This window comes from Frigoribacterium sp. CFBP 13707, assembly GCF_014842245.1.
GTDB lineage: Bacteria > Actinomycetota > Actinomycetes > Actinomycetales > Microbacteriaceae > Frigoribacterium > Frigoribacterium endophyticum.
Window position 1 is genome coordinate 1 of sequence record NZ_JACYVL010000009.1, and the last position, 56680, is coordinate 56680.

Annotated in this window: 50 protein-coding genes (1 of these 50 cut by a window edge); 24 read left to right on the forward strand and 26 right to left on the reverse strand. The window is 74.6% G+C overall.

Features of this window, described 5'->3' with window-relative positions; all coding sequences use genetic code 11:
• A partial coding sequence (locus IFT45_RS13260; protein WP_192128702.1) for a hypothetical protein occupies window positions 1-1842 on the reverse strand: 1842 nt, incomplete at its 3' end.
• A gap of 93 nt (window positions 1843-1935) precedes the next feature.
• Window positions 1936-3324, reverse strand: coding sequence for an MFS transporter (locus IFT45_RS13265; RefSeq protein ID WP_192128703.1), 1389 nt, complete (start codon window positions 3322-3324; stop codon window positions 1936-1938).
• Between the two features lie 215 nt (window positions 3325-3539).
• On the opposite strand from IFT45_RS13265, the gene dnaK reads away from it, so the two are divergent.
• The 5 genes from dnaK to IFT45_RS13290 all read left to right on the forward strand — a co-directional run bounded on the left by dnaK (window position 3540) and on the right by IFT45_RS13290 (window position 9238).
• The gene (gene dnaK, locus IFT45_RS13270; protein WP_192128704.1) at window positions 3540-5417 is read left to right on the forward strand and encodes a molecular chaperone DnaK; all 1878 of its coding nucleotides are present in this window, start codon (window positions 3540-3542) and stop codon (window positions 5415-5417) included.
• Between the two features lie 8 nt (window positions 5418-5425).
• Window positions 5426-6106, forward strand: a complete 681-nt coding sequence (locus tag IFT45_RS13275) for a nucleotide exchange factor GrpE (protein ID WP_235491224.1) — start codon at window positions 5426-5428, stop codon at window positions 6104-6106.
• Window positions 6107-6247: 141 nt separating this feature from the next.
• The gene (locus tag IFT45_RS13280) at window positions 6248-7255 is read left to right on the forward strand and encodes a DnaJ C-terminal domain-containing protein (protein ID WP_185230997.1); all 1008 of its coding nucleotides are present in this window, start codon (window positions 6248-6250) and stop codon (window positions 7253-7255) included.
• A 97-nt stretch (window positions 7256-7352) separates the two neighbouring features.
• On the forward strand, window positions 7353-7790 hold the full coding sequence (locus tag IFT45_RS13285) for a heat shock protein transcriptional repressor HspR (RefSeq protein ID WP_056056026.1): 438 nt from the start codon (window positions 7353-7355) through the stop codon (window positions 7788-7790).
• Between the two features lie 293 nt (window positions 7791-8083).
• Window positions 8084-9238, forward strand: a complete 1155-nt coding sequence (locus IFT45_RS13290; RefSeq protein WP_192128706.1) for a methyltransferase — start codon at window positions 8084-8086, stop codon at window positions 9236-9238.
• Window positions 9239-9425: 187 nt separating this feature from the next.
• Here the strand turns inward: IFT45_RS13290 and IFT45_RS13295 are convergent, their stop codons facing one another.
• The 4 genes from IFT45_RS13295 to IFT45_RS13310 form a co-directional block, all read right to left on the reverse strand.
• The gene (locus IFT45_RS13295; RefSeq protein WP_192128708.1) at window positions 9426-9914 is read right to left on the reverse strand and encodes a pilus assembly protein CpaE; all 489 of its coding nucleotides are present in this window, start codon (window positions 9912-9914) and stop codon (window positions 9426-9428) included.
• A 98-nt stretch (window positions 9915-10012) separates the two neighbouring features.
• Window positions 10013-11488: a hypothetical protein gene (locus IFT45_RS13300; protein WP_192128710.1), complete on the reverse strand. Its 1476-nt coding sequence runs from the start codon at window positions 11486-11488 to the stop codon at window positions 10013-10015.
• Window positions 11489-11753: 265 nt separating this feature from the next.
• Complete coding sequence (locus tag IFT45_RS13305) at window positions 11754-14522, reverse strand: hypothetical protein (protein WP_192128712.1); 2769 nt, start codon at window positions 14520-14522, stop codon at window positions 11754-11756.
• Between the two features lie 153 nt (window positions 14523-14675).
• Window positions 14676-16220 carry a hypothetical protein gene (locus tag IFT45_RS13310; RefSeq protein WP_192128714.1) on the reverse strand — a complete coding sequence of 515 codons (1545 nt, stop codon included), beginning with the start codon at window positions 16218-16220 and terminating at the stop codon, window positions 14676-14678.
• Between the two features lie 217 nt (window positions 16221-16437).
• Between IFT45_RS13310 and IFT45_RS13315 the strand changes: the two genes are divergently transcribed.
• Window positions 16438-18627: an ATP-dependent Clp protease ATP-binding subunit gene (locus IFT45_RS13315; RefSeq protein ID WP_192128716.1), complete on the forward strand. Its 2190-nt coding sequence runs from the start codon at window positions 16438-16440 to the stop codon at window positions 18625-18627.
• 123 nt (window positions 18628-18750) lie between these two features.
• Here the strand turns inward: IFT45_RS13315 and IFT45_RS13320 are convergent, their stop codons facing one another.
• The 7 genes from IFT45_RS13320 to IFT45_RS13350 all read right to left on the reverse strand — a co-directional run bounded on the left by IFT45_RS13320 (window position 18751) and on the right by IFT45_RS13350 (window position 25876).
• Window positions 18751-19377: a phosphoribosylanthranilate isomerase gene (locus IFT45_RS13320; RefSeq protein WP_192128718.1), complete on the reverse strand. Its 627-nt coding sequence runs from the start codon at window positions 19375-19377 to the stop codon at window positions 18751-18753.
• A gap of 81 nt (window positions 19378-19458) precedes the next feature.
• The gene (locus IFT45_RS13325) at window positions 19459-21363 is read right to left on the reverse strand and encodes a hypothetical protein (RefSeq protein ID WP_192128720.1); all 1905 of its coding nucleotides are present in this window, start codon (window positions 21361-21363) and stop codon (window positions 19459-19461) included.
• 108 nt (window positions 21364-21471) lie between these two features.
• Complete coding sequence (locus IFT45_RS17645; RefSeq protein ID WP_192128722.1) at window positions 21472-21915, reverse strand: DUF3060 domain-containing protein; 444 nt, start codon at window positions 21913-21915, stop codon at window positions 21472-21474.
• Window positions 21916-22021: 106 nt separating this feature from the next.
• Complete coding sequence (locus IFT45_RS13335; protein ID WP_192128724.1) at window positions 22022-23323, reverse strand: FtsX-like permease family protein; 1302 nt, start codon at window positions 23321-23323, stop codon at window positions 22022-22024.
• Window positions 23320-24012 (reverse strand): ABC transporter ATP-binding protein, encoded by a 693-nt coding sequence (locus IFT45_RS13340; protein ID WP_200931990.1) that lies wholly within the window; start codon window positions 24010-24012, stop codon window positions 23320-23322. The genes IFT45_RS13335 and IFT45_RS13340 overlap by 4 nt, the downstream gene beginning before the upstream one ends.
• Before the next feature lie 11 nt (window positions 24013-24023).
• Complete coding sequence (locus IFT45_RS13345; protein ID WP_192128726.1) at window positions 24024-25238, reverse strand: peptidoglycan-binding protein; 1215 nt, start codon at window positions 25236-25238, stop codon at window positions 24024-24026.
• Window positions 25235-25876 (reverse strand): hypothetical protein, encoded by a 642-nt coding sequence (locus IFT45_RS13350; RefSeq protein ID WP_192128728.1) that lies wholly within the window; start codon window positions 25874-25876, stop codon window positions 25235-25237. Before IFT45_RS13350 ends, IFT45_RS13345 begins: the two co-directional genes overlap by 4 nt.
• 182 nt (window positions 25877-26058) lie before the next feature.
• Between IFT45_RS13350 and IFT45_RS13355 the strand changes: the two genes are divergently transcribed.
• Both IFT45_RS13355 and IFT45_RS13360 read left to right on the forward strand, forming a co-directional pair.
• A complete protein-coding gene (locus IFT45_RS13355) occupies window positions 26059-26712 on the forward strand; it encodes a response regulator transcription factor (RefSeq protein ID WP_056056153.1) in 654 nt (217 codons plus the stop codon).
• Window positions 26709-27953, forward strand: coding sequence for a HAMP domain-containing sensor histidine kinase (locus IFT45_RS13360; RefSeq protein WP_192128730.1), 1245 nt, complete (start codon window positions 26709-26711; stop codon window positions 27951-27953). The genes IFT45_RS13355 and IFT45_RS13360 overlap by 4 nt, the downstream gene beginning before the upstream one ends.
• Before the next feature lie 106 nt (window positions 27954-28059).
• Here the strand turns inward: IFT45_RS13360 and IFT45_RS13365 are convergent, their stop codons facing one another.
• The 3 genes from IFT45_RS13365 to IFT45_RS13375 form a co-directional block, all read right to left on the reverse strand.
• Window positions 28060-28662 carry a nitroreductase family protein gene (locus IFT45_RS13365; RefSeq protein ID WP_192128731.1) on the reverse strand — a complete coding sequence of 201 codons (603 nt, stop codon included), beginning with the start codon at window positions 28660-28662 and terminating at the stop codon, window positions 28060-28062.
• A 111-nt stretch (window positions 28663-28773) separates the two neighbouring features.
• Entirely contained in the window at window positions 28774-29820 is a 1047-nt protein-coding gene (locus tag IFT45_RS13370) for a beta-eliminating lyase-related protein (RefSeq protein WP_192046808.1), read from the reverse strand.
• Between the two features lie 34 nt (window positions 29821-29854).
• Complete coding sequence (locus tag IFT45_RS13375; RefSeq protein WP_192128733.1) at window positions 29855-30991, reverse strand: carbonic anhydrase; 1137 nt, start codon at window positions 30989-30991, stop codon at window positions 29855-29857.
• A 14-nt stretch (window positions 30992-31005) separates the two neighbouring features.
• On the opposite strand from IFT45_RS13375, the gene IFT45_RS13380 reads away from it, so the two are divergent.
• Window positions 31006-31590, forward strand: coding sequence for a hypothetical protein (locus IFT45_RS13380; RefSeq protein WP_056056052.1), 585 nt, complete (start codon window positions 31006-31008; stop codon window positions 31588-31590).
• 96 nt (window positions 31591-31686) lie between these two features.
• Window positions 31687-32607 (forward strand): AEC family transporter, encoded by a 921-nt coding sequence (locus tag IFT45_RS13385; RefSeq protein WP_056056054.1) that lies wholly within the window; start codon window positions 31687-31689, stop codon window positions 32605-32607.
• Here IFT45_RS13385 and IFT45_RS13390 read toward each other — a convergent pair.
• The 6 genes from IFT45_RS13390 to IFT45_RS13415 form a co-directional block, all read right to left on the reverse strand.
• Window positions 32604-33932: a lipopolysaccharide biosynthesis protein gene (locus IFT45_RS13390; RefSeq protein ID WP_192128735.1), complete on the reverse strand. Its 1329-nt coding sequence runs from the start codon at window positions 33930-33932 to the stop codon at window positions 32604-32606. The two genes, IFT45_RS13385 and IFT45_RS13390, sit on opposite strands and share 4 nt — an antisense overlap.
• Window positions 33929-35275: a hypothetical protein gene (locus IFT45_RS13395; protein WP_192128736.1), complete on the reverse strand. Its 1347-nt coding sequence runs from the start codon at window positions 35273-35275 to the stop codon at window positions 33929-33931. The genes IFT45_RS13390 and IFT45_RS13395 overlap by 4 nt, the downstream gene beginning before the upstream one ends.
• 15 nt (window positions 35276-35290) lie before the next feature.
• Window positions 35291-36580: a glycosyltransferase gene (locus IFT45_RS13400; RefSeq protein ID WP_192128739.1), complete on the reverse strand. Its 1290-nt coding sequence runs from the start codon at window positions 36578-36580 to the stop codon at window positions 35291-35293.
• On the reverse strand, window positions 36577-37257 hold the full coding sequence (locus IFT45_RS13405) for a sugar transferase (RefSeq protein WP_192128741.1): 681 nt from the start codon (window positions 37255-37257) through the stop codon (window positions 36577-36579). The genes IFT45_RS13400 and IFT45_RS13405 overlap by 4 nt, the downstream gene beginning before the upstream one ends.
• Window positions 37244-38398 carry a DegT/DnrJ/EryC1/StrS aminotransferase family protein gene (locus IFT45_RS13410; RefSeq protein WP_056056063.1) on the reverse strand — a complete coding sequence of 385 codons (1155 nt, stop codon included), beginning with the start codon at window positions 38396-38398 and terminating at the stop codon, window positions 37244-37246. The genes IFT45_RS13405 and IFT45_RS13410 overlap by 14 nt, the downstream gene beginning before the upstream one ends.
• A 133-nt stretch (window positions 38399-38531) precedes the next feature.
• The gene (locus tag IFT45_RS13415) at window positions 38532-39368 is read right to left on the reverse strand and encodes an exodeoxyribonuclease III (RefSeq protein ID WP_185231039.1); all 837 of its coding nucleotides are present in this window, start codon (window positions 39366-39368) and stop codon (window positions 38532-38534) included.
• 152 nt (window positions 39369-39520) lie between these two features.
• On the opposite strand from IFT45_RS13415, the gene IFT45_RS13420 reads away from it, so the two are divergent.
• Genes IFT45_RS13420 through IFT45_RS17905 form a run of 5 tightly spaced genes read left to right on the forward strand, consistent with a single transcriptional unit; the run spans window position 39521 to window position 44395 of the window.
• A complete protein-coding gene (locus tag IFT45_RS13420; protein WP_192128743.1) occupies window positions 39521-39781 on the forward strand; it encodes a hypothetical protein in 261 nt (86 codons plus the stop codon).
• Window positions 39766-40398 (forward strand): GntR family transcriptional regulator, encoded by a 633-nt coding sequence (locus IFT45_RS13425; protein WP_192128745.1) that lies wholly within the window; start codon window positions 39766-39768, stop codon window positions 40396-40398. The genes IFT45_RS13420 and IFT45_RS13425 overlap by 16 nt, the downstream gene beginning before the upstream one ends.
• A gap of 54 nt (window positions 40399-40452) precedes the next feature.
• The gene (locus IFT45_RS13430; RefSeq protein ID WP_192128746.1) at window positions 40453-41754 is read left to right on the forward strand and encodes an O-antigen ligase family protein; all 1302 of its coding nucleotides are present in this window, start codon (window positions 40453-40455) and stop codon (window positions 41752-41754) included.
• Window positions 41751-42302, forward strand: a complete 552-nt coding sequence (gene pyrE / locus IFT45_RS13435; RefSeq protein WP_056056073.1) for an orotate phosphoribosyltransferase — start codon at window positions 41751-41753, stop codon at window positions 42300-42302. The genes IFT45_RS13430 and pyrE overlap by 4 nt, the downstream gene beginning before the upstream one ends.
• Entirely contained in the window at window positions 42299-44395 is a 2097-nt protein-coding gene (locus tag IFT45_RS17905) for a septum formation family protein (RefSeq protein ID WP_192128749.1), read from the forward strand. Before pyrE ends, IFT45_RS17905 begins: the two co-directional genes overlap by 4 nt.
• A 27-nt stretch (window positions 44396-44422) precedes the next feature.
• Here IFT45_RS17905 and IFT45_RS13445 read toward each other — a convergent pair whose 3' ends face one another.
• On the reverse strand, window positions 44423-45235 hold the full coding sequence (locus IFT45_RS13445; RefSeq protein WP_192128751.1) for an HAD-IIA family hydrolase: 813 nt from the start codon (window positions 45233-45235) through the stop codon (window positions 44423-44425).
• A 110-nt stretch (window positions 45236-45345) separates the two neighbouring features.
• On the opposite strand from IFT45_RS13445, the gene IFT45_RS13450 reads away from it, so the two are divergent.
• The 6 genes from IFT45_RS13450 to IFT45_RS13475 all read left to right on the forward strand — a co-directional run bounded on the left by IFT45_RS13450 (window position 45346) and on the right by IFT45_RS13475 (window position 49371).
• Window positions 45346-45591, forward strand: coding sequence for an acyl carrier protein (locus IFT45_RS13450; RefSeq protein ID WP_192128753.1), 246 nt, complete (start codon window positions 45346-45348; stop codon window positions 45589-45591).
• Window positions 45588-46613: a 3-oxoacyl-ACP synthase III family protein gene (locus IFT45_RS13455; protein WP_371811015.1), complete on the forward strand. Its 1026-nt coding sequence runs from the start codon at window positions 45588-45590 to the stop codon at window positions 46611-46613. Before IFT45_RS13450 ends, IFT45_RS13455 begins: the two co-directional genes overlap by 4 nt.
• Window positions 46614-46704: 91 nt before the next feature.
• Window positions 46705-46938: a phosphopantetheine-binding protein gene (locus IFT45_RS13460; protein WP_056056085.1), complete on the forward strand. Its 234-nt coding sequence runs from the start codon at window positions 46705-46707 to the stop codon at window positions 46936-46938.
• The gene (locus tag IFT45_RS13465) at window positions 46935-47684 is read left to right on the forward strand and encodes an SDR family oxidoreductase (protein ID WP_192128754.1); all 750 of its coding nucleotides are present in this window, start codon (window positions 46935-46937) and stop codon (window positions 47682-47684) included. The genes IFT45_RS13460 and IFT45_RS13465 overlap by 4 nt, the downstream gene beginning before the upstream one ends.
• Window positions 47681-48352 (forward strand): acetyltransferase, encoded by a 672-nt coding sequence (locus tag IFT45_RS13470; RefSeq protein ID WP_056056089.1) that lies wholly within the window; start codon window positions 47681-47683, stop codon window positions 48350-48352. Before IFT45_RS13465 ends, IFT45_RS13470 begins: the two co-directional genes overlap by 4 nt.
• Complete coding sequence (locus IFT45_RS13475) at window positions 48349-49371, forward strand: beta-ketoacyl-ACP synthase 3 (protein WP_192128756.1); 1023 nt, start codon at window positions 48349-48351, stop codon at window positions 49369-49371. Before IFT45_RS13470 ends, IFT45_RS13475 begins: the two co-directional genes overlap by 4 nt.
• 77 nt (window positions 49372-49448) lie before the next feature.
• Here the strand turns inward: IFT45_RS13475 and IFT45_RS13480 are convergent, their stop codons facing one another.
• Window positions 49449-50909, reverse strand: a complete 1461-nt coding sequence (locus tag IFT45_RS13480; RefSeq protein WP_192128759.1) for a polysaccharide biosynthesis tyrosine autokinase — start codon at window positions 50907-50909, stop codon at window positions 49449-49451.
• Between the two features lie 60 nt (window positions 50910-50969).
• Here IFT45_RS13480 and IFT45_RS13485 point away from each other — a divergent pair, with 60 nt between their 5' ends.
• Entirely contained in the window at window positions 50970-52301 is a 1332-nt protein-coding gene (locus tag IFT45_RS13485) for a glycosyltransferase family 4 protein (protein WP_192128761.1), read from the forward strand.
• A gap of 38 nt (window positions 52302-52339) precedes the next feature.
• Here IFT45_RS13485 and IFT45_RS13490 read toward each other — a convergent pair whose 3' ends face one another.
• Window positions 52340-54088 (reverse strand): polysaccharide biosynthesis protein, encoded by a 1749-nt coding sequence (locus IFT45_RS13490; protein WP_371811016.1) that lies wholly within the window; start codon window positions 54086-54088, stop codon window positions 52340-52342.
• Window positions 54089-54294: 206 nt separating this feature from the next.
• On the opposite strand from IFT45_RS13490, the gene IFT45_RS13495 reads away from it, so the two are divergent.
• Together IFT45_RS13495 and IFT45_RS13500 are read left to right on the forward strand one after the other, a co-directional pair.
• On the forward strand, window positions 54295-54957 hold the full coding sequence (locus IFT45_RS13495; protein ID WP_056056098.1) for an RNA methyltransferase: 663 nt from the start codon (window positions 54295-54297) through the stop codon (window positions 54955-54957).
• A gap of 68 nt (window positions 54958-55025) precedes the next feature.
• Window positions 55026-55442, forward strand: coding sequence for a DUF3151 domain-containing protein (locus IFT45_RS13500; protein ID WP_056056100.1), 417 nt, complete (start codon window positions 55026-55028; stop codon window positions 55440-55442).
• Window positions 55443-55452: 10 nt separating this feature from the next.
• Here IFT45_RS13500 and IFT45_RS13505 read toward each other — a convergent pair whose 3' ends face one another.
• Window positions 55453-56680: the 3' portion of a YhgE/Pip family protein gene (locus tag IFT45_RS13505; RefSeq protein WP_056056102.1), read on the reverse strand. 860 nt of this gene lie beyond the right edge of the window; the window shows 1228 of its 2088 coding nt (coding positions 861-2088); its start codon lies off the right edge, out of view; it ends in the stop codon at window positions 55453-55455.

A 56680-nucleotide genomic window follows, 5' to 3' on the forward strand; every position in this document is an offset into this window, starting at 1 on the left:
CGACACGATCGGGTCGAGGTTCTCCCAGTACGGGGTCTCCGTCACGGTCACGGTCTGTTCTCCGGTGGCCAGCGGCGCCGCGATCTCGGCGGTCCACGTGCCGTCGGGCAGCACGGAGGCGGCGCCGAGCGTCGTCGAGCGGGTCACGTCGCTCGTGATGAGGACGCGCGAGCCGGGGATGCCCTCACCGCTGAAGGTCGTCGTGTCGGCGGCGACCGTCTCGCCCTCGGCGGGCGACGACACGTCGAGGGGGAAGGTCTCGCCCGCGGTGTTGCCCTCGGTCACGACGAGGTCGACGACCGTGCTGGGCGACCTCGTGCCGTCGCCGCGGGTGGTGAAGAGCTCGACCTGCTCACCGGCGTGCTCGGCGGCGACCTGGAGGAAGAACGCGCCGTTCCAGGCGGCCTCGGAGGCGCCGGCGAAGGAGCCGTCGACGAGGGCCGTCGCACCCGGGACGATGTACTCGTCGGGGAAGTAGTTCGTCGTCGCGGCGATGTAGAAGCGGCCCTCGTCGCCGTCGCGGAAGACGTGGTGAACGATGGGCGCCTCGATGGGCGACGCCGCGGGGGCCTCGACGAGCTCGAGCGGGATCTCGAGCGGGGCGCTCTCGGCGCCGCCGCGGAGCCCGGTGACGACCGCTGTGCTGCCGAGCAGCGCCGGGTCGAGGGTGAAGGCGAAGCGGCCCTGGGGGCCACGGATCGTGTCGACCTCCTCGCCGTCGATCGTCATGCGCGACTCGAAGGCGTTGTTCGCGATGACCCGGACGACGAGCTTGCCCTCGTCGTCGTACGAGATCGACCAGAGCTTCGGCAGGACGGGCTTCTCGCTGGGCAGCAGGTCCGCGACGACGGAGAACGCCGCCCCGGCCCGCTGCGTCGGAGCCGACTTCCAGGTGGGCGTCTCGGTGACGGTCGTCTCGTAGCTGCCGACGGGCAGGGTCGTGGAGGTGCAGCTCCAGTCGCCCGACGACTGTACGCGCGTCTCGCACAGGGCCGAGTCGGTGCCGGCGCCCGCTGCGTTGCGGGTCACGACGATCTCGGAGTTCGGGATCGCGGTGCCGGCGAACGTGGTCACGTCGTCCGTCACGACGTCGCCAGCGGCAGGCGACTCGACCTCGAGCGGGAAGACCTCGGAGGCGGTGTTGCCCTCGGTCTCGACGAGATCGACGTCGACGAGGTCGCCGACGAGGCCGGAGCGGGTGGCCTGGATCTGGATGGTGGACCCCGCGTGCTCCTTCGGCACGCGGAGCGAGAACGCACCGTTGCTGTCGGCGGCGTCGTAGACCAGGCCGAGCGTCGGGGCCACGACGACCGCACGCTCGAACATCATCGGATCAGCGGCGACGGTGCCCTCGACGACGAGCACGTCGTCACCGTAGTCGGTGACCGCGTGGACGATCGGAGTGTTCGGGGCCTGGTCCTCCCCCGGGGCGAGGAAGGGCTCGAGGGTCATCTCCACCGGGGCGCTGGTGCCGACGCCTCCCGGCCCGCGTGCCGTCAGGGTCATGGTCTTGCCGGCGTGCTCTCCGCTGATCAGGAGCGTGAACCGGCCCTGGTTCACCGGCGGCAGGCCGCCGCCCCCGCCGGGCACGTCGACGTAGACCATGTCGGCTCCGAGGGCCACGCCGCTGACGGCGAAGGTGTTCGGCTCGAGGACGTCGATGCGGCGCACCTGCGGGGCGGCGACAGCGGTGGTCGTCGCGCCGATCGACGAGGTGGGCCCGGCCGCCTCCGGGCCGGCGCTCTGGGGGGAGGGGGCCGCGAGTGCCGCGGCGGGGTTGAAGGCGCCGACCGCGAGGGCCGCGAGGCCCACCGTGGTGAGGCCGGTTCTGATCGTGCTCATGTCTTCTTCCGGATGGAGGGAAAGGGAAGACCGATCGGGGCGGCCGTCCGATATCTTACATCCGAGATCATGAGCGCGAGACGCGCGGCGGCGTCAGTCGATGGAGCGCTGCACCGCCTTCACCGGCAGCATCAGCAGCAGCCCGGCGAGCAGCACGAGCGCGATGCCGATGATCCCGTACCGGGTGTCGCCCGTGGCCGACACGAACAGCGTGAAGAGCCCCGGTGCGAGGAAGCTCACGGCGCGCCCCGTCGTCGCGTACAGCCCGAAGATCTCGCCCTCGCGCCCGGGCGGCGTGACCCGCGCGAGGAAGGAGCGGCTCGACGACTGGATGGGCCCGACGAAGAGCGCGAGCGCCAGCCCGAACACCCAGAAGAGGGAGGCGGTCGTCCCGATCGCGAGCACCCCGAACGCCGCGAGCACGAGGCCGGCGAGCGACCCCACGATGATCGCCTTCGCGCCCAGCCGGTCGTCGAGCCAGCCGCCGACGAACGTGCCGACGCCCGCGACGAGGTTCGCCCCCACCGCGAAGTAGATGACCTCGCTCGGCGAGAAGCCGAACACCTGCGCCGCGATGATCGCGCCGAAGGTGAAGACCGCCGCGAGCCCGTCGCGGAACACGGCGCTGGCGAGCAGGAACATCAGCACCTGCCGGTTCGTGCGCCAGAGCTTCGCGATCGTCGCGCCGAGCACCCGGTACGACCCGATCAGCCCCACGCGCGGGCCGGAGTCGCGGGTCGAGACCGGGGGCTCGGGCACGGCCACCAGCACGGGCACCGCGAAGACCGCGAACCAGACGGCGGCGACGACGATCGAGAGACGGACGTCCCACGCGCCTCCCTCGGTGCCGGTCGGGACGCCGAACAGGCCGCCGCGGCCGTCCACGCCGAAGCTCTGCAGGAAGGCGACGAGCAGGAGGACGAGCAGCACGATGCCGCCGACGTAGCCGAGCCCCCAGCCGAAGCCGGAGACCTTGCCGATCGTCTCGCGCGTGGAGACCTGCACGAGCATCGCGTTGTAGCTGACGCTCGCGAACTCGAAGAAGATGTTGCCCGCCGCCAGCAGGGCGGCGCCGGCCACCAGGTAGGCGGGTGCAGGGGCCACGAAGACCATCGCCGCCATGGCGACGACCACGAGCGCGGTGTTGACGCCGAGCCAGAGCTTCCGCTTGCCCGAGCCGTCGCTGCGCTGGCCGAGCACCGGCGCGAGCAGCGCGATCAGCACGCCCGCGATCGTCAGCGCCGTCGAGATCACCGTCGCGTTGTCGGCCTTCGCGAGCACGAGGCCGGGGTTCCGGGCGTCGTCGCCCGCGGCCGCCACGATCGAGGGGTCGACGAATGCGCCGCTCGCGAGGTAGGTGCTGAAGACGAACGAGGTGACGACCGCGTTGAACGCGGCCGAGCCCCAGTCCCAGAGGGCCCACGAGACGACCCGGCGACGGGGGATCGCGGGGGTGGCGGCGAGCGGCGGCGCGGCGGTCATGGGGGTCAACCTAGTGGGCACGGGTGTCCGGCGATCTCGTGGCCGGCGCCGCGCCTCCTCGTCCCCCGTCCCGGCGTCATCTTGAGTCATGCACGCTCAACTCTCAGCTGGCTGGCTTGACCTCGCGACGAGCGTGAGTAAAGTTGAGCCTGGCCGACTCAAGGGTCGGCCCCCTGACTTCCCGCATCACCCCGCACCACGAAGGAGAACAGCACATGGCCCGTGCAGTAGGAATCGACCTCGGAACCACCAACTCGGTCGTCAGCGTCCTCGAGGGCGGCGAGCCCACCGTCATCGCGAACGCCGAGGGCCTCCGCACGACCCCCTCGGTCGTCGCCTTCACGAAGGACGGCGAGGTGCTCGTCGGCGAGACCGCGAAGCGCCAGAACGTCACCAACGTCGACCGCACCATCGCGTCGGTCAAGCGCCACGTCGGCACCGACTGGACGGTCGAGATCGACGACAAGAAGTACACCCCGCAGGAGATCTCGGCGCGCATCCTCGGCAAGCTCAAGCGCGACGCCGAGCAGTACCTCGGCGAAGACGTGACCGACGCGGTCATCACCGTGCCCGCCTACTTCAACGACTCCGAGCGCCAGGCGACGAAGGAGGCCGGCGAGATCGCGGGCCTCAACGTGCTCCGCATCATCAACGAGCCGACCGCCGCGGCCCTCGCCTACGGCCTCGACAAGGGCAAGGAGGACGAGCTCATCCTCGTCTTCGACCTCGGCGGCGGCACCTTCGACGTCTCCCTCCTCGAGGTGGGCAAGGACGACGACTTCTCCACCATCCAGGTGCGCAGCACCTCGGGCGACAACCGCCTCGGCGGCGACGACTGGGACAACCGGATCGTCGAGCACCTCATCGAGAAGTTCAAGAGCCAGAACGGCGTCGACCTCTCGACCGACAAGATCGCGAAGCAGCGCCTCAAGGAGGCGGCGGAGCAGGCCAAGAAGGAGCTCTCGTCGAGCACCTCGACCAGCATCCAGCTGCCCTACCTGACGCTCACCGCCGACGGCCCCCTCAACCTCGACGAGACCATCTCCCGCTCGCAGTTCGAGCAGTGGACGAGCGACCTCCTCGAGCGCACCAAGAAGCCCTTCAACGACGTCATCAAGGAGGCGGGCGTGAAGGTCTCCGACATCGCGCACGTCGTGCTCGTCGGCGGCTCCACCCGCATGCCCGCCGTCAGCGAGGTCGTCAAGCAGCTGACCGGCGGCCAGGAGCCCAACAAGGGCGTCAACCCGGACGAGGTCGTCGCCGTCGGCGCGGCCCTCCAGGCCGGCGTGCTGAAGGGCGAGCGCAAGGACGTCCTGCTGATCGACGTCACCCCGCTGAGCCTCGGCATCGAGACCAAGGGCGGCGCGATGACCAAGCTCATCGAGCGCAACACGGCCATCCCGACCAAGCGCAGCGAGACCTTCACCACGGCCGACGACAACCAGCCGTCCGTCGCGATCCAGGTCTTCCAGGGCGAGCGCGAGTTCACCCGCGACAACAAGAACCTCGGCACCTTCGAGCTGACCGGCATCGCGCCGGCCCCCCGCGGCGTCCCGCAGATCGAGGTCACCTTCGACATCGACGCCAACGGCATCGTCCACGTCTCCGCGAAGGACAAGGGCACCGGCAAGGAGCAGTCGATGGTCATCTCCGGCGGCTCGTCGCTGTCGAAGGACGACATCGAGCGCATGGTCCGCGAGGCGGAGGAGCACGCTGCAGAAGACAAGGCGCGTCGCGAGGCCAACGAGGTCCGCAACAACGCCGAGCAGCTCGTCTACTCGATCGAGAAGCTGATCAAGGAGAACGACGAGAAGCTGCCCGCCGACGTCAAGTCCGAGGTCCAGGCCGACGTCGACGCGCTGAAGACCGCCCTCGCCGGCGACGACGACTCGGCGATCAAGCCCGCGTTCGACACGCTGAACGAGAGCCAGTCGAAGCTCGGCCAGGCGATCTACTCGCAGGGCCAGGCCGACGAGGCCGCCGCCGGTGCCGCCGGTGCCGAGGGCGCACCCGCCGACGGCCAGGCCTCCGGTGACGACGAGGACATCGTCGACGCCGAGGTCGTGGACGACGACGAGAACGACAAGAAGTAGGTCGACCGATGACTGACGAGCAGAACCGCGCTCCCGACGAGGAGCCCGTCCGCCCCGAGGCCAGCGCGGGGGTGCCGTCGGAGGACGGCGGCACCGCCGCGGTCGACGGCGCCGACGACCTGGTCGAGGCCGAGGCCCCCGACGTCGAGGTGCCCGCGGGCGCCGAGGCGCCGGAGGGCGCGGCCGCCGCGGCCGAGCAGATGGCCGCCGAGGGCGCCGCCGGGGCCGAGCCCCTCAGCGCCGACGACGAGGCCATCCTCGACCAGGCCAGCACCGACCTCGTCGCCGACATGCGGCAGGACATGCTGCGGGCCCAGGCCGAGCTGGTCAACTTCCGCAAGCGCGTCGAGCGCGACCGTGAGGCGAACCGCGAGGCCGTCGTCGCCGAGGTCATCCGCTCGCTGCTGCCCGCGCTCGACGACCTCGTCCGCGCCGAGAAGCACGGCGACCTCGCCGAGGGCCCGATGACGGTCATCGCGCAGAAGATCCGCGGGGGGCTCGACAAGTTCGGCCTCACGCAGGTCGGCGCGGCGGGCGAGGTCTTCGACCCGACGATGCACGACGCGCTCGTGCAGCTGCCGAACGCCGACGTGACGGTCAACACCGTCGCCGACGTGATCGAGCCGGGCTACAAGATCGGCGACCGGGTCATCCGGGCCGCCAAGGTCGCCGTCCACACCCCGCAGTAGCCCTGCACCTCCACGGCGCGAGCCGTGACCGCGACGCGAGTCGCGACGGGCGGTGGGCTCCTCGACGAGGGGCCCACCGCCTCCCCCGTTCTTTCCTCCGGTGGCCGTGCCACCGGACACACGCAAGAGAGGAGGTGCCCGATGGCGAGTCAGGACTGGTTCGACAAGGACTTCTACGCGATCCTCGGCGTCTCCAAGGACGTCACCCCGGCCGAGCTGAAGAAGGTCTACCGGAAGCTGGCGCGGAAGTACCACCCCGACAGCAACCCGGGCGACGCCGCGGCCGAGGCGAAGTTCAAGGAGATCAGCGAGGCGAACTCGGTGCTCTCCGACCCGGAGCAGCGCAAGGAGTACGACCAGGTCAGGGCCATGGGCTCGGGCGCGCGCTTCACCGCGGGCAGCGGCGGCCCCGGAGGCGGTGGCGGCGGCTTCGAGGACGTCTTCGGCGGCATGTTCGGAGGCGGTGGCCAGCGCCCGCAGTTCCGTCAGGGCGGCGGCGGTGGCGGCGGCTTCGAGGACATCTTCGGCGGCATGTTCGGAGGCAGCGGCGGCGGCTTCGGTCAGACGAGCGGTGGCTACCGCGGCTTCGGCGGCCCGCAGAAGGGCCGTGACATGACGGCCACGACGACGCTCGACTTCCAGACCGCCGTCGTCGGCGAGACCATCTCGCTGCAGGCGTCGAACGGCAAGCCGATGAAGGTGCGCATCCCCGCCGGCGTGCACGACGGCCAGAAGATCCGGCTCCGCGGCCGCGGGGAGTCCAGCCCCGACGGCGGCGAGCCCGGCGACATGGTGCTCACCATCGCCGTGCGCCCGCACCCGGTGTTCGAGCTCGACGGTGCGAACCTGCGCCTCGACGTGCCCGTGACGTTCACGGAGGCCGCGCTCGGCGCGACGATCGAGGTGCCGACGCTCGGCGGCGAGCCGGTGCGGCTCCGCGTCGCGCCGGGCACGCCGTCCGGTCGGGTGCTGCGCGTCAAGGGGCGCGGCGTCTCGACGAAGACCGGCACGGGCGACCTGCTGGCGACGGTGCAGGTGGCCGTGCCGAGCCACCTCAGCGACGCGGCGCGCGAGGCCGTCGAGGCCCTGGCGGCGGCGTTGCCGGCCGAGAACCCGCGCGACGACCTGATCGCGCGGGCCCGGGGCTAGCCTCGGCAGCACCAGGGCCGGGCAGCAGGGCCAGCACCGGCAACAGGCCCGGCACCGGCAGGCCCGGCACCAGCACCACGAGCAGGAGGGGACGACGATGGCGAGACAGGACGCGGGGCAGTGGCCCCTCGACGAGCACTCGCCCGTCTTCGCGATCGCGATGGCGGCCGAGCTCGCGGGCATGCACGCCCAGACGCTGCGCCAGTACGACCGGCTCGGCCTCGTCGTGCCGCAGCGCACGGCCGGCAAGTCACGGCGCTACTCGATGCGCGACGTCGTGCAGCTGCGCGAGATCGCGCGGCTGGGCGGCGAGGGCGTCTCGCTCGAGGGCGTCAAGCGCATCCTCGAGCTCGAGAACCAGGTGACGGCGCTGCAGTCGCGGGTGCGCGAGCTGGAGCGGGCGCTGGCCGACGAGCTGGTCAACCGGCCCGGTGCGCGCGTGTTCGCGGCGGGCGAGAGCGGCGTCGTGCCGCTCCGGCACGGCACCCGGCCCACGCGGCAGACCTCGGTCGTCGTCTGGCGGCCCCTTCAGTAGAGCCCCCCAACGTCGAGTGGTCACGAACTGCTGCTCTCGCGTCAGCGAGCAGCACTTCGTGACCACTCGGTGCCTGAGGCGGGTGCGGCGGGTTCCCGTCACTCCCGGCGGGTCGGCGCCGTCCCGCCTGCGAGGACGTCGACCCGCCGCACCCTCGGTGCCGTGCGCCGTCTCCACCACCCCGACGTCGAGTGGTCACGAACTGCTGCCCGCGCGTCAGCGAGCAGCACTTCGCGATCACCCGGCGCCACGGTCGGGGACGACGGGCCGGGGCGGCCCGGTAGCCTCGTCCGGTGATCGACTTCGAGCAGCTCCGCCGGTGGCCCGACGTCGAGGCCCCCGAGCTCGTCGCGCACGACGCGACTGACCGCCTCCTGCTCGACACCGCGCAGGAGGCGCTGGTCGCCCACCCGGAGCACGTCACCATCATCGGCGACCGCTACGGAGCCCTCACCCTCGGCGCCGCCGAGTTGGTCGGCCCGCACGAGCTCCGCGTGCACCAGGACGCCCTCTCGGGCGAGCTCGCCCTCGTGGCTAACGCGGAGCGCCTCGGCAGCAGTGCCTCGTGGCGCTCCCTGCCGCTCGACCCCTCGCTCGTGGAGGGCGCCCGCGTGGTGCTCCTGCAGCTGCCGCGCGGCCTCGACGCGCTCGACGAGATCGCCGAGCTGGTCGCTGCGCACGCGCACCCCGAGGTGCAGCTCGTCGCCGGAGGCCGCGTCAAGCACATGACCCCGGCGATGAACGACGTGCTGCGCCGCCACTTCGGCACCGTCTCCGCCGGTCTCGCCCGGCAGAAGTCGCGCCTCCTGACCGCCTCCGGTCCGCGGTCCGACACCGGAGCCACCGCCTCCTCGGCTGCGAGCGCCTGCTCGGCTGGCACCACTTCGACGTGGCCTCGCTCCGAGCGGCACGGCGACCTCGTGGTCGTCGCACACGGCGCGGCCTTCGCCGGCTCATCGATCGACGTCGGCACCCGAGCACTGCTGGAGGCGCTGGCCGTCGGGGCGCCCGAGGCGTCGCACGTGGTCGATCTCGGGTGCGGAACGGGGGTGCTCGCCGCCTCCTGGGCGCTCGCGCACCCCGAGGCGCACGTCGTCGCGACGGACCAGTCGGCGGCCGCCGTGGCCTCGGCCCGCGCGACGGCCGACGCGTCCGGCGTCGGTGACCGGGTGGAGTCGCGGCGTGACGACGCGGGAGCCTCCCTGCCCGCAGGCTCCGCCGGCCTGGTGCTGCTCAACCCGCCGTTCCACGTCGGGGCGACCGTGCACGCCGGCCTCGCGCACAAGCTCTTCGCGGCGGCCGCGCGCCTGCTCGAGCCGGGCGGGGAGCTCTGGTGCGTCTGGAACTCGCACCTCGGCTACCGCAGCGCGCTCGAGCGCACCGTCGGGCCGACGCGTCAGGTCTCGCGCGGGCCGAAGTTCACCGTGACGGTGTCCACCCGCCGCTGACCCCGCCTCTTCTCCTCGTACTTCTCTCGTCAGTTGCCACTCTGGGGGCCTCTGAACGCCCGTGAACCCCTCACAGTGGCAACTGACGCGAGGCAGCAGTGATCGAGGTGACTCTTCCCGGGCCCTGCTCGGGGCGGAGGGCCCAGCAAGAGTCACCTCGATGGCACCGAGGTGATCCGCGCGGGGATCAGTTCGTCGCGTGCCCGTCGGCCCCGTCGGAGTCGTCGAGGCGGAGCGATGCCTCGATGTAGGCGAGGAGCGCGTGCGCGTAGGCCGTCTCGGGGTCGGCGGCGACGTGCACGGAGTCGGGCCCGGTGGCCAGAGCGCCGTCGAGGGCGACGGTGACGCGGTACGCGAGGGGCTCACCGTCGACGAGCACGCGCGTGAGCGACACGAAGGTGCTGCCGAGCAGCTCGCGGAGCTGGTCTTCGCGGGGCAGCCAGAGGGCGTCGTCGGCCGCGACGGAGTCGAGGGCCCACTCGGTCGTGCCGTTGAAGCCGAGCACGGTGCCCGTGGGGTGCTCGTGGGCCTCGATGGTCATGTCGCTGAGGGTGAAGACGTCGCCGACGCCCTCGTCGCTGTCGACGAGGCGCTCGACGACGAAGCGATCGCCGGGGGAGGGGCGCCAGCGCAGCCCGGCGTCTCGGAGGCGGCGGGCGAGGTCGACGTCGATCATGGGCTCATCCTGCCCCGCCCGTCTGGCAGCGGGCGACGAACCGCCCCGGCCGCGGTGCCCGCCGCCTGACCCGCTCGCGGTGAGCTGGCGGCCCGACCTCAGGGTCTCACCGGCACCCCGCCCACGGTCTGCGTGACGACGAGCTCGTTGTCGCCCAGGTCGAGGCCCTCGACGGTGGTGCTCCAGGTGCCGTCGCTCTCCGCGACGGCGGTGGCGGAGTCGCCGACCGCGACCGTCGCGCCGGGCGTCGCCGTGCCCCTGACAGCAGCCACCCTGCCCTGCGCGTCGACCGAGACCACCTCGGCGGTGAGCGCCGCCGCGGCGATGGGCGTGTCGACCGTGCCGGTGACGTCGTAGAGCTTCGCGTTCAGGGCGCCGGTCATCGTGAACCCGAGGGCGGGCGTGCCGACGGGGGCGTCGAGGGGCGTCGAGACGCGAGGGGCCCAGCGCAGGTCGCCGCCGGCGTCGAGGGCCGAGCCGGTGCCGGGGAAGGCGTACGAGTAGGTCGACCCGTCAGCCGAGCGGTGCCCCGAGACGAGGTCCCACGACGCGGACGCGGGGGCGTCCTGCCAGGTGGTGGCGGAGCCCGCCCGGTACTCCGCCTCCAGGGTGTCCTGCCCAGGGGCGAAGGTGGTGCCGGCCGGTGCCGTGAGCGCGACGGTGCCCGGGGCCGACTGCGTCCGCTCGGTGAACTCGACCGCCACGGTGACCGCCGTGTCGCCGCCGCGGAGGAGGGTCTGCGGGGTCGCGTCCACCTGCCGGACCAGCCCGGGGACGACCTGGGGGTCGATGGTCACCGTGACCCGGACCGAGCTGCCGATCGTCGTCGTCCCGATCTTCTGGACGACGGTGAGGGTGTTCGCCCCTACGGCCAGCCCGGAGACGGTCATGCTCCAGGCGCCGGTGGTGGTGCTCGCGGTGGTGTACCTGCTGCCGATCTCGACCCGGGCTCCCTTCGTCGCGACGCCCGTGATCACCGCCGACCTGCCGACGTGGTCGGTCGAGGCGACCCTCGCGGTCAGCGGGGTCGTCACCGGCCTGGTCACGGTGTACGAGGTGTTCCAGTTCGTCTTCGTCCAGCCCCAGCCGTTGCCCCAGGAGTGGACGTAGAGGGTGCGGGTCGTGCCCTCGGCCCACCACGACGGCCAGGTGCTCGTGCCGGAGGGGATCTCACTGCCGGGTGACGAGAGGGGCTGCGAGCTGGTCGACACGAGCAGGCGACAGTTCGACACGTTGCACTGCGGAGTGCCCCGCACGGTCAGCCCGACGTGGTCGCTCTGAAGGGAGACGCCCGTGGGCGGGGAGACCGTGAGGAAGAGGCGGCTGCCGTCGGTCGAGCTGGGGGGCGTCGGCGGAGCGGCCTCCGGCGAGGGAAGAGCCGCGGTGTCCTCCGTCGGGCCGCTCGGCGCGGCGTCGGGCTCGTGCGTCACGACCGTCGCCGCGGAGGCGGTGGTGACGCCGTCGTCGACCGGTGACGCCTGGGCGGTCGACGAGCCAGGGGCCAGGGCGAGGCTGCCGATGAGCAGGGTGATCGCCAGCCCGGTCGTGAGTGCCTCTGTCGTACGTCGTCTCACGGGTCGCCTTCTTCCGGGGCAGGGCCGAGGGCATCTCGGTCGGTGGTGGTGACATGCGCATGTCGCATGACAGTGATGCGGTCAGGACGACGATAACGCATGTGAGGAGATCTCTTGCGCACCTGTGGACGAGCGCGGATCCGAGGGTGGGACGACGGACCGCCCCGGTCTCCGCGCCCGCTGTTGCGGGGCGGTGACCGGGGCGGTCGCCTGGTGCTGTGGTGCTGTGGTGCTGTGGTGCTGTGGTGCTGGTGTCGCCGGTCGACTACTCGCGGATGGCGGAGGGGTCGATGGAGGCGACGCGGCCGATGGTGCTGCCGGTGGCGCGGAAGTCACCGATGGAGCTGGTGCCCTCGTAGGTGTAGTCGAGCTGGCGGTTGCCGGCCGACGCGGTGCGCGAGGTGAACACCTCGACGAGGTAGCGCAGCTGCTGCTCGGCCGGGATGGCTCGGGCGGGCAGCTGGAATGTGATCTTCGTGCCGTTCTCGCTGATGACGCCGCCGGTCAGGTCGAGCGACGCGTCGCTCTCCCAGCCGCCGGCGGTGCCGCTGCGGCGCTCGCCGAGGATGGTGAGGCCGTCCTGGAAGATCGTGTCCTTCGGGGCGGTGAAGGTCACGGTGCCGGTGGCGTCGTCGCGGGCCTCGTTGTTCTGGACGACGATCGGGATGATCGAGGTCGTGTTGCGCGGCAGGTTGACGCGGGTCTGCTGCACGCCGACGAGCGTGCCGCCCTCGACCGAGGTGAACTCGACCGTGGCCTCGTCGTGGACGGTGCCGCCGATCTCCTGGCTGACGGTGACCTCGAGGTCGCCGGTGCCCGTGAAGGGCGCGGTGATCTCGTAGCTGCCGTCGGGGCGGATCGTCTCGGTGACGTCGCCGATCGTGACCTGCTGGCCGGGCGTGCCGCTGCCGGTGACGACGACGGTCTGGGCGATGTCGTTGCGCTGCGCGACCGTGGCCGTCAGGGGCAGGGGCGCCTTGGCGACCGTCGACGCGTCGGGAGCCGACGAGGTGTAGCTGGTCGGCGGCGTGAACACCGTGGTGATCGTGCCGTCGGCGGTCGGCTTGCCCGTCGAGACGACCGGGAAGGTGATGTCGCCGGCGGCGGCGTACTCGCGGTTCTCGGTCGTGGCGTTGGTGACCTTGACCTCGACGGTCTGGCGACCCTCGGAGTCGGTGGCGACGACGTGCTCGGTGGTCCAGCCGTCGACGGTCTCGGTGGCGGGCAGGTCGCCCGCCTCGAAGCCCTCGGGCAGTGTGGTGGTCCAGGAGAGCGACTCGCCCGGGCGGACGGTGGCACCGGTGGGGCTGGTGCCCGTCTGGGTGGTGATCGTGACGGTGCCCTCGGTGCCCTCAGTGAACCAGCCGTCGGCCTCCGACGTCACGGTGACGTCGTTCGCGCCGAGGCTGGTGGTGAGCGCCGGGACGACCGCGTCGAGGGTGACGGGGTCGCCGTAGTCCTCGCCGGCGATGCTCTGCTGCACGACGAGCTGGTTCGAGCCGACCTGCAGGCCCTCGACGGTCATGCTCCAGTTGCCGTCGTCCTGGACGACGGCTTCCTGGTCACCGATGGTGATGGTGGCGCCGGGGGTGGCGGTGCCCGAGACGACGGCGGTCTTGGCGATCGGGTCGACCGACACGACGCTGGCGACCGTGGGCTGCTCGTTGACCTCGATGGTGGTGGTGGTGCTGCCCTCGGCGCGGAAGGGGTTGCCCGGCGTGGAGCCGGCGAAGACGTAGCCCATCGACGACGAGCCGGCGGCCGCGACCAGGGGCGTCTCGACCTGGAACTCGTACCGCCACTGCTGGCCCTCGACGTGGCCACCGCTCGACGGTCCCTGGGTGAAGGTCATCTGGGTGCGATCGGCGTTCAGCGTGCCGCCAGTGAGCCCGGTGGTCGCGCTCGTGCGCCACTCACCCGTCGTGCCGTTGCGGTACAGGCCGGGGACCGTGGTCTGGCCGGCCGCGAAGGTCGTTCCCGCCGGTGCGGTCACGGTGACGGTGCCGGAGACTGCCTCGCGACGTTCGTTGAACTGCACGACGAACGGCACGGAGGTGGTCTCACCGCGCACCAGCTCGACGCCGGGCTGAGGCACCGGCACGACCGTGCCGCCCTCGACGATGGTCACCGTGATCGGGACCGAGTTGCCGACCTGGACGTTGTTGATCTTCTGGACGACGGTCAGCGGGTTGGCGCCGGCGGCGAGACCAGGGACGGTGAGCGACCATGCGCCCGTGGTGGCGTTCGCGACGACCGAGACGTCGCCGATCTGGACCGTCGCGCCACGGGTGGCTGAGCCTGAGATCACGGCCCTCCCCGCCAGGTGGTCCACCGACGTCACGGATGCCGAGAGCTGCGCGATGGGGGTGATGGGGGTGAGGTCACCGACCGCTTTGTAGCCAGGATTTCCGACCCCGATTCCCCATTGATTGGTGCTGCCCAGCCGGCCGCCCGCCGAGGTGTTGGAACCCCAGATCGTGCCGTCGGAGAGCACCCGGAAAGACGCACAGGACGATCCCGAGTTGGCCATGAGGTAGTACTGGAAGGAGCCCGTGTGGACGAAGCCCAGGCATGCCGGTGCCGTGAGCCTGAACGTCCCGTCGGCGTTCTCCGTCGCGGTGAGCTCCGAGGCGCTGTTCTGGGCAGAACTGAGGGTCGTGTGGCGCGAGAAGTACGGATTGTTGGGGGTCGTGCGGAAGGCCAGGTATCTCCCCGGTGACTCTTCGAGGATGAGCTTGTAAGGGGAGGCGTTGACACCGACGCGCCCGTCGCTGGATCTCTTGGCCTGTCCTGGCTCCTGCGCCCCTGTTGCCGGGTTCGAGTCTGTGTCGTTCGTGAGCTCGCTCGCATCCGACGTCATGGCCTCGACGGGGTCGACCGGGTCAGACGGGAGGGGCGACACGAGACCGGGCGTCGTGGGTGCAGGTGTCGTCGCCGGCGAGGCCGAGAACGCCGTCGAGCCGAAGCTCAATCCGGTGACGACCGTGGCCACGGTGAGCCCGGCCGCCCCGGCGGCTATCAGTTTCTTCTTCATGTAGTGAGTTCTTCCTGGTCGGGCGGCACCGACAGAGCTGGCCGCGATCCTGATATGTTACGCACCTCACTCGACATGTCCAAAGTGGCGGGCGAAGCGGGAGGGGTGACCAGGTGAGGGGCCAGGGTGAAGGCTCGGCGTCGCCGGAGGGCCTCACCCGCGCGGCGCGAACCCCCGCAGCGGCGCGACGAGCTCACCGTCCGTACCGCGTTCCTGCACGAAGTCGATCGACCAGGTGAACGCCTGCAGGGTGCCGATCCGCCACGACCAGGTTCCGTCGGGGGCGACCACCGCACGGCCGAGCTGCAGGCCCTTCGTGTTGAGCACGTCGATCAGGGCGCCGGGCTTGCCCGTGCCGGCGAACGTGTACGCCGTGTACACGGGGTAGCCCGCGACGATCTGCGACGCCGACGGCGTCGTCAGCCGCGGAGCGTCGACGGCGGGGGCGAAGCCGCGCACCATCGTCGACGACGGGCGGTAGGTGCCCTCGTCCTGCACGAACGCCATCGACCAGAGGTACGACCCCATGTCGGCGCGCGTCCACGACCAGGTGCCCTCGGGGCCGACCCGCGCCTCCCCCAGGCGGAAGCCGCTGAGGTTCGTCACGCCGACGAGCGCCCCGGGGCGACCCGTGCCGCGGAAGGTGAACGGGGCGTCGGGCACGTAGCCCCGCGCCAGCTGCGCCGCGTCGGGCGTCGTCACCGCGATCTGCGGGCCCTGCGCCGGCACGAAGCCGAGCAGCCGCGTCTCGCGCTCCCGCGGCGTGCCCGCGTCCTGCACGAAGACGAGGCTCCACTCGTACGTGCCCATGTTCGGCCGCGTCCACGACCAGGTGCCGTCGGGCAGCACCGACGTGCTGCCCAGCGGCAGTCCCTTCGTGTTGAGGACGGTCAGGGGGGCCAGCGGCCGGCCGGTGCCCCGGAACGTGTACGGCGCGTCGGCCGTGTAGCCGTCGGCGACGTGGGCCGGAACGGTCAGCACGGGAGCGGCCGAGGGTGCGGGCTCCGTCACGGTGTAGGTCGCTCCCTGCACCTCGAACGCGCCTCCGGCACCTCCAGACCCGACGGCCGTCCAGGTCAGCTCCGAGTCGTCGGGCTCCGCGTCGAGCGGGGTCGCCACCGCCAGGTCGAAGCGCAGCTCGTCGCCGTCGGCGTGGCCTGCCGCGAATCCGCTCGTGTCGAGCGTGAAGGAGGCGCGGGTCGCGCCGTCGCCGACGCTCCCGCCCCGCAGGTCGAGGCTCGCGTCGCGCCGCCACGTCTCGTCGCCGCCCGGCCGCCACCACCCCGCCGCCGTGTCGGCGGCCACGAAGGTCGAGCCGGCCGGGGCCTCGAGGGTCACCGTGCCCACGAGGGAGGGTCGCGCCGCGTCGACGCTGAGGGCGATCGGGACGACAGCGGTCGTGCCCGCGTCGAGCCGCACGGGGTCGAGCAGCACCGGCGACAGCCCGCCCTCAGCGATCGTCGCGTGGGGGAGGACCATCGGAGCGGGGTCGGCCGCCGTGGCTCCGGAGGGAGAGGCGGGGGAGGTCGACGGGGCCGTCGTCGGTGCGGCGGCCGACGGCGTCGGCGTCGCGGTCGGCGTCACCGACGGGTCGGGAGTCGGCGTCGCGCCGGCGGACGTCAGCGGGGCCGCGACGAGGCCGAGGGCGAGGGCTCCGCCGAGGGCGGCGGAGCGGAGGGGGCGGGGGAGTCTGGTCATCGACGTCGTTCCTCGAGGTGGGGCTGTGGGGGACGAGACGACCCTGGCGCAGATGCCGACCCGAGTCAATGAGAGATGTGACATGTCGAGAATCGCCTGGTGCCCTCGAGCTTGTGCAGGGAGCTTGCGCACCCACCGTCCGTGCGTAGACTTGAGTCGGTTCAACTCAAGTTCGGGCAGCGCGCCCGACCGAGACGTTCTGAGAGAGGCACCACCCATGGCGAACATGCAGGGCGCTCCGGCTTCCGACGAGAAGCAGAAGTCGGCGCTCGACCAGTACGGCGTCGACCTGACCGCGATCGCCCGGAGCGGCAAGCTGGACCCGGTCATCGGTCGCGACAGCGAGATCCGTCGCGTCAGCCAGGTGCTGACGCGGCGCACCAAGAACAACCCCGTCTTGATCGGCGAGCCCGGCGTCGGCAAGACCGCCGTCGTCGAGGGGCTCGCCCAGCGCATCGTCGCGGGCGACGTCTCCGACAGCCTGAAGGACAAGCGGCTGGTCAGCCTCGACCTCGCCGCCCTCGTCGCCGGCGCGAAGTACCGCGGCGAGTTCGAGGAGCGGCTCAAGGCCGTGCTGAAGGAGATCGCCGAGAGCGACGGCCAGGTGATCACCTTCATCGACGAGCTGCACACCCTGATGGGAGCGGGCGGCGGCGACGGCAGCGTCGCGGCGGCCAACATGCTCAAGCCGATGCTCGCCCGTGGCGAGCTGCGCATGATCGGGGCGACGACCCTCGACGAGTACCGCCAGTACATCGAGAAGGACGCCGCGCTCGAGCGCCGCTTCCAGCAGGTCTACGTCGGCGAGCCCAGCGTCGAAGACACCGTCGCCATCCTCCGCGGCCTCAAGGAGCGCTACGAGGCGCACCACGGCGTCACGATCACCGACGGTGCCCTCGTGGCGGCCGCCTCCCTCTCGGCTCGCTACATCCCCTCCCGTCAACTGCCCGACAAGGCGATCGACCTGGTCGACGAGGCTGGCTCGCGCCTCAAGATGGAGATCGACTCGTCACCCGTCGAGCTCGACCAGCTCTACCGCGGCCTCGTGCGCCTCCAGGTCGAGGAGCTCGCGCTCGCGAAGGAGAAGGACGATGCCTCGCGCGCCCGCCTCGCCGCCCTGCGCGAGCAGATCACCGAGCAGAAGGCCCGCTACGACGCGCTGAACGCCCGCTGGCAGGCCGAGAAGGCCGCGCTGCAGGGCGTCGGCACGCTCCGCAGCGACCTCAACGAGGCCCGCATCGACCTCGACCGAGCCATGCGCGAGGGGCGCTACGCCGACGCGTCCAAGATCAACTACGAGACCATCCCCGACATCGAGAAGCGCCTCGCCGAGGCCGAGTCGTTCGAGGAGTCGGGCGAGCGGCTCGTCAACGACAGCGTCACCGACGCCGACATCGCCGAGGTCGTCGCAGCGTGGACCGGCATCCCGGTGGGGCGCCTCCTCAGCGGCGAGACTGAGAAGCTGCTGCACCTCGAGAGCGAGCTCGGTCGCCGCATCATCGGCCAGCGCGCGGCTGTCCAGGCCGTCTCCGAGGCGGTGCGCCGCACGCGTGCCGGCATCAGCGACCCCGACCGGCCGACCGGCTCCTTCCTCTTCCTCGGCCCGACCGGCGTCGGCAAGACCGAGCTCGCTAAGGCGCTCGCCGACTTCCTCTTCGACGACGAGAAGGCCCTCGTGCGCATCGACATGAGCGAGTACGGCGAGAAGCACAGCGTCTCGCGGCTCGTCGGCGCCCCTCCCGGCTACGTCGGGTACGAGGCGGGCGGCCAGCTGACGGAGGCGGTGCGACGTCGGCCGTACAGCGTCGTGCTCATGGACGAGGTCGAGAAGGCCCACCCCGAGGTGTTCGACGTGCTGCTGCAGGTGCTCGACGACGGGCGCCTCACCGACGGCCAGGGCCGCACCGTGGACTTCCGCAACACGATCCTCGTGCTCACGTCGAACCTCGGCTCGCAGGTGATCACCGACCCCCGCCTCAGCGACCCCGAGAAGGAGGAGCTCGTGCAGGGGCTCGTCCGCCAGGCGTTCAAGCCCGAGTTCGTCAACCGGCTCGACGACATCGTCGTGTTCTCGACGCTGACGGCCGACGACCTCGGCCAGATCGTGTCGCTGTACGTCGACCGCCTCGGTCGACGCCTGACCGACCGTCGGCTGCAGCTCGCCGTCACGCCCGACGCGCGGGCGTGGCTCGCCGAGCGCGGCTTCGACCCGATCTACGGCGCCCGGCCGCTCCGCCGCCTGATGCAGCGGCAGATCGACGACCAGCTCGCGATGGCCCTGATCGGCGGACGGATCGTCGACGGCGACACGGTGCTCGTCGACGTCGAGCCGGGCGCCGAGTCGCTCAGCGTGTCGCGCTCGGAGGTCGGCGAGCCGACCGCCGAGTCGCTCGACGACCTGCCCTAGCGGGCAGCCGCCGCCGGTGGGCGGGCGAGTGCGACCTTCTCGGGCGGGCGTGACCGCCCGGCCGCGTCGAACTCGCCCGTCGAGCCGCGCGCGGGGCCGCTCGCGGCGTGCGCGGGGGGCCCGCTACGCGGTGTCGCCGGCGCGTGCCGCCGCCACGAACTCGCGGATCAGCGCGACGCTCTTCACCCCGCGCGACGACTCCACCCCCGAGCTGACGTCGACCCCGGCGGGTCGCAGCTCCGCGACGCGGGCAGCGACGTTCTCGGGGTCGAGCCCTCCGGCGAGCAGCCACTCGCGGTGGGGCGGGGCGTCGAGCAGCGGCTGGCCGTCGAAGACGGCGCCGGCACCGGGGGTGACCGCGTCGATCAGCAGCAGGTCTTCTCGGAAGGCGACCCGCGCCTCCTCGGGCTCGGCCGCGTAGGTCGCGACGTCGACCGCGCGCACCACCCGGAGCCTCGCAGCGTGCGCGGCCGCGACGTCGGCGGGCGACTCGTCACCGTGCAGCTGCACCGTGGTCAGGCCGGAGGCGCGGGCCAGCTCGATCACCCGCTCGACGCCCTGGCCCCGGAACACGCCGACCGCCTCGACGTGCTCCGGCACCCGGGCCGCCAGCTCGCGGACGGTCGCGGCGTCGACGGTGCGGGGGCTGCCCTCGGCCAGCACGAAGCCGACCGCGTCGGCCCCCGCCTCGACGGCGGCGTCGACCGTCTCGGGGGTGGAGAGACCGCAGATCTTGACCCAGGTGCGCATGCCCCCAGTCTGCCCTCCGCTCGGCGGAGTCTCCGTGGTCACCTGTCAGCTGGTCCCGCGGCCGCCCTGCCGCTCGCCCGGTCAGGCGCGCGGAGCGAACGCGTCCACGGTCGCCGACTCCGACCCGGGGCGACCCTCGTCGCGGATGAACGTCAGGTACCAGACGGTGTAGCCCATGTTCGTCCTCGTCCACGACCAGGTGCCGGCCGAGGTGACCTCCGCCTCGCCGAGCCGGAGGCCGTTCCGGTTGCGCACCGTGATCGTCGACAGCGGCGTCGCCGTGCCGCGGAACGTGTACGGCTGCGCCGGCACGTACCCCTGCAGGAGCTCGGCCTGCGTGGGGTTCGTCACGGTGACGGTGTCCGTCTGCGGCCCGAAGTCGCGCACCTCGGCCGACTGCTCGGCGGGCAGCCCCGCGTCGGCGACGAACCGGAGCGCCCAGACTGTCGTGCCCATGTTCGTGCGGGTCCAGCTCCAGGTGCCGCCCGCCGTCGCCTGCAGGCTGCCGAGTCGCAGCCCCCGGAAGTTCCGCACCTCGACCGTCGCCCGTGGACGGCTCGTGCCCGTGAACGTGTAGGGCGCTCCGACGACGTACCCGACCCGGGGGTCGGCGGGCTGCGTCACGACGACGGGCACGACGGGCGCGGGGGCCGGCGCCGCCGGACCGAAGCTCGTCAGCCGCCACTCCGACTGCCGGGGCTCGCCGAGGTCCTGGTAGAAGACCATGCTCCAGACGTAGCTGCCCATCAGGGTCCGCGTCCACTCCCAGGAGCCGCCCGGTCCGACCTCGGCAGTGCCCAGGCGCAGGCCCTTGCTGTTCTCGATGGTCACCGGGGCGCCGGGTCGCCCGGTGCCGCGGAAGGTGAAGGGGCGGCCGAGCTCGTAGCCGGCCGCGATGCCGGCGGCGTCGGGCGTGGTGAGCGTGATCGGCGCCGAGGAGGCGTCGTCGACGATGCGCACCGGTGCCGTGCCCGTCGCCTGGAACGCCCCCTGGCCCGAGGTGCCCCGGTAGCGGTAGCCGAGCGCGAGGTCGGCGCCGTCGGCCGCGTCGGCCGGCGTCGCCACCGGCACGGTGTAGCGGTACTGCTCGCCGCCCCCGTGCGGGCCGGAGGCGCGGGTGCCGACGAGCGTGCGGCCCGCGTCGCTGATCGCCACGGCCTGCAGGCTCATCTGCGGGGCCGGCCGCCAGTCGCCCGAGCTGCCCGGCCGCCAGGTCGTCTCGACCGTCGCGTCGACGGGGAAGGTGGTGCCCGCGGGGGCCGTGAGGCGCACGCTCACCTCGTAGCCGGTGCGCGGCTCGGAGTTGGCGACGACGAACGACACGTCGGTGCTCCGGCCCTGGACGAGGTCGGTGCTCGCCACGGTGACGGGGGTGATCGTGCCGAAGTCGGGCCCGTCGTCGACGACGGTGATCGGGGCGGCGGCGTCGAGCGCGTACGCGTAGCTCACGCCCGTGCTGCGGAACGAGAAGCCGATCTCGTGGTCGCCCAGCGCCGAGCCCTCGGCCACGAGCACCGGCGACCACTTGAGCGCGAGCCCGACGGGGATCGCGCCCGCGTCGCCCGGGAAGCGGTACGCGTAGCTCCGGCCGTCGGCCGAGCGCGCCCCCTCGACGAGATCCCACCCGGTGGGCACGGGCTCCCAGCCCGCCCGGCCCTCGAGGCGCTGCTGGGCGGGCAGCCGGGCCTGGCCGGGCGCGAAGGTCGTGCCCGCCGGCGCGGTGAAGGTCAGGGCGCCGGCCGCGTCGCCGCCGCCCGCGTGCCCGAAGCGGACGCCGACCTCGACCGGCGTCGGCTGCTGCACGGGGACGCGCGGCCGCCCGAGGTCGATGCGCGTCAGCTCCGCGATCGTGATGGACAGGGTCGGGTCGGCCGCCGCGGGCTCGGCCGCGGACGCCGGGGCGGCGGCCGGGACGGCGAGCGCGCCGGCCGCCAGCGTGAGGGCCGCGAGCGTCGCCGTGGCGGCGCGTCGGAAGGTCGTGATCATGCCGTGGTGCCTCTCGTCTCGCGCCCCCGATCAGGAGCGACGACACGAAATGTAACATTGATACGGACCGTTCTGACAACGCCTGTGAGCAGAACGCGCGAGGTGCCGCTACCGGGCGACGACCGAGTTGCCCGTGCCGTTCTCCGCCTCCTCGCCGAGGATCTCCGGCGCGTCGCCGCCGTGCTCGATCGTGTTGTCGTTCCCGGTCAGGTCGAGGCGCCCGACGCTCTCGACGCGGATCGTCGAGCCGTTGCCCATCACCCCGAGGTCGCCGACGGGGCCGAGGTCGGCGGTGCCGCCGTCGCCGAGCACGAACACCGTGCCGCAGCCGTCGGGCAGGCTCAGCTCGGTGGTCTCGTCGGTGAACTGCATGTAGGCGATGCCGTCGACGCACTCGTTGTCGGGCTGGCCCTCGGCGGTGGGCGACGACTCGGGGGTCGTGGCCGCGCCGCTGGGGTCGTCGGTCGACACGGTCGTCGTGGTGCACGCCGTGACGGCCAGCAGGACGGCGGCGGCGGTGGCGAGGGCGGCGGGAAGGGTCTTGACGGGCATGGGGGCCTCCGGTCTGTGGTCGTTCTGGGCGGGGCGGGTCGCCGCCGGGGCGACCCGCCCCGCGAGGGTACACGTCATATGTGACATTCCCCTGACGGGCCCCCGGTCACGCGGCGGCGAGCGCCGACGTCGGCGGGATGCGCGCCGCGCGCGACGCGGGCCACCAGCCGCTGACGCCCCCGATGACGACGGTCGCGAGGAGCCCGCCGACCACGGCCCAGGCCGGCACGACGACCGGCCAGCCCTGCACGAGGCCGAACCCGGCCGTGACGGCGACCCCGAGGGCGACCCCGACCGCGCCTCCCAGGCCCGACAGCAGCAGCGACTCGACCAGGAACTGGTCGCGCACGTGCCGCCGCCGAGCCCCCAGGGCGCGGCGCACGCCGATCTCGGCGCGCCGCTCGAGCACGGTGATGACCATCGTGTTCGCGACCCCGATGCCGCCGACGAGCAGCGCGACGCCGCCGATGCCGAGCAGCAGGCCGGTGAACGACTCCTCCGTCGCCTGCTGCGCCGCGAGGGCGTCCGAGGGGCGGCCCACGTCGACGGACGCCGGGTCCTCGGGCGAGATCGACGCGGCGAGCAGGTCGCGGACGGCACCGACGCGGGCCGGGTCGGCCCGGGCGAACACCTGCGTCGGGTGCCCGTCGAAGCCGAACTCCGCCGCGGCCGAGCCGCTCGGCACGAAGGCCGACGCGTCGAGCTGGGGCGCGAGCGGCATCGGGTCGAGCACGCCGACGACGGCGACCCAGCGGCCGCCGATCCAGACCCGGGTCTCGGGCGCGACGTCGGTCACCCCGAGGGTCGCGGCGGCGGTGGCGCCGAGCACGACCTGCGGCAGCTCGCTCGCCGCGTCGCCGAACCACCGGCCCGACGCGAGGTCGGCGTGCAGCACCCCGCGGAGGTCGCCCAGGGCGACGTCGAGCGAGATCCCGCCGGAGGCGGCGGCCGGCACCCGGTCGGTCCGGTACACCTTCTGGTCGTCGACGCGCCCGACGCCGGCGACGCCCTCGACGTCGCCCCGTCGGTCGAGCGCCGAGAGGGCCGTCTCGGGCAGCGGCGCCGTCTCGCCGCGGGCGTCCGTGCCCGGAGCGGCCACGAGCAGGTTCGTGCCGAGGCCGTCGAGCACCCGGTCGAGGGCCGCCTGGCTCGACGACGAGATGCCGACGACGGCGATCATCGCGGCGATGCCGATCGCGATGCCGAGGGCCGACAGCACGACCCGCGTGGGCCGGGTGCGCAGCCCGAAGACGCCGAGGCCCAGCAGGTCGCGGGCCGAGACGTGCCCGGGCCGGGCGCGGGCCGGGCGAGGGGCCCGGGCCGGGCGCGCGCTGCGGCCCGGTCGCGGACCAGGGGTCGTGCGGGAGTCGCGCTCCGGCCCCGCTCCCGGGGCCGCCGCCCCCCTCACGAGGCGACCTCGGCGTCGACGAGGCCGTCGCGCATCGCGACCCGGCGCGGCAGCGCCGCCGCCAGCTCGCGGTCGTGGGTGATGACGACCACGGTCGTCCCCGCCGCGTTGAGCTCGCGGAGCAGCGTGACGACCGCGGCGCCGGAGACGGAGTCGAGCGCGCCGGTCGGCTCGTCGGCCAGCAGCAGCGTCGGGTCGCCGACGACCGCGCGGGCGATCGCCACGCGCTGCTTCTCGCCGCCCGAGAGCTCGTGCGGCCGGTGGTCGAGGCGGTGCCCGAGCCCGACGCGGGCCAGGGCCTCCCGGGCGCGCTCGCGACGCTGCCGTCGCGGCACGCCCCCGTAGAGCAGGCCGTCCGCGACGTTCTCCGTCGCCGTGGCCCCGGCCGCGAGGTGGAAGTGCTGGAAGACGAAGCCCACGTGCTCGGCCCGGAGGCGCGACACGGCGTCGTCGGTCATCTCGGACACCTCGTGGCCGGCGATCCGCACCGAGCCGGAGCTCGGCCGGTCGAGCGTGCCCATCACGTTGAGCATCGTCGACTTGCCCGAGCCGCTCGGGCCGACCACGGCGACGAGCTCGCCGCGCCGCACGACGAGGTCGACCCCGCCGAGCGCGGTCGTGTCGCCGTAGGTGCGCGTCACGGCGCGCAGCTCGAGCACGGGCGCCCCGCTCTCGGTCGACGCGCTCACGGTCGCCCCGCTCACGAGGGCACCACGACCTCGTCGCCCTCGGCGAGCCCCTCGCCCGAGACCTCGACGCGCCCCTGGGCGAAGGCGCCCACGGTCACGGCCACGCGATCGACCGAGCCGTCGGCCGACCGCACCTCGACGACGTAGCCGCCGTCTCCCGCCGCCAGCAGCGCGGTCACGGGCACCGAGAGGACGTCGACCCGCCGTTCGCCCTCGACCACGAGGTCGACCGAGCCGGCGGTCGCGGCCCCCTCGGGCAGCTCGGCGTCGAGCCCGACGACGACGGTCACGCGGTCGGCGCCGGTGCCGGAGCCCGCGCCCGCGCCCGACCCGGAGCCGGCACCCGAGCCGCCGGCCCCGGAGCCGCCGCCGGCCCCGGTGCCCGAGCCCGCGCCTCCGCCCGGCCCCTCCACCGAGCGCACGGTGCCGGGCACGCGCGCGCCGCCCGGCAGCCCCACCTCGACGGGTGCGCCGACGGCGAAGCGGCCCTCGTCGACCGGCGAGACCTCGGCCGTGACGACGAGGGTCGTCGAGGTCCAGCTCCAGACGACCTCGCCGGCCGGGTCGCCGACGCGGCCCGCGACCTCGGCGACCCGGACGTCGCCCGGCACGAACGCGATGTCCGCCGGGCCGAGGGCGCCGGTGACCTCGCGGTCGCGGTCCTCCTGCCAGGCGCGGACGGCCCGGGCCGTGCGCCGCCCGAACACGTCGTCGTCGGCCACGTCGTAGCCGAGCGCGAGCAGTGCGTCGTTGAGCTGGGCCACGTCGGCGCCCTCCGTGCCCTGCTCGAGCGTGCGCCAGAGCGGCACGGTGCCGTGCATCGACCGCACGGGCGACTCGTCGACCGCCCAGAGCACGCCGTCGAGCCCGATCACCTCGCCGTAGGAGGGCAGCTGCGTGATCGTCCCCTCGCCCGGCGCCACGAGGGGCGTCGGCGAGCCGTGCCCCAGCGTTCCGGCGATCGTGCGGGAGTCGACGAGGTCGCCGCGCACGACGGGCGCGGTGGGCAGCCCGGCGGCCGGGGAGGCGCTGCTGCCCGCCGCGTCGCCGGCTCCGTCGGCCGAGCCGGTGAGGCCGCACCCGCTGAGCAGGAGGGCCCCGGCGACCGCCCCGGCCACGAGGGCCGTCGCGGCGAGGGGAGGGCGTCGCGTGCCCTCGCCCGGGCCGCCGACCCGGCGTCGGCCGGCGCGCCCCGGGTGCCCGGCCCCGCGACTCCCCCCGGTCATCGGCCGGCCCCGGCGCTGTTGGGGCCGTGCTCGGCGTCGCAGGCGAGGAAGGCCTCGTCCTGGGCGCCGAGGGCCGTGGTGTCGGTGCTCATCGAGGCTCCCGACGGGAAGACCCCGTCGACCGGGTCGGCGAAGTCGGTGAAGCCCTTCTCCCGCACGCAGCGGGCCACCTCGAGGTTGGCCTCCTGCAGCGCGGCGAGGTCGTCGGCCGAGGGGGCGGGCTGGCCGCCCTGGTCGGCGGGCAGCTCGGCGCGGCAGTCGGTGAAGGCGGTCACGTAGGCGTCGATGTCGACCCCCGCCGGCGGGGCGATCACCATGCCGCGGCTGAGGTCGGGGTCGTCGACGTCGAAGCCCGCGTCGCGGAGGCACGACCCGAGCTGGGCGCTGGCGCTGGCGCTGGCGCTGCTCGTGCTGCCCGTCGCCCCGGACGAGGCGCCGGCCGTCGGGTCGTCGGCCGCCGTGCTGCACGCCGCGAGCACGGGAGCGACCAGCAGCAGGGCCGCTCCGAGGAGGGCCGCCGAGGAGGCGCGGCGCCGGCGGACGCCCCCGTCGCGCCGGCTCGTCGGGGTCGCCGTCGCGGTCGCCGTCGCCCGGCGGGCGGCCGTCGTCGTGGTCGAGGTGGTGGGGGAGATGGTCATGGCGAGGTCCTCTCGTCGGGGGTGAACGAACGGTGACCACTCCACCTGCCGGGCCGTCTCCGGAGCGTGCCGCGCGGAGTTACGTCCACGAAACACCACGGTGTGTACGATGCATGTGACATGTCGTCATGATCTGCCCGACCCGCGGGCAGGGCGGTTCGACCGAGAGAGAGGGCGATGCCGTGCGCGTGCTGGTCGTCGACGACGAGGTGGCCCTGGCCGACCTCGTGGCAGCGGGCCTCGCCCGCCAGATGATGGCGGTCGACGTGGCCTACCGGGGCGACGACGCCGACGAGCTGCTCGCCGTCAACGACTACGACGTCGTCGTGCTCGACCGCGACCTGCCCGGCATGCACGGCGACGCCGTCGCGCGGGGCGTCGCCGAGCGCGGCAGCCCCACGCGCATCCTCATGCTCACCGCGTCCGGCGGCCTCGACGACCGCGTGCGCGGGCTCGAGCTCGGCGCCGACGACTACCTCGCGAAGCCCTTCGAGTACCCCGAGCTCGTCGCCCGGGTCCGCGCGCTCGGCCGCCGATCCGCCCCGGCTGCGCCGCCCGTGCTCCGGTCGGGCGACATCGTGCTCGACACGTCGCGGCACCACGCCACCCGGGGCGGCCTCGACCTCGGCCTCTCGACGAAGGAGCTCATGGTGCTCGAGGTGCTGCTCCGCGCCGACGGCCGCGTCGTCAGCGCAGAAGAGCTGCTCGAGAAGGCATGGGACGCCCACGTCGACCCCTTCACCAACGCCGTCCGCGTCACGATGAGCAAGCTGCGGAAGAAGCTCGGCGACCCCGACCCCGTCCGCACGCTGCCCGGCCGGGGCTACGTCCTGTGACGGGCCGGTCAGGAGTCGCGGGTCGGCTCGCCGCCCTCGCTCCCCGTCACTGGGGCATCGGCCTGCGCACCGCCGTCACGTTCGGCGTGGTGTCGGCGCTGCTCGCCGCCCTCGTCGTGGTGCTGGTGTCGGCGACGACCACGGCCGGCATCACGGTCGGCCTCGTCGCGGTGGCGGAGTCCGCGGCGTCGCCCGCGACGCCCCTCGCGCCCGACGGAGCCGCCTGCGACGACGGCCGGTGCGCCTCGACCCGGGTGGTCGAGGGGGCGGACGGCGTGCCGGTGGCCACGGCCGTCGGCGACGTCGTGGTCGCGCAGCAGTGGTCGGCGGCGGCGCTCGGCGTGCTGCTCGCCGCCGTGGTGGCCGGGGTCGTCGGCTGGTTCGTCAGCCGCCGCCTGCTCCGGCCGCTCGACGCGGTCGTCGAGACGACCCGGCGCATCACGGCGAGCACGCTCCACGAGCGGGTGGCGCTCGCCGGCCCGCGCGACGAGGTCGCCCGGGTCGCCGACACCATCGACGGCCTGCTCGACCGCCTCGAGGCGTCGTTCGAGGCCCAGCGGCGCTTCGTCGCCGACGCCTCGCACGAGCTGCGCACGCCCCTCGCCGTGCAGCGGGCAGCCATCCAGATCGGGCTCGACGACCCGTCGCCCGCGGAGCTCGAGCGGACGAAGCGGCAGCTGCTCGACGCGAACCGCCGCAGCGAGGCGCTGCTCGAGAGCCTGCTCGCGCTCGCGACGGCCGATCGCGGGCTCGCCGACGCCGGGCGCGAGGTCGCGGTGGGCGACGTGGTCGACGAGGTGGTGACCGGCCTGCTCGACCGGGCCCGCGCCTCCTCGGTGGAGGTGATCGTGGCCCGCGGCACGTTCGGACGGGTGCGGGGCGACGAGGTGCTGGTCGGGCAGCTCGTGCGCAACCTGGTCGCGAACGCGGTCGAGTACAACGAGCCCGGCGGCTGGGTGCGCGTGCACGGCGGGGCGGGGGCCGTGCTGGTCGTCGAGAACACGGGGCCGGTGGTGGGCGAGGCGGAGGCGGCGACGCTCACGCGCGCCTTCGTGCGCGGTGCGGGGCCCGCCCGGGTCGGCGGCGGCGGGGTCGGCGGCGGCGGCCAGGGCGCGGGCAAGGGCGACGAGCGGCACAGCGGCCTCGGGCTGGCGATCGTGGCGTCGGTCGCGGCGGCGCACGGCTGGCCGCTGGCCGTCGAGCCCCGGGCGGAGGGCGGCCTGCGGGTCACGGTGGGCTGACCCGCCCACGGCGCCGAGCGGTCACGACCTGCTGCTCCCACCGGGACGGGGGAGCAGATCGTGACCGCTCGATCGCGACCACTCGATCGCGACCTCGACCGGGCGGCTAGCTGCGGGCGATGACCAGCTCGCCGAGCGGCAGGCGCGTGCGGGGCGCGGTCTCGCGCTCGGCGAGGGCCTCGGCCAGCTTGTCGGCCGTGTCGACGACGCCGACGGCGGTGATCGTCATCGGCTTGAGGTTCTCGGCCAGGTCGAACGCGGCGACGATCTGGTCCCACTCGACGCCCGCCATCTGGTGGGTGTGCAGGCCCTCGGCCTGCGCCTGCACGACGAGGTGCGCGACGGCCGCGCCCAGGTCGTACTCGGCGTACGAGCGCAGGTCGCCCTCGACGGTCGAGGTCTCGGCGATGCCGACGACGAGGGCCGACGCGTTGACGGCCCAGGCGGCGTTGAAGCCGACGAGCGCGTGCACGATCGTGTCGAAGTGGTGGCTGCCGCGGCGGGCGACGATGAAGCGGCGGGGCTGGAAGTTGTTCGCCGACGGCGCCCAGCGGGCGGCCTCGAGCAGGGCGTCGAGCTGCGCGTCGGTGACGGTCGCCTCGGGGTCGAACGAGCGGGGGCTCCAGCGGGCGTCGAGCTCGGCGACGATCGGCACGCTCGTGTCGGCGGAGCGGGCGGTGGTGGGCAGGGCGGACTCGGTGATCGACATGGCGCCGGCTTTCTCGAGGAGGGACTGGGGGGAGGAGGCGCGTCGTCGGGCCACGCGCACCACAACGTCGTCCGCCGCCCCAGTATTTCGTGCCGAGCGTGCACCGGCTCGCTAGGCCGTCAGGCGCCGGGCGTCGGCGAGGAACGCCTCGACGTGCTCCTCGGTCGTGTCGAACGAGCACATCAGCCGCACCTCGCCCGTCGTGCGGTCCCAGTCGTAGAAGTGGTGCGCCTCGCGCAGCGGCTCGACGACGTCCGCCGGCAGGACGGCGAAGACGGCGTTGGCGTCGACGCTCTGCGTCACGGTGACGCCCGGCACGTCGGCGAGGCCGGCCGCGAGCTGGGCGGCGCGGGCGTTGGCCCTGCTCGCCGACCGCAGCCACAGGTCGTCCTCGAACATCGCGAGGAACTGCGCCGAGACGAAGCGCATCTTCGACAGCAGCTGCGCGTCCGTCTTGCGCAGGTAGGCCAGGCCGACCCGCGCCTCCTCGGCGAAGGTGACGATCGACTCGCCCAGCACGAGGCCGTTCTTCGTGCCGCCGAGCGAGACGGAGTCGACGCCGACGTCGCGGGTGACCGCCCGCAACGGCACGCCGAGCGAGGCGGCGGCGTTCGCGAGGCGCGCACCGTCGAGGTGCACGCGCATGCCGAGGGAGTGCGCGTGGTCGGTGAGGGCCTGCAGCTCGTCGGGCGTGTAGACGGTGCCGAGCTCGGTGCTCTGCGTGATCGTGACGGCCAGGGGCTGCGAGCGCTGCTGGTCGCCCCAGCCGTGGGCCTGCCGGTCGACGAGCTCGGGCGTGAGCTTGCCGTCGGGCGTCGGCACGGTCAGCAGCTTGAGGCCGCCCAGGCGCTCGGGCGCGCCGCCCTCGTCGGTGTACACGTGCGCGGAGGCGGCGCAGACCACGGCGCCCCAGCGCGGCACGAGCGCCTGCAACGCCGCGACGTTGGCCCCGGTGCCGGTGAGGACGGGGTCGATCGTCGCGCCCTCACCGAACTGCTCGACGACGACCTCAGCGAGCCGCCGGGTGTACGGGTCGGCGCCGTACGACCCGACGTGCCCGCCCGAGGCGTCGACGATCGCCTGCAGCACCTCGGGGTGCGCCCCCGCGTAGTTGTCGGAGGCGAACGTGTGGGCTGCGGGGTCGTGGAGTCGCGTCACCCGTCCATCCTGCCGCCTCGCGGGAGGCGCGGTGTCAGAGCACGGGCGCCGTGCCGGTCAGCAGGCGGTCGCCGAGCTCCTGCACGGGGCGGGCCGTGTCGCCCCCGCCGGCCAGCACGGCCAGCTGCTCGGCGCTCATCGTGACGGGCGAGCTGAGCACCGCCCAGCTCACCCCCTCCGTGCACGGAGGCGTCGTGAGGCTGCCGTCGTAGCGCACGTGGTCGAGCGTGCCGGGCAGCAGGGTCGCCAGGTCGACGCGGGGGTCGTCGAGGTCGTCCGTGCGGAGGTCGTCGTCCCGATCGTCGTCGAGGTCGTCGCCGGGGCGGGGCGCGCCGCCGCGGGGGTCGATGCGGGCCCCGGTCTCCGTGGTCGCCGAGGCGCGGGAGGCGAGGTCGTCGGCCGGTGCGGCCGCCCGTGGCCGCGGCGCCTCGGCGACCACCGCCGCGACGACCGGCTCCCAGGCGGGGGAGTGCTCGCCGACCTGCACGAGCAGCCCGACCACGGCGAGCGACCCGTCGGCCGCCCGGTGCACGAAGTGGACCTCGCCGGACGCCGGGCGGCCGTCGACGACGTGCTCCGACGGCGCGTGTGCGTGGAACTGCACGAGTTCGTGGGCCCGGCCGTCGAGGGCGGCCGTGGCGGCCCCCTCCGTCTCGAGGTGCGCCCCGTGGCCGTCGTCGTCGACGTCGAGCTCGACCGGGCCCCAGGCGAGCGAGAGGGTGGGAGCGGCCGCGGGTGAGCCGGCCGCGTCGGTCGCCGGGCCCGCTCCCGGCACGGCCCCGGCGAGGTCGACCGGCGACTGGCGCAGGCCGGTCGCGCAGGTGCTCCAGGCGCTCGACAGCGAGCCCCACCGGTCGGGCCCGGTCTCGCCGCCGTAGCTCCAGGTCGCGCTCGCGGGCGGCACGCGCACGGGGTCGAACGGGGCCTCGGCCCCGCCGCCGGGCAGCGAACAGCCCGCCAGGGCCGCGACCGCCAGCCCGGCGCCCACGGCCAGGGGCAGCCGGCGTCGTCGTCGGCCGTCGGCTCGACGGTCGACCGTCGACCGGTCGTCGTTCCGGCCGCGCGCGGAGCGGGAGGCGGAGGGGGAGGAGGGGGAGGTCGAGGAGGCGCGGGGCACGTCGGATCCGATCGTCGAGCAGGTGCGGCGCACCTTGTGGAATCGGAATATCATACGTAGAGTCAGTGATGAAGAAGTTCACGGGACCGGCCGAGAGGTCGGCACGACCCGTCCCCGCCGGCACCCGCTCCGCGCCGGTCCCCCCGACCCGCATCCGCCCCACCAGCGGCCGCCCTCCCGAGAGGTCCCTCACCATGTACTTCGCCCACGCGCCCAAGCTCGTCCTCACCGGCTCCTCCGACCTGCTCCGCCCCCTGGGCGACCGGGCCGCCGTGCTCGGGGCCGAGGTCGTCGTCGTCGACGCCGACCCCGGCCTCCCCGTGGGCGACGTCGACGGGTTCGACGTCGCCGTCGTGGGCGTCGGCGGCGTGGCCGAGGCCGCCCGCGACCTCGGGCGTGCGACCGAGGTGCTCGCGCCCGGCCTGCGGCGCGGCGCCCTGCTGATCGTCAGCTCCCCGGCCGGCCTCCGCTCGCTCGAGAGCGAGGGCCGGGCCTTCGCGGCCTGCCTCGCCGAGCGGTCCGGCCTCGACCTCGGCGACGAGTTCTCCGTCGTCGCGAAGGAGGGCGACGCGATCACGTGGCACACGGGCGAGGAGGGCGCCGAGGTCGCCCGGTACCTCGTGTCGCGCATCGCGGCCGTCCCGACGGTCTGAGCCCTGAGCCTCGCGGGCTGAGCCCTGAGCCTCGCGGGCTGAGCCCCGGGGCGCCGGTCGGCGTCGCAGGGCCGCCGCCTGCGCGAGGATGGACGCATGGGCGGAGTGCTGATCGGGTTCGCGATCATCGGCGCGGTCATCGCGACCGGCTGGGTGGTCGGGCGCATCGACCTGCTCGGCCCCTCCGGCCACCAGGTGCTCTCGCGCCTCGTCTTCTTCGTGCTGACGCCCTGCCTGCTCTTCTCGACCATCTCGCAGGCCGACGTCCACGTCCTCTTCTCGCGCCTCCTCGTGGTGTCGGCCAGCGCCTCCCTGCTGGCGGCCGTGATCTCGGTGCTCGTCCTGCGCCTCGTGCTGCACCGTTCGGCGGCGGAGACGACCATCGGCACGATGGGCGGGGCCTACGTCAACGCCAACAACATCGGCCTGCCGGTCGCCACCTACGTGCTGGGCAGCGCGACCTTCGTGGCCCCCGTGCTGCTGTACCAGCTGCTCGTGATCACGCCGGTCGTCCTCGCGGTCATGGACACCGTCACGAACCGGGGCAGCAGCCTCGGCCGGGCGATCGTGCGGCCCCTCACCAACCCGCTGCTGATCGGCTCCGCCCTCGGCGTGCTGGTGGCCGTCACGGGCCTCGAGATCCCGGCGCCGGTGCTCGAGCCGTTCCTGCTCGTCGGCGGGGCGGCGGTGCCCGTGGTGCTGCTCTCGTTCGGCATGTCGCTCTCGGGCACGCGCCCGTTGCAGGCTCGCGAGGGACGGCCCGACGTGGTGCTCGCCACGGTGCTCAAGCTCGGGGTGATGCCGGTCGCCGCCTGGCTGCTCGGCGACTTCGTGTTCGACCTGAGCCGCGACGAGCTCTTCGTGGCCGTGGTGCTCGCCGGCCTGCCGAGCGCGCAGAACGTGTTCACGTACGCCCAGCGCTACCAGACCGGCGTGGTCGTGGCCCGCGACACGGTGCTGGTGACGACGGTGCTCTCGGTTCCCGTGCTCGTCCTCGTGGCGGGGCTGCTGGCCTAGGTGCCGGGGCTGCGGGCCTCCGCCTCCCGGTCGTGGCGGCGGGCGGCCGTCACGACCAGCAGCAGCAGCGCCCCGTAAGAGACCGTGCCGGCCGTGACGAGCGCCGCCACCGTCTGCACGGGGGTCGCTCCGAGCGTCGCCACGACGCTGACGCTGCCGAGCGTCGCCACGAGCCGCGCGGCGTCCCAGCAGAGCTGACGCCCCTGCCTCTCGAGCAGCGTCAGCACCCGCCCGACCGGCACGACCGCGAGCTGCGCCGCGCACGAGACGGCGAGCAGCTGGATGTACGGCACGGCCGGGGCCCAGGCCGCCCCGAACACCGGCACGACGACCAGGGGGGAGGCGGCGGCCACGACCCCGGCACCGGCGACGCCCGCCGTGCCGGTCCGGAGCACGCTCGTCACGACCAGCCGCGTGAGCCCCGCGCTCCGTCCCCTGACCAGCACCCCGACGCGCCCGTCGACGTGCTGGCCGAGCACCTCGGCCAGCAGCCCGACCGGCGTCGCGACGACCCTCGAGCCCAGCGCCACGAAGCCGAGCGCCACGGGCCCGGCCGCGGCCGCCAGCACCGCGGTGGGCAGCTGTAGGCCCGCGGAGTTCAGCAGGCCGGACCAGGTCGACACGAGGGGGAAGCGGCGGTACCGCCGGGCTGCGGTCGCGACGGCCCGGCGGGTGGGCACCGCGCTGCGCGCCGCCGGGTGCGGGGTCGACGGTCGGCGGGACCTCGTGCCCGCGGAGCCGAGCAGGCCCGCCGCTCGCCCGGCCGCGAGCCCGAGCACGAGCCCCAGCGCGCCTCCGGCCGGTGCCAGCAGCACGCTCGTGGCCACCTGGCCGAGGCCCTGCGCCGCCGACCGCGCGGCCGCCGACCGCCACGCGCGTCGACGGGTGAGCAGGGCGCCGACCGTGCGCTGCGCACCGATCAGCGCCACGACGAGGGGCAGCACCCACCAGAGCTCGACGAGGGCGGGCGAGCGGAGCCACTCGGCCGCCCGGTGCCGAAGGGCGCCGCTCAGCACGGCCACGACGACCGTCACGAGCAGCGTCGACAGCCCCGCGAGGCCGACCAGCGCGCGGGCGAGCGCGTCGGATCGCGCCGCCACCACGGCGCGGTCCCAGCCGGTCGTGGCCACGGCCCCGCCGATCGCCGCCAGGCTCGTCACGAGGGCGAGCACCCCGAGGTCGGCCGGCGAGTAGAGCCGGGTGAGCAGGGGGGAGGCGGCCAGCACGGCCCCCTGGCCCACCCCGGTGCCGAGGAGCAGCACGGCGACGGGACGCCGGGCGAGAGCGCGCAGGCGGGCGACGAGGCGACGATCGCGCGCGCTCATCGTGGCGCCCCGGCTCGACGGGGCGACCAGCCCGTGCGGGGCGCGACGGCCAGCAGCACGGCGGCCGCGAAGACGCCGTGCGTGAGCATCGACGTCAACAGGGCGGTCTGTGACAGGACGATGCTCGGCATCACGACCAGCACCGCCGTGACCGGCACCGGCAGGCCCGCCGAGCACCGGTCGAGGAACCTCAGGTAGACGGCGAGGACGGCGACGGCCCCGACGACCCCGGCCCAGCCGAAGTTCGAGAAGCCGTCGGCCACGAGGTTGGCGTTCGCGGCGAGGCCCGAGCCGGGGAGGAGCTGGTCGCCCACCTCGAGCGACGGGGGCAGCCGCCCGTGCCCGCCCGTCCAGGGCCCGAGGACGGAGTGCGCGAGCAGGGCGGGAGGCGCGGTCGAGTAGTGCTCGACGAACGCGGCGGAGAGGGTGCCCGGCGTGACGAGGAACCTCCTCGACAGGACGCTCGTCCAGGTGTCGCCGCCCTGCGCGGCGTCGGCCGCCGTCGCGCCCACGAGCACGGCGACCGGGGCGACCGCGAACCCGGCGGCCCGGAGCCGGTCGAGGCGCAGCAGCACGAGGGCCCCGACCAGGATGAGGGGCGTGGAGAACAGGACCATCTTGAACCCGGTCGCCGAGAAGATCAGCACCTGCCCGAGCGCCCCCGCCGCCACGAGCCACGGACTGCGCGTCGCCACCCCGCGCACGACGAGGTAGGGGTTGACGACGTACGACTGCGGGCTGAGGAGGTAGCCGAGCGGCCCCGCGTCCGCCATGGCGTCGCGGAACTCGTCGCGCACGTCGTAGATGGAGTCGAGGCTCGGCACCCGGAGGCGCAGCCCCGTCGTCACGGCCATCAGCCCGTACGTCGCGGCGGAGAACGCCCCGAGGACGACGCCCAGGGCGCCCGGCGTCAGGGGAGGGACGAGGGGGGTGCTCGGCAGCGGGCGCCGCACCGTCCACCCCACGGCGGCCCACAGCGCCCCGACGACGAGCGTGAGGGTGAGCGCCGTCCGCGTGTCGAGGTAGCCGGAGTAGTGCGGCGTCAGCATGGTCGGCACGACGGCGACGCCGAAGACGATCCAGGTGACGGCGTGGGAGGGGCGCTCCACGCGACGGGGGAGGCTCGCCGCCACCGCGGCCGCGGCGACGATCGCGAGCACGGAGACCGCGGGAGGGCCCGGCACGTAGGAGTACCCGAGGTAGCCGAAGGTCGGCACGATCAGGTGCTCGAAGACGTGGCGGAGGGTGAGCGCGTAGACGACGAGGCAGCAGCCGACCGTGACGGCGTGGGCGGTCAGGCTCCGAGCCGCCGCGACCTCAGCGACGACGGGCACGGAGGGCACGGCCGCCTCGGCCGCTCACCGGGCGCGGCCGGGGCTGGTGGCGCCGGGGCGCGCCCGCACCGAGCTGCCCGGGGCGACGGGGCCGTCGCCGGCGGCCGCCCGGTCAGGGGCGCCGAGCGCGGCCCAGACGCCGAGCAGGGCGGGTTCCTCCTTCGCCCAGTCGAAGACCTCGACCGCGGCTCGTCGGGCCGCGGCGCCCTGCCGGGCCAGTTCGTCGGGGTGCTCCGCGTACCACGCGAGGGCCCGGGCGACGGCGTCCGGGTCGGTCGGGTCGACGAAGCGCACGCAGCCGTACGGCTCGACGACCTCCCGCCAGACGGGGAAGTCGGAGCACACCACGGGGATGCCCGCGGCGAGGTACTCGAAGAGCTTCGTCGAGAAGACCTTCTCGTAGGCCGTGCCGGGCTGCAGCACGACCACACCGACGCGGGCGTCGAGCAGAAGGTCGCGGGCGTCCTCGGGCGAGAGCAGGCCGTGGACGGTCGCCCGCCCGGCGGCGACGGCGTCGTCGAACACCGAGAGGGCGTCGTCGGGGTAGGGGCCGCCGGCGACGTCGAGGTGCCACCCCGCGGGGAAGGCCGGGCTCGTCGCGGCGTCGGCCATCACGCGGGAGCCGCGGGCCTCGCTGACGACGCCGATGAAGGCGGCGCGGGGCGCCCGATCGGCCAGGGGCCGGAGGGCCTCCTCCTCGGCGCGCAGCCGCGGGAAGTTGTGCACCACGGTGGTCTTGTGGGCCGGGTAGTCGCGGGCCGTGATGGCCGTCGCCACCACGACGTGGTCGCAGGCCCGGCCGGCGAACCAGACGAGGAGGCGTGACAGCAGGACGAAGGGCCGGCGGAGAGCCTCGGGCACGTAGTCCTTGTCGGCCGTGGCCTCGCTGATCACCTCGTGGGCGTCGAAGACGACCCGTCGGCCGGCGAGCTTCAGCACGGGGACGACGAAGAGCAGCTCGGGGTCGTGCAGGTGGACCACGCCGGCGCCGGAGCGGAGGGCCAGGAGCGCTGCCCGCGACGTCGAGAGCACGACCCTCGCCGCTCGCCGACGGCGGGGCAGCAGGACGACGTGGACGCCGGTCTCGGGCACGGTCGTCGGGCTGTCGACGGCGACGAGGAGCGTCCGGTGGTGCTTCGCCGCGGTGGCGGCCTCGCGCATGTGCACCCTGTTGTCCGTCCAGCGGTGGACGCTGCTCAGGTGGGCGACGTCGAAGGCGGGCCCTCGGCGGCCGCCGAGCAGGCGTCGCAGTGCTCGCCCGATCCCGGGTCGACGGTGCTCGGGGGCGGCGAGGGCGGGGCGGGGCGAGGTCATGCGGGCTCCTGGAGGGCATCGGCGGGGGGCGTCGGGGGGAAGAACTCGGAGGAGGTCGCCTGGCCGTGCTGCGCGGTCCCGCGCCGCCCGAGGACGACGCCCACGGTGCGCGCGAGGACCAGCAGGTCGAGCCGGGTGCTCCGGCCGTCGACGTACGCGACGTCGAGCGCGAGGCGCTCGGGCCAGTCGAGGGCGTTGCGCCCGCCGACCTGGGCGAGGCCGGTCACCCCGGGGCGCACGTCGTGGCGCCGCGCCTGCTCGGGGGAGTACCGGTCGAGGTAGCGGACGGGCAGGGGGCGCGGCCCGACGAGGCTCATGTCGCCGCGCAGGACGGCGACGAGCCCGGGCAGCTCGTCGATGCTCGTCGACCGGAGCAGGGCCCCGAGGCGGGTGAGGCGCTCCGCGTCGGTCTCGTGCCCCCGCGAGGGGTCGACCTCCCTCATCGTGCGCAGCTTGGCCAGCGTGAACGGGGAGCCGTGCAGGCCGGCGCGACGCTGTCGGAAGACGACGGGCCGTCCCAGGTCGACGGCGACCGCGGCGGCGGCGGCGGCCAGAAGCGGAGCGGTCACCACCAGCACCAGGGTCGCCCCCGTGACGTCGATGGCGCGCTTGGCCCCGTCGCGGAGGGCGGCGCGGACGCGCCCGCCTCCCGCGCGGGAGGCGTCACGCGCGGCCACGGTCACCGGCTCCGGGTCGGGAGAGAGCGGTCGCGAGCGCGGTCAGCACGTGGTCGAGGTCGTCGCGGTCCAGCGACGACCCGCTGGGGAGCGTGAGGCCGGTGGCGAAGAGCTCGTCGGCGACTCCGGAGACGCGGCTCTCGGAGGCGTGGAAGGCGCCCTGCCGGTGCAGCGGCTTCCAGAGGCGTCGCGTCTCGATGCCCTGCTCCGCGAGCGACCGGGCGACCTCCGCCGGTGCGAGGCCCGACGCCGGGTCGAGCACGACCGACGTCAGCCAGCAGTTGTCGTCGGCGTCGTCGTCGGCCGCGAACAGGTCGACGCCGGGCACGGCCCGCACGAGCTCGCGGTACGCCCGCCGCACCGACCGGCGCCGGGCGGCCATCTCGGGCAGCCGAGCGAGCTGGGCCCGGCCCAGCGCGGCGAGCACGTTGCTCAGCCGGTGGTTCCAGCCCACCTCGGCGTGCTCGTAGTGGTCGACGGGCAGGCGGGCCTGCGCGGCGAGGCTGCGGGCCCGCCCGGCGATCTCGTCGTCGTCGCAGGTGACGGCGCCCCCGCCCGAGGTGGTCACGATCTTGTTGCCGTTGAACGAGATCGCGGAGGCGAGGCCGTGGGCCGCGGCGGGGCGGCCGGCGTGGCGGGCCCCCAGCGACTCCGCGGCGTCGACGACCACCGGGAGGCCGTGGCGCGCGGCGACGGCGGCGATGGCGTCGTGGTCGGCGGCTCGGCCGTAGATGTCGACCGGGAGCACGGCCGAGACGGGCACTCCCCGACGGCGGAGGTCGTCGAGGGAGTCGGCCAGCAGGGCCGGCGAGAGGTTGCCCGTGTCGCGGTCGACGTCGACGAAGAAGGGGCGGGCGCCCGCGTGGTGGATCGCGTTGGCGGTCGCGGCGAAGGTGAACGTGGAGGTCGGCACGACGGTGCCGGGGCCGACCCCGGCGACGACGAGCGCCAGGTGGAGGGCCGCCGTGCCCGACGACGTCGCGACGACGTGCGCCCGGTCGACGGTCTCGGCGAGCTCCCGCTCGAAGGCGTCGACCTCGGGGCCGAGCGGTGCGAACCAGCTGCCCTCGCCCACCCGACGGAGCGCCTCGCGCTCGAGCGGCCCGACGTCGGGCGGTGACAGCAGGACGGTTCGGCGCATGGGGCTCCTGACGCTCGGTCGCCCGCTCGTCAGGCTCCTCGTGATGCGTCAGTGTACTACGTGACATTTCACGCGTCGACCGATCCGTCTGCCCTGGCCCGCCGATCGTGCGGTCAGCCCGGCGCGCGTGGGGTCAGAAGATCATGGGCCGGTCGTCGTCGAGCTCCGTCTCGAGCTCGAGGTCGACCACCACGGGCACGTGGTCGCTCGGGGCGTCGCCCTTGCGCTCCTCGCGGTGGATCGCCGCCGCGGTGACGAGGTCCGCGAACGCCGGCGAGCCCATCACGAAGTCGATCCGCATGCCCTCGTCGCGCGGGAACCGGAGCTGCTTGTAGTCCCAGTACGTGTAGCCCCCCGGCACGAGGGGCCGCACCACGTCGCGGAGGCCGACCCGCTCGAACTCCGCGAAGGCCGCCCGCTCAGGCTCGCTCACGTGGGTGTGCCCCTCGAAGACCGCGACGTCCCAGACGTCGCTGTCGAGCGGTGCCACGTTCCAGTCGCCCATCAGCGCGAGGGGCAGGTCGGGGCTCTCCTCGAGCCACCCGCGGGTGCGGTCGGCGAGCTCGGCGAGCCAGTCGAGCTTGTAGGCGTAGTGCGGATCGCCGAGCTCCCGCCCGTTGGGGACGTACAACGACCACATCCGCACGCCCTCCACCGTGACGCCGATGGCCCGCGCCTCCTTCGGCTGGTCGGGCCCTTCCTGGCCCTTCAGGAACCCGGGCTGGCCGGGGAAGGTCACCTCGACGTCGTCCATGGGCAGCCGGCTCGCGAACGCGACGCCGTTCCACTGGCTGAGGCCGTGCAGCTCGACCTCGTAGCCCGCCTCGCGGAAGGCCTCGTACGGGAACTGCTCCGGCTTGCACTTGATCTCCTGCAGGCCGACGACGTCGACGTCCTCGCGGACGAGCCAGTCGACCACCCGCCCTGCTCGGGCGCGGACGGAGTTGACGTTCCAGGTGGCGACACGCATGCGCCCACGCTAGCGGCGGGCGTGCCGATCGGTGCGGGAGGCCCCCGGGGAGGCGCGGTGGCGGCCCCCGGTCCAGACCGGTCCGACCCCGGCTCTCAGCAGAACAAAAGATTTCACGTGACGGCGTGGCGAGCGCCCGCTACAACGGTGACATGACAGCACAGGAGCGACAGGTGTCGCCGGGCCCCGCCGGGACGGTCGACGAGAGGCTGGCCCGGGTCGCGCAGGGGGTGGTGCGGGTCCAGGACTTCTTCTGGCCGCCCCTCCCGCTGGAGGTGCTGGAGGCGTGCACCTCCCGGTGGCTGCGCTCGTGTGACGCCGGCGACGGCCCCGGCTGCGACGGCGACGGCGACGGCGACGGCGGCCTCGACCGCGGCGCGGACGAGGGGGGTGCGCCGTGCCCGTCCCGCTGACGCCCCGACGGATCCCGAAGCGCGACGACGCCGCCGGCCGGGCCTACGGCGAGCTGCGCGACGCCCTTCTCTCCGGCGCCCTCCGGCCCGGCGAGCGGATCGACCTGGGCGCCGTCGCGCACTGGCTCGACATGTCGCGGACCCCGGTCGACCACGCCATCACGAGGCTCTGCACGGACGGTCTCGTGACCGTCGAGCCCTACCGGGGCACCTTCGTCCGGCCCGGCGATCCGGAGCGGTTCGAGGCCACGGCGCAGGTGCTCGACATCGTCCACGACGCCGTGCTCGCGACGGTGGGGGCCGCCCTGGCCCCCGCCGAGCGGGAGCGCCTCCTGGAGCTGACGGCGGCCGCCGCGTCCGCCGCGGCCGACGAGGCGCCCGAGCGCCACGACCGGTGGCTCCTCTTCATGGCCGACCTCGCCGGCCGGGTCGGCAACGACGTCCTCGCCTGCGAGGAGGCCCGGCTCCGGATGCTCGTGCAGCACGCCCGGGTGGGGGCCCCGCCCGAGGTGCTGACGGAGCACGCGAGGCGTCGCGTCGAGTCCCTGCGGGCCCGGGGTGCCGAGTGGCTCGGCGGAGCGCGGCTCGACCAGGACGGAGCGCCACTCCTGTACTGACACATCACATCCAGGATCCTGGGCTATCATCGCCGGACCGATCCCGGAGGTCCGATGTCCCGCACGAGCCAGACGTCGGCGTCGTCGACCCCGCCCGGCGCGCCGTCGCCGAGGTCGTCCCTCCGCGACCACGTCGTGGCGGCGCTCTGCTCGGCGGTGCTGGTCGTCGGCGGCGTCAAGGGCAGCCCGGCGCTCGCGGCGGTGCCGGTCGACCTCACGGTCGCCGCCGCCGCCGCGGCGGTAGTCGGGGCGGCGCTCCACCTCGCGCCCCGCCTCGAGGTCGTCCGGGTGCCCCCGGGGGCCGTCCTCCTCGTCGTCGCGCTCCTGCCCGGGGCGCTCGTCGAGGTGCCGCAGGGCTACCAGGTCGCCAAGCTGGCCGGGATGGCCCTGACCCTCGTCGTCGTGGCCGCCAGCGTGGTGCTGCTCTCGACCCGTCGGCGGCGGAGGCTCTGGCTCGCCTGGACGGCGGGGTGGGGGCTCGTGACGGTGGCGGCCCTGCAGGTGCTCCCGCGCGACGCGTCGCAGTGGGGGCGGGCCGCGCTCGAGGGGTCGAACACCATCGCGGCGGGTCGGGCGACCGCCACCGCGGCGCTGATCCTCGGGGCCGTGCTCGTGCTGCCCGGCCGGCGACCCCGCCTGCGGCTCCTCGCCGGCGCGGTCGTGGCCGCGCTCGCCGCCGTGGAGACCGGCTCCCGGGGCCCCGTGCTCGCCGCGGCCGCCGCCCTGGTCGTCGTCGCGCTCGTCGTGCGGGAGGGGCGCCGGCGCCGGGTCGCGGGGCTCGCCGCCGCCCTGGTCGCGGCTGGCGTCGGCGTCGTCGTCAGCGACTCCCCGGGCGCCGACCGGCTGGGGCTCGTGCTGACGGGCGAGGTGACCGGCGCCGAGGGGCGGCTCCCTCTCTGGCGGGCAGCGTTCCGGGCGCTCCGGGACGGGGGCCCGGGCGGCACCGGGTGGGGCGGCTTCGTCACGGTGCTCGGGGAGTCCGAGGCGGTCCCCGGCTCCGGCGACCGTCAGTACGCCCACAACCTCGTGCTCGAGGCGTTCGTCGAGGGCGGCTGGCCGGCCGGCGCGGCGGTGCTCACGGTCGTCGTCGCCTCCCTCGTGCGGCTGCTGCACCACGCACGGCGCGGCGCGGAGGGAGGCGGCGTCGACGGGGTGGCCGTCGTCCTGCTCGGGGTCGCGGTGGCGGCGGTGCTCAACGCATCGGTCTCCGGAGACCTCTCGGGCAACCGTCTCGCCTGGGTCGCCCTGGCGCTCGCCTGGTCGGGGCCCCCGGGCGGGCGGCCGGATCCGCGCCGCCGAGGGTCGACGACCGCCGGGCGCGCTCGGAGCCACCTGCTCTACGCTGGTCAACCGTGACCGACGCACGCACGCAGCTCATCCAGTTCATCGGCTCCGAGGCCGTCTTCCACGGCGACTTCACGCTCACGAGCGGCAAGAAGGCGTCGTACTACATCGACCTCCGGAAGGTGAGCCTCGACCACCGCGTCGCGCCCCTGATCGGCCGGGTCATGGTCGACCTGATCGACGAGGTCCCCGACGTCTTCGCCGTCGGCGGCCTCACGATGGGCGCCGACCCGATCGCCGCCGCCGTGATGCACCAGGGCGTGGCCCTGGGCAAGGACTACGACGCGTTCGTCGTCCGCAAGGAGCCCAAGGACCACGGCCGTGGTCGGCAGGTCGAGGGCCCCGACCTGGCGGGCAAGCGCGTGGTCGTGCTCGAGGACACCTCGACGACCGGCGGCTCGCCCCTCACCGCGGCCCGGGCCCTCGAGGCCGTCGGGGCCGAGATCGCGGCCGTCGCCGTCGTCGTCGACCGGAGCACCGGAGCCCGTGAGGTGATCGAGGCGGCCGGCTACCCCTACTACGCGGCCATCGGCTTGGCCGACCTGGGGCTGGAGCCGTGACCGACGATCGGCCCGGGCGCGACGAGGCGCCCGAGCCCGACGACGCCAGCGACTGGCTCGCGGCCCAGTTCGACGGCGAGGGCGTGCCGACCGACGAGGAGCTCCCGCCGGAGGGCGGCACCTCGACCGACGGGGGCGACGAACCCGACCTGCCCGACGAGCCCGTCGTGAGCCCCGAGCCCGACACGGCGACGACCGCGCTCTCGTTCTCCTCCCAGGCCGACGCCGTCCCGACCGAGGCGCCCCGCGCCCCGCTCGCCGTCCCGCCGCCGCCCGCGGCTGGCGACGACGTCCCGCGGAGCGGAGGCCATCCCCTGGCGCTCGACCTGGGCGCCCTGGCTGGCATCGTCCCGCCGGCGACGCCTTCCGGGCCCGTCTCCGGGGGCGAGCCCGGCGGAGAGCACGAGCCGCAGCCCCAGCCCGAGTCCGCGCCCGAGCCCGGCCCCGACGGAGCCGCCGAGGTCCCCGGCCCGTTCACCGCCCTGCTCGCGGCGGCCCCGGCTGCGGGCTCCGCGCCTCCCGCGTCCTTCGACTGGGAGGCCCTGCCGCCCGCCTCGGCGCCCGCCGGCGAGGCCCCCGAGGAGTCGCGGGTCGAGACCGACCTGCCGACGCGCGCCCTCGAGGTGCCCGCGACCCCGCTCCCCGGGGCGGCGGCTGCGGCGACGCCCGAGCCGGAGCCCGAGCCCGAGCCGGAGCCCGCCCAGGACGCCGCTGGCTCGACCGCCCCCTGGTGGGTCGAGGAGCACCACGAGATGACCCGCCGCGAGCGTCGCCTCGCCGAGGCGGCGGGTGTGGCCGTGCCTCCGGCGCAGCCCCTCTCGTCGCCGCCGCCGCCCCCGCCGCTGCTCGACCACGACGGCGCCCCCGCCCCGTCCGCCGCGACGGTCGTCCAGCCGGCCGCGTCGGCGCCGGTCGTCGAGCCCTCGTTCACCCAGATCCTCGGCATCGTGCCGCTCGCGGGCGGGGCCGCCGAGCGTGACCCGTCCGGCGACCCGGGCGCCCTCGACGACGTCCCCGGCGAGGTCGAGTCCGACGCCGGCCGTGACGACCCGGTCGTCGAGGAGGTCCCCCTCGAGGTCGAACGTCTCGACGCCGAGACGCTCGACGCCCCCGGTGCCGACGACGCGGTCACGAGGTCGTGGTCGCTGGGCGGCGACGACGTCGGGCACGACGAGGCCGAGCACGGCGAGACCACGCCGGCCGACCTCGGGGGCTCGGCCTCGGCCACGCCTCCCGCGGCCGCCGCCTCCGGGTTCCCGGAGCCCTACCGCCCGCCCGTGCCCCCGTCCGCTCCCGCCGAGCCCGTCGAGCGCGCGCGCACCGCGCCGCCCGAGGCCGCGGGCGAGCTCCCCGGCCTCTCGTTCGGGGCAGGGGCAGGGGCTGGTGCTGAGAGCCCGGCCCGCGCCTCCTCGGCCTGGGTGCCGCCGACGGCGGCGGGTGCTCACGACGAGCGCCGCGGGCGCCGGGAGCCCGCGGGCCGACTCGCCGCGGTCGTCGGGTCGCCGCGCGGGCGACTCGTGCTCTTCGTCGTCGGCGCCGCGGTCGTCGTCGTGCTCGCGCTCGTGGCGCTCTTCTTCCTCGGGCGCTCGCTGTTCTCCGGCGACTCGGCCTCCGCCGACCCCGCCGCGACCAGCGAGCCCGCCTCGGCGCCGACCACGGTGACGGCCGACCCGGCCCCCGTCGAGGAGCCCGCGGTCGCGACCGGACCGCTCCCGGCGGGCAGCCACCCCTGGAGCGACCTGCAGGGTGGAGAGTGCTTCTCGTCGTTCGAGGACGCGTGGCAGCAGGACTACGACGTGGTGGACTGCGCGGCCCCGCACGTCGCCCAGTTGGCGTCGCAGGGCGCGCTGCCCGGCGACGCCGGGGCGCCGTGGCCGGGCTCGGAGACCCTGCAGAACCAGATGTCGGTGCTGTGCACGTCGCCCGAGGCCCTCGACCTCACGGCCGCCGGGGCGTACCGCGACGTCCAGTTCGTCGCGAGCTGGCCGGTCACGGCCGCCGACTGGGACGCGGGCGACCGCACCTACTCGTGCTTCGTGACGCGCTCGAGCGGCGAGCCCTTCACCACGAGCCTCGCGCCCACGGCGGGCTGACGCCCGAGCCCGTGGCGTCGACGGTGCCTAGAGCTCGGCGGGGACGACGTCGCTCTCGAGCGGCTCGGCCCGGACGAGCTCGTGCACCCCGCTCAGCACCTCGTTGGGCCGGAACGGGTACCGGTCGATCTCGGCCTGGTCGCTGATCCCGGTCATGACGAGGATGGTGTGCAGCCCCGCCTCGATGCCGGCCATGATGTCGGTGTCCATCCGGTCGCCGATCATCGCGGTGTTCTCGCTGTGCGCCCCGATGCGGTTCATCGCCGACCGGAACATCATCGGGTTCGGCTTGCCCACCACGTAGGGCGTCTTGCCCGTCGCGGCCTGGATCATCGCGGCGATGGCGCCCGTGGCGGGCAGCACGCCCTCGGCGCTCGGCCCCGTCGCGTCCGGGTTCGTGACGATGAAGCGGGCCCCGGCCCGGATCAGCCGGACGGCCTTGGTGATGGCGTCGAAGGAGTAGTTGCGGGTCTCGCCGACCACGACGTAGTCGGGGGCCGTCTCGGTCATGATGAACCCGGCCTCGTGCATCGCGGTGGTCATGCCCGCCTCGCCGATCACGAAGGCGGAGCCGCCGGGCATCTGCGACCGGCAGAAGTCGGCCGTCGCGAGGGCCGAGGTCCAGATGCGCTCCTCGGGCACGTCGAGGCCGGAGGCGCGGAGGCGCGCGGCCAGGTCGCGCGGCGTGAAGATCGAGTTGTTGGTGAGGACGAGGTACGGCGTGCCCTCGTCCTGCCACTGCTGGATGAGGTCGGCCGCCCCCGGCAGGGCGTGGTTCTCGTGCACGAGCACGCCGTCCATGTCGGTCAGCCAGCACTCCACGTCGCTTCGATCAGCCATGGCGACACTGTACCGGCGACCCCTGTGGCGACGGAGCGGGTCGACGGGGGCATGTGCGCACAGGGCATGTAGGCGCTATCCTGTGTTCCACATGTCACGAAGGAGACTCCATGGACACCTCATCGCTGCTCGACACCGTCGCCTCCGTGGCCCTGGTCGATCGCGGCCGCGTGCAGCCCGGCACGGCGCTCGCCGACCTCGGCTGGGACTCCCTCACCGACGTGAGCCTGATCGTCGAGCTCGAGGTCGGGCGCGGGCTCCTCGTCCAGCCCGCTGACCTGGCGGCCTGTCGGACGGTCGACGACGTCCTGGCGGTCGTCCGCGCCGCGGGCCCGACGGTCGACGCCGCGCCGTGACCGTGCCCGCACCCGGGCACGCGCAGCTGGCCGCCCTCTCGTCGTACCTCCCCGAGGCGGTGCTGACGGACGACGACCTCGTCGCCCAGCACCCCGGCTGGGACGTCGCGCGCGCCGCGGCCAGCACGGGCGTGCACGCCCGGCACGTCGCGGCCCCGGGGGAGTGGACGTCGCACCTCGCGGCGTCCGCCGTGGGGCGGCTGCTCGCCGAGCACGACCTCGACCCCGCGAGCGTCGACGCCCTGATCGTCTGCACCCAGAGCCCCGACCTCGTGCTGCCCGCCACGGCCTGCCTCGTCCAGGAGCGCGCGGGCCTCGGGTCGCACGTCGCGGCGCTCGACGTCTCGCTCGGCTGCTCGGGGTGGGTCTACGGCCTCGCGCTCGCCCGGGGCCTCGTCGAGACGGGGCAGGCGGAGCGCGTGGTGCTCGTCACGGCCGACGCCCTGACGCGCCTCGTGAACCCCGGCGACCCGCAGCTCCGGGTGCTCTTCGGCGACGCGGCGACGGCGGCGCTCATCACCGGGGGCGCCGACGGCCCGCGGTTCCTCGGCTCCACCTTCGGCACGGACGGGCGGGGGGTCCGCCATCTGCTCGCGGTCAACGGCGGCCTCGCCCCGGGCGAGGAGCGCGCGCCGGGGTCGTCGCCGAAGGCGCGGGGGCTGACCCCGTCGGGCCGTGACGTCCACATGGACGGCCCCGAGGTGTTCGCCTTCACCCTGCGCACGGTCCCGGGGGCCCTCGACACCTGCCTCCGGCGGGCGGGGCTGACCGTCGACGACGTCGACCTCTTCGTCTTCCACCAGGCCAACGCGGTCATGCTGGAGAGCCTCCGGCGCCGCATCGGCCTCCCGCGGGAGAAGTTCGTCGTCGACCTCGCCACGACCGGCAACACGGCCTCGTCGTCCGTGCCGCTCGCGCTGCAGGCCGCCGTCCGTGCCGGGCGGGCGGGGCCGGGCGACCGGGTCGCCCTGGTGGGCTTCGGCATCGGCTACTCGTGGGCCGCCGTCGTCGTCCGGCTCTGAGGGGGCTGTCGGTGGATCGACCGGGCTGCTAATGTATCAATAGCACATCAGCCATGTCCCCGCGCGGGGACTCGACCCGAAGGGCCCTCCCGTGGAGACCTCCGACCTGCTCGCCCTCGTCCACGACCTCGTCGAGGCCGACGACAGCGCCACGGCGCTCTCGCTCGACGACGAGCTCGACGACCTCGGGTGGGACTCCCTCTCGAACGTCGAGTTCATCGCCCGGGTCGACGTCGCGCTCGGCGTCACGGTCGACGCGCAGCGCCTCGCCGACTGCACCACGGTCCGCGACCTGCACGACCTCACCCTCCCGTCCGTCGCGTGACCGCGGCGCCCGCCCCGCTCGTCCTCGTCACCGGCGCCTCGTCGGGCATCGGGCGGGCCACCGCGCTCGACCTCGCCGCGAGGGGCCACCGGATCGCCGCCGCCGGCCGTGACGTCGACCGGCTCGCCGCCGTCCTGGCGGAGCTCCCGGGCGAGGGCCACGCCTCCTGGGTCGCCGACCTCGCCGAGCCCGACGCCTGCAGCAGCCTCGTCGACCGCGTCGTCACCGAGCAGGGGCCCCTGAGCGGGCTGGCGCACTGCGCCGGCGTCCAGGCCGTCCAGCCCGTCCGCGCGTCGTCGGCCGAGCTGGTCGACCAGATGCTGACGATCAACGTGCGGTCGGCGCTCCAGCTGACGCGGGCCTTCCGTCGGCGGTCCTGCCGGGTCCAGGGCGCCTCCGTCGTCCTGGTCTCGTCGGTGCTCGGCCTCGTCGGCCAGCCCGGTGCAGCCGCGTACTCGGCCTCGAAGGGGGCCGTCGTCACGATGACCAAGTCGTTGGCGCTCGAGCTGGCGCGGGAGTCCATCAGGGTCAACTGCGTCTGCCCGGGCACCGTGGTGACGCCGATGATCGACCAGCTGCGGCGCGCCATCGGGCCGGAGGGGCTCCAGCGGGTCGTCGACGCCCACCCTCTCGGCCTGGGCCGCGCGGAGGACGTCGCGGCCGCCGTGCGCTTCCTGCTCTCCGACGACGCGAGGTGGATCACCGGCAGCTCGCTCGTCGTCGACGGCGGGTACACCGCGCGATGACCCCGTCACCGTCCGCCTCCGGCGCCGCCCGTCTCGTCCTCGTCGGGGCCGGGGGCGCCGGCCACGAGGTCGCCGCGATGATCTCGTCCGCGGTCGGCTGGCGTGACGCACGGGGCATCAGCGACGTGGTGTTCGTCGACGACGTCGCCCGCGGGCCGGGCGTCGTCTCGACCGTCGAGGCGCACGTGCCCCGGCCCGGCGACCTCGTCCTCTGCACCATCGCCGACCCGTCCGCCCGGCGCCGGGTGACGGGGGCGCTCGCGGAGAAGGGCGCCGTTTTCACGACCTTCGTGCACGAGACCGCCATCCTCCTGGCCGGGGCGGAGCTCAGCCACGGATCGGTGCTCTTCCCCCACGTGGTCGTGTCGACCTCGACCCGCATCGGCCGTCACGCCCTGCTCAACACCGGGGCCCTCGTCGGCCACCACGTCGTCGTCGGCGACCACGTCTCCGTCCACGGGTACGCCCAGCTGCTGGGCGCCGTGACGGTCGGCGACGGCGCGGTGGTGGGCAGCTCGGCCACCGTCCTGCCCCGGGCACGCGTCGGGGCCGGTGCGACGGTCGGGGCCGGGAGCGTCGTGCTCCGACGGGTCGCGCCCGGCGACACCGTCTTCGGCAACCCGGCGGTCGTGGTGACGCCCGCCGGCCGCGCGGCAGGGCGACCGTGACCGCGCCGAGGCGGTTCGCCGCCCTCCGAGCGGTGGCGGGGCACGTCCCCGACACCGTCGTCGACAACGCCCGGCTCGACGCTGAGCTGGCCCCGGTCAGCGTGGCGAAGATCGCGGCGAAGACCGGGATCGACAGCCGCCGCGTCGTCGCGCCCGGCGAGACGACCGCCGATCTCGCCGTGGCCGCCGCCGAGGCCCTCTTCCGCGAGCAGGGGCTGGAGAGGGCGAGCATCGACTTCGTGCTGCTCTGCACCCAGACGCCCGACTACGCCATGCCGTCGACCTCGTGCCTCGTGCAGGACCGCCTGGGCCTGCGCACCGACGTCGGCGCGTTCGACCTCGGCATGGGCTGCTCGGGCTACGTCTACGGCCTCGGCGCCGCGTCCGCGCTCATCGACTCGGGGCAGGCCGACTCGGTCCTGCTGCTCACCGCCGACACCCTGAGCCGCTACGTGAACCCCTCCGACGCCCCGCTCCGCACGATCTTCGGCGACGGGGCCAGCGCGACCCTCGTCGCCGCGTCGGCCGGGTCGCCGACGTTCCGGGGCTTCAGCTACGGGACGGACGGCTCCGGCGCCCGGCACCTCATCGTGCCCACCGGTGGCCTCGCCGACGGCGATCGTCTGGCTCCTGCGGCGTCGCCGGGGGCGCGGGGCCTCGAGAGCAACGGCCACGACCTCTTCATGGACGGCGCCGAGGTCTTCGGCTTCGCGCTGCGGGCGGTGCCGCGAGCGATCGCGGAGACCCTCGCCCGCGCCGATCTCACCCTCGACGACATCGACGCCGTCGTGCTGCACCAGGCGAACGCCTTCATGCTCGAGACGCTGCGACGCAAGCTCGACCTCCCGACGGAGAAGTTCGTGGTGGAGATGAGCGACGTGGGCAACACGACGTCCTCGTCGATCCCCCTGGCCCTGGCGGCGGCCCTCCGGACGGGCCAGGTCCGCCCGGGCATGCGGCTCCTCCTGGTCGGCTTCGGCGTCGGTCTCTCCTGGGGGGCCGTGGTCGTCGACCTCTGACGCCCGCTGAGCCAGGAGGAGGATCGACGCCGCGCCCGGTTCGTCAGCGCGGATCGAGCACGAGTCGGGCCGGACCGTCAGGCACGGCGCTCGTCGTCGGCCCGGCGCGGTGCCGCCCGGCGACCGCGGGCGCGACGCTCGGAGCCCGTGGAGGCGGGGCTGGTCACCGGGGGCTCAGACGCCGCCGAGACCGGTGCGTAGGTGGCGCTGTAGGCACCTCCTCGGCCGACCGGGTGCATGGTCAGGACGACGCCGACCACCCGCGTGCCGATGCGGTGCAGGTGGGCGAGGGCCTCCTCCAGGCGGGCCCTCGGGGTGTGGCCGAGCGCGGCGACGACGAGGGCTCCGTCCGCGACGTGGCTGAGGACGGCGGCGTCGGTGACCGGCAGCAGCGGGGGTGCGTCGAAGAGGACGTAGTCGTAGGTCGCCCTCAGCTCGACCAGGAGCTCGCGCATGCGCGTCGAGCCGAGCAGCTCGCTCGCGTTCGGCGGCACCTGGCCCGCGGCGACGACGTCGAGGCCGTCGCGGCCCCAGGGCTGGGCCACGTCGCGGAGCCCCGCGCGGCCGATGAGGACGTCCGTCAGGCCCGCGGCGCCCTCGAGCCCCATCATCTCCGCGAGGCGTGGCCGGCGGAGGTCGGCGTCGACCAACGCCACCCGGGCGCCGGTCTCCGCCAGCGTCACGGCGAGGTTCGCGGTGGTCGTGGTCTTGCCCTCGCCGGGCAGCGCCGAGGTCACCACGACCACCCGGGCGTCGCTGCCCGCGTCGGCGAACTGCAGGCTCGTCCGCAGCGAGCGGTACGCCTCCGCCCGCGTGCCGCGGGGGTCGTGCTGCACGGTCAGCGGGCGGAGCTGGGCGTCGGGGTCGTGGAGCGTCGCCCCGAGGACGGTCTCGCCCGCCGCCTCGACGTCGTCGCCGGAGCGCACCCGGGTGTCTAGCAGGTGCCGGGCGAGGGCGCCCAGGTAGCCGACGGCGGCGCCGAGGGCGAGGCCCAGGGGCAGGTCGCGGGAGGTGCGCGGCGAGACGGGCGCGCTGCTCGCGACCGCGGGCTCCAGCACCTCGAGGCCGACGAGGCTCGCCCCGCCGTCGGGCGAGGCCTCGAGGCTGCCCACCACGACGTCGCGGAAGCTCTCGCTGACCGCGTCGGTGATGAGGGCCGCGCGGGCGGGGTCGGTGTCGCGGACGCTGATGGTCAGGACGACGCTGTTCGCGGCCACCGTCGCGGTGACGGCCTCGGCGAGCTCGCTCGTGCTCATCGGCAGGGCGAGCCGCAGCACGACCGGCTCGAGCACGCGCGAGCTGGTGACGACGTCGGTGTAGCTGCGGACCTTCTGCTGAGCGGCGGCGCTGCCCTGCCCGACCTCGATCGCGGTGCTCGTGCTCGTGCCGCGCACCGAGACGAAGAGCTGCGTGCTCGACTCGTACACCCGCGGGGAGGCGCCCGAGACGACGGCCGTGACCGCCAGCCCCAGCAGGGTCACGAGCGCGACGAGCCACCAGGAGCGGCGCAGGACGTGGAGGTGGTCGGACAGGGACATCGGCTCTCGCTCCGATCGGGTACGGACTCTCGACGGCGGGCCGAGCAGTCGGTATTGTACATGTGCAACATCACAGGCGGGGGAGTGCCCACGACCTGCCGTCTCCGTCGGAAGGCCGTCGTGCGCGTCGTCTACCTCCACCAGTACTTCCTCACCCCCGCGCAGGCCGGCGGGGTGCGGTCGTTCCACGTCGCGACGGCCCTCGCGCGTCGCGGGCACGACGTCCACGTCGTGACGGCCACGCCGCCCGTCGACGCGGCCCCCGCGAGCGCGCACGGCGCTGACGCCGACGAGGTCCACGACGGCGTGACGGTCCACCGCGTCCCCGTCGACTACGCCGCCGCCATGGGCGACGGACGCCGCATCGTCGCGTTCGTCGCGTTCGCCCTGCGCTCCTCGCTGCTCGCCCGGTCGCTCCGCGGCGACGTGGTCGTCGCGACCAGCACCCCGCTGACGATCGCCGTGCCGGGCATCGCGGCGACCCTCCTCCGCCGGGCCCCGCTCGTCTTCGAGGTGCGTGACAGCTGGCCCGAGGTGCCCATCGCGATGGGGGCGCTGCGGCACCCCCTCCTGAGGGCGGCCGCGCGCCTCCTCGAACGCGCGGCCTACGCCTCGTCGTCGACCGTGGTGGCCCTCTCGCCCGGCATGGCCGACTCGGTCGTCCGCGCGGGTCACCCGCGCGACCGCACCGTGGTCGTGCCGAACATGAGCGACCTCGAGCGGTTCGACCCGGCCCGCGCCCGGCCGGAGGCCTTCACGGGCCGCCACCCGCGCCTCCTCGGGCGTCGCCTGGCCGTCTACTGCGGCACCTTCGGGCGGGCCAACGGGCTCGACCACCTGGTCGACGTCGCCGTGGAGCTCGACCGGCGGGGCCACGACCTGGTCGTCGTGCTGCTCGGGGCGGGGGCCGAGAAGGAGGCGGTGCGCGAGCGGGCGCGCCGGCTCGGGGTCCTCGACGGGTCGCTCGTCGTGCTCGACGCCGTGGCCAAGGCCGACCTGCCCGACGTCCTGGCGGCGTCGACCATCGCGCTCAGCTCGTTCGCCGACGTGCCGGCCCTGCGGGCGAACAGCGCGAACAAGTACTTCGACGCGCTCGCCGCGGCGCGTCCGGTCGCGGTGAACATCGGGGGCTGGCAGGCGGAGGCGCTGGTCGAGACGGGCGCGGGCCTGCAGCTCGACCGCGACCCCGGCCGGGCGGCCCGTGCCCTCGCCGACTTCGTCGACGACGCCGCCGGGCTGCGGCGGGCGGGGCGGGCGGCCCGGCGGCTCGCGGAGGAGCGCTACGCGCAGCCCCTGCTCGTCGCCCGGCTCTGCGACGTCGTCGAGTGCGACGCTGCGACCGCGGCGACCCGTCCGCGTCGGGGCCGAGGCCGCTCAGCCCGCCGCGACTAGGCCGCCGCGACTAGGCCGCCGCGACTAGGCCGTCCCGCTCAGGCCGTCGCGACGCGGCGCTCGCCCGCGGGGGGAGGGCCGTTCGTCATCGACCGGACGTCGAGGTCGTCGGCGGCGAGGGGCGGCACCACGGTGTGCGAGATGAGCGGGTGGACCGGCCGCTCGTCGACCTCGCCGACGCCGGTGAGCTCCTCGTGGAGCTTCTCGCCCGGGCGCAGGCCGGTGAACACGACCTCGACGTCACGCCCCGACAGGGTGATCATCCGCTCGGCGACGTCGAGCACCCGCACGGGTTCTCCCATGTCGAGCACGAGGACCTCGCCGGGCCCGCCGATGGCCCCGGCCTGCAGCACGAGCTGGCAGGCCTCCGGGATGGTCATGAAGAACCGCGTCGCGTCGGGGTGCGTGACCGTGAGGGGTCGACCCGCCGCGATCAGGTCGCGGAACAGCGGCACCATGCTGCCGCGGCTGCCCAGGACGTTGCCGAACCGCACCGAGAGGTAGCGACGGCCGCTGGCCTGGGCGGCGTGCGCCGTGAGCCGTTCGGCCACGCGCTTCGAGCGGCCGAGCACGCTGGTGGGGTTCGCCGCCTTGTCGGTCGAGATGGTCACGAACGTCTCGACGTCGACGGCCTGCGCGGCCTCCAGCACGTGGAGCGTGCCCATCACGTTGGTCTGCCAGGCCTCGCCGGGGTACTGCTCGAGCAGCGGCAGGTGCTTCAGGGCCGCGGCGTGGAACACCACCTCGGGCCGCCGGGCCCGGAAGACGGCTCCGAGCGCGACGGGGTCGCGGATGTCGGCGAGGACGACCTCGCGGGTGTCGAGCAGGCCGTGGCCGGCGAGGGACACCTGGACCGACTGCAGGGCGGTCTCGTCACGGTCGAGGAGGATGAGCTCCGCCGGGTCGAGCGCCGCCAGCTGTCGGCAGAGCTCGCTGCCGATCGAGCCGCCCGCGCCCGTGACGAGCACGCGACGGCCCCGGACGCTCGCGGCGACGGCCGCGACGTCGGTCTCGACCGGGCGTCGCCCGACGAGGTCCTCGAGCGAGACGTCACGGAGGTCGGTGACGCCCGACCTGCCCTCGAGGATCTCGTCGATGGTGGGGACGGTCAGCACGCGGAGGCCCGCGGACTCGCCGTGGTCGGTCAGCTCGCGGACCAGGGCGGCGTCGGCCCGGGCCATCGCGAGCACGAGGGTGCCGGCGCCCGTGCGGGCCGCGGCCTCGGCCAGCACCTCGCGCCCGCCGAGCACCTTCAGCCCCGCGATCCGCATGCCGTGCGTGGCCGGGTCGTCGTCGAGCAGCGCGACCGGGCGGTGGCGGCAGCTCGGGTCGGTGAGCATCCGTCGGACGACGTGCTCGCCCACGGAGCCCGCACCGAGCACGAGGGCCGGCGTCGGAGCGCCGCGGGGGCGGAGCCGCGCCTCGAGACGGCCCCGGAGGAGCGCCCGGGCCGAGCCCATCGCGAGGGCGGCGACGCCGAGCGCGACGAGGGGCAGGGCCGGCGGCCAGTCGATCCACGGGCCGAGCCGGTAGGGCGAGACCAGGGGCAGGAGCGAGACCGCGGCCGCGGCCACCGCGGCGCAGGCGACGAGGCCGCGGGCCTCCGCGGCGCTGCCGGCGACCCACCGGGGGCGGTAGAGGCCCCAGGCCGTGCCCACGGCGAGCTGTGCGACGGCGGCTGCGCCGGCGCAGGCGGCGACGTGCGGTGCGGTGCCCGGCCCGACGAGGTCGACGAGCAGCGCCACGGTCGCGACGGCCACGAGCCAGGCCGCCGCGTCGGCCGCCACCAGCGCTCCGCGGACGGCGGCGGCGCTGCCCGGCCAGCCGTGACGCGGAGGGGGAGAGGGGTCGAGGTCGGTCTCGCTGATGGGGCACCTCTGCGGGTCGGGCCGGCGCTCGTCGATCGGCTCGAGCAGGGTAACATTCCACGTGTCACACGTGCAATGACCGATCGGTCTGCGGGCCACGGCACCGGCCGACGTACCCTGGGGTCGTGCCCGTCGACGACCCGCGTCCCTCCCCGCTCCCGGACGACCCCGACGAGCCCCGTCTCGCCCACGGCGTCGGCCCGTGGCCCGGGGGCGAGGCCGCCTGGCCCGACGACCCCCGCTACGACCGCGAACTCCTCCGCGACGGCGACTCCCGCAACGTCGTCGACCGGTACCGCTGGTGGAGCATGGAAGCGATCGTCGCCGACCTGGACGAGCACCGGCACCCCTTCCACGTCGCCGTCGAGAACTGGCAGCACGACATGAACATCGGCTCCATCGTGCGCAGCGCGAACGCCTTCGCGGCCGACACGGTGCACATCGTCGGTCGCCGCCGCTGGAACAAGCGCGGCGCGATGGTGACCGACCGCTACCAGCACGTCGTCCACCACCCCGACGTCGAGACGTTCGTGGCCTGGGCACGCGACCACCGCCTCCCCGTGCTCGGCGTCGACAACGTCGAGGGGTCGGTGCCCGTCGAGACGTTCGACCTGCCCGAGCGCTGCGTGCTGCTCTTCGGCCAGGAGGGCCCGGGCCTCAGCGAGGAGGCGGTGGCCGCCTCGGAGGCGCTGCTCGCGATCTCGCAGTTCGGCTCGACCCGCAGCCTGAACGCGAGCGCGGCGGCGGCGGTGGTCATGCACGCCTGGGTGCGGCAGCACCGCTTCTGACCCGCGCCGCGGCGGGCCGGGGGGAGTCGCGGGCCGGGTCGTCCGGCAGCACGGGCTACCGTGGGGGCATGCCCTCCCAGAACCTCCTCGGCGTGCCCGAGACGCTGCTGCCCGCCGAGCCCGACGTGCTCGCCGACCTCGGGTCCCTCGAGCTGGCCGAGGTCGTCGTGGCCCACCCGACGTCGTCGCTGGCCTGGGCGCTGCTCAGCGACGAGGCCGCCGCGCGCGGCGCCGACCTCGAGGCATACGCCTACGCCCGCGTCGGCTACCACCGCGGTCTCGACTCGCTGCGCCGGGCGGGCTGGCGGGGCCAGGGGCCCGTGCCGTGGTCGCACGAGCCCAACCGCGGCGTGCTGCGCTCGCTCTGGGCCCTCCGCCGCGGCGCCGCCGCCATCGGCGAGGCCGACGAGGTCGAGCGCCTGACGACCTTCCTCGACGACGCCGACCCGGCCGCCGCTCCGGCGCTGGAGGCCGAGCGCGCCTGAGGCCCTGCCGCTAGCCGATCAGCGACGGCCGCAGGTCGCGCAGCGTGCGGCGACGGGTCATCCGCCGCGCCGCGAGCAGCGAGAGCAGCAGCGCGCCGAGGCCCCACAGGGCGAGGACGCCCGCGTCGCCCCAGGCGGTGGCCGTGCTGCCGCCGTACATCAGCTGGCGCAGGCCGTCGGTCGCGTAGCTCATCGGCAGCACGAAGTGCAGGGCGGCGAGCGGCGCCGGCAGCGTCTGCCACGGGAAGGTGCCGCCCGCGGTCACGAGCTGCACGACCATCAGCACGAGGCCGAGGAACTGCCCCACGCTGCCGAGCAGCACGTTGAGCGTCATGATGATCGCCGCGAACGTGACCGAGGCGAGGGCCATCAGGCCGATGGTCGCCCAGGGGTGCACGACGTCGAAGCCGAGCGCGAACCGCACGATCGTGAAGAGCGCGAGCATCTGGACGACGCCGAGCAGCGCGGGGGCCGCCCAGCCCGCCACGACCACGCGCCCGGGGGCGCGCACGGCCGTGACGGCGCGCTTCGAGAAGGGCTTGACGATCAGGAACAGCGCGTAGATGCCGATCCAGGCCGCGAGGCTGATGAAGAACGGCGCGAGCCCCGCGCCGTAGGTGCCGGCGCTGGTGACGGCCTGGTCGGAGACGGACACCGGGTCGCTGATGGCCTCGGACTGCGCGTCGCGGGTCTGCTCGGTGCTCGCGGGGATCTCGCCGAGGCCGGTCTGCAGCCCGTCGCGGAGCTGCGTGGCGCCCGTGTCGAGGGTGCCGAGGCCCTCTCGGAGGCTCACCGTGCCGTCGCTGAGGGTGTGCAGCCCGCTGGAGAGCCCGGCGGCGCCGGTGTCGAGCGTGCCGAGCCCCGTGGCGAGCGTGTCCGCGCCCGTCGCGGCGGACGCGGCGCCCGTGTCGAGCTGGCGCGCCCCGGCGGCGGCGTCCGAGATGCCCGTGGCGAGGGCCGGGGCCTGCACGTCCAGCGCCGCGGCGCCGTCCGAGACCTGCCGCGCACCGGTGGCGAGCTGCCCGACCTGGGCGTCCAGCCCCTGCACCTGGGCGTTCGCGTCGCTCAGCGACTGCGAGAGCGGGGCGAAGTAGCTCGCCACCTCGGCCGCTGACGCCGCCGCCTCCTCGGGGGTCTGGCCCTGCCCGACGAAGTACTCGACGAGCTGCTGCCCGATCGCCTGCTGCGTGGCCGGGGCGGCGTCGATCGCGGCCTGGCTCGCCGTGGCGGCCTGGGCG

What these genes read in the sequence shown, in the direction of transcription:
- IFT45_RS13470 (WP_056056089.1), top strand. Translation starts at nt 47,681, where the DNA reads ATGACCCCGTCACCGTCCGCCTCCGGCGCCGCCCGTCTCGTCCTCGTC.
- IFT45_RS13415 (WP_185231039.1), bottom strand. Translation starts at nt 39,368, where the DNA reads ATGCGTGTCGCCACCTGGAACGTCAACTCCGTCCGCGCCCGAGCAGGG.
- IFT45_RS13390 (WP_192128735.1), bottom strand. Translation starts at nt 33,932, where the DNA reads ATGAGCGCGCGCGATCGTCGCCTCGTCGCCCGCCTGCGCGCTCTCGCC.
- IFT45_RS17645 (WP_192128722.1), bottom strand. Translation starts at nt 21,915, where the DNA reads ATGCCCGTCAAGACCCTTCCCGCCGCCCTCGCCACCGCCGCCGCCGTC.
- IFT45_RS13380 (WP_056056052.1), top strand. Translation starts at nt 31,006, where the DNA reads ATGAAGAAGTTCACGGGACCGGCCGAGAGGTCGGCACGACCCGTCCCC.
- IFT45_RS13285 (WP_056056026.1), top strand. Translation starts at nt 7,353, where the DNA reads ATGGCGAGACAGGACGCGGGGCAGTGGCCCCTCGACGAGCACTCGCCC.
- IFT45_RS13445 (WP_192128751.1), bottom strand. Translation starts at nt 45,235, where the DNA reads ATGGCTGATCGAAGCGACGTGGAGTGCTGGCTGACCGACATGGACGGC.
- IFT45_RS13450 (WP_192128753.1), top strand. Translation starts at nt 45,346, where the DNA reads ATGGACACCTCATCGCTGCTCGACACCGTCGCCTCCGTGGCCCTGGTC.
- IFT45_RS13315 (WP_192128716.1), top strand. Translation starts at nt 16,438, where the DNA reads ATGGCGAACATGCAGGGCGCTCCGGCTTCCGACGAGAAGCAGAAGTCG.
- IFT45_RS13350 (WP_192128728.1), bottom strand. Translation starts at nt 25,876, where the DNA reads ATGACCATCTCCCCCACCACCTCGACCACGACGACGGCCGCCCGCCGG.
- IFT45_RS13310 (WP_192128714.1), bottom strand. Translation starts at nt 16,220, where the DNA reads ATGACCAGACTCCCCCGCCCCCTCCGCTCCGCCGCCCTCGGCGGAGCC.
- IFT45_RS13275 (WP_235491224.1), top strand. Translation starts at nt 5,426, where the DNA reads ATGACTGACGAGCAGAACCGCGCTCCCGACGAGGAGCCCGTCCGCCCC.
- IFT45_RS13265 (WP_192128703.1), bottom strand. Translation starts at nt 3,324, where the DNA reads ATGACCGCCGCGCCGCCGCTCGCCGCCACCCCCGCGATCCCCCGTCGC.
- IFT45_RS13325 (WP_192128720.1), bottom strand. Translation starts at nt 21,363, where the DNA reads ATGATCACGACCTTCCGACGCGCCGCCACGGCGACGCTCGCGGCCCTC.
- IFT45_RS13375 (WP_192128733.1), bottom strand. Translation starts at nt 30,991, where the DNA reads ATGATATTCCGATTCCACAAGGTGCGCCGCACCTGCTCGACGATCGGA.
- IFT45_RS13295 (WP_192128708.1), bottom strand. Translation starts at nt 9,914, where the DNA reads ATGATCGACGTCGACCTCGCCCGCCGCCTCCGAGACGCCGGGCTGCGC.
- dnaK (WP_192128704.1), top strand. Translation starts at nt 3,540, where the DNA reads ATGGCCCGTGCAGTAGGAATCGACCTCGGAACCACCAACTCGGTCGTC.
- IFT45_RS13385 (WP_056056054.1), top strand. Translation starts at nt 31,687, where the DNA reads ATGGGCGGAGTGCTGATCGGGTTCGCGATCATCGGCGCGGTCATCGCG.
- IFT45_RS13430 (WP_192128746.1), top strand. Translation starts at nt 40,453, where the DNA reads ATGTCCCGCACGAGCCAGACGTCGGCGTCGTCGACCCCGCCCGGCGCG.
- IFT45_RS13485 (WP_192128761.1), top strand. Translation starts at nt 50,970, where the DNA reads ATGTGCAACATCACAGGCGGGGGAGTGCCCACGACCTGCCGTCTCCGT.
- IFT45_RS13305 (WP_192128712.1), bottom strand. Translation starts at nt 14,522, where the DNA reads ATGAAGAAGAAACTGATAGCCGCCGGGGCGGCCGGGCTCACCGTGGCC.
- IFT45_RS13420 (WP_192128743.1), top strand. Translation starts at nt 39,521, where the DNA reads ATGACAGCACAGGAGCGACAGGTGTCGCCGGGCCCCGCCGGGACGGTC.
- IFT45_RS13410 (WP_056056063.1), bottom strand. Translation starts at nt 38,398, where the DNA reads ATGCGCCGAACCGTCCTGCTGTCACCGCCCGACGTCGGGCCGCTCGAG.
- IFT45_RS13400 (WP_192128739.1), bottom strand. Translation starts at nt 36,580, where the DNA reads ATGACCTCGCCCCGCCCCGCCCTCGCCGCCCCCGAGCACCGTCGACCC.
- IFT45_RS13320 (WP_192128718.1), bottom strand. Translation starts at nt 19,377, where the DNA reads ATGCGCACCTGGGTCAAGATCTGCGGTCTCTCCACCCCCGAGACGGTC.
- IFT45_RS13480 (WP_192128759.1), bottom strand. Translation starts at nt 50,909, where the DNA reads ATGTCCCTGTCCGACCACCTCCACGTCCTGCGCCGCTCCTGGTGGCTC.
- IFT45_RS13365 (WP_192128731.1), bottom strand. Translation starts at nt 28,662, where the DNA reads ATGTCGATCACCGAGTCCGCCCTGCCCACCACCGCCCGCTCCGCCGAC.
- IFT45_RS13500 (WP_056056100.1), top strand. Translation starts at nt 55,026, where the DNA reads ATGCCCTCCCAGAACCTCCTCGGCGTGCCCGAGACGCTGCTGCCCGCC.
- IFT45_RS13280 (WP_185230997.1), top strand. Translation starts at nt 6,248, where the DNA reads ATGGCGAGTCAGGACTGGTTCGACAAGGACTTCTACGCGATCCTCGGC.
- IFT45_RS13345 (WP_192128726.1), bottom strand. Translation starts at nt 25,238, where the DNA reads ATGACCGGGGGGAGTCGCGGGGCCGGGCACCCGGGGCGCGCCGGCCGA.